At 38.9% G+C, this 57,671-nt stretch carries 47 protein-coding genes, 4 tRNA genes, 1 rRNA gene and 3 pseudogenes (1 of these 55 running past the window's edge); 30 read left to right on the top strand and 25 right to left on the bottom strand.

The window, feature by feature from the left end; translation table 11 throughout:
• The 4 genes and pseudogenes from hemH to AYS37_RS05390 form a co-directional block, all read left to right on the top strand.
• Positions 1-1,000 carry the 3' portion of a ferrochelatase gene (gene hemH, locus AYS37_RS05405; protein WP_001049086.1) on the top strand. The gene continues 8 nt to the left of window position 1, outside the view, so the window shows 1,000 of its 1,008 coding nt (coding positions 9-1,008); its start codon lies off the left edge, out of view; its stop codon occupies positions 998-1,000.
• Positions 1,001-1,073: 73 nt separating this feature from the next.
• A complete protein-coding gene (locus tag AYS37_RS05400; protein WP_000492230.1) occupies positions 1,074-1,745 on the top strand; it encodes a SoxW family protein in 672 nt (223 codons plus the stop codon).
• An 8-nt stretch (positions 1,746-1,753) separates the two neighbouring features.
• Positions 1,754-4,564 (top strand): cytochrome c biogenesis protein, encoded by a 2,811-nt coding sequence (locus tag AYS37_RS05395; protein ID WP_000838629.1) that lies wholly within the window; start codon positions 1,754-1,756, stop codon positions 4,562-4,564.
• Between the two features lie 9 nt (positions 4,565-4,573).
• Positions 4,574-5,860 (top strand): annotated as a pseudogene (locus AYS37_RS05390) (glycosyltransferase family 10 domain-containing protein).
• Positions 5,861-5,872: 12 nt separating this feature from the next.
• Here AYS37_RS05390 and gdhA read toward each other — a convergent pair.
• The 3 genes from gdhA to AYS37_RS05375 form a co-directional block, all read right to left on the bottom strand.
• A complete protein-coding gene (gene gdhA, locus AYS37_RS05385; RefSeq protein WP_000289170.1) occupies positions 5,873-7,219 on the bottom strand; it encodes an NADP-specific glutamate dehydrogenase in 1,347 nt (448 codons plus the stop codon).
• A 66-nt stretch (positions 7,220-7,285) separates the two neighbouring features.
• Positions 7,286-8,116 carry a peptide chain release factor N(5)-glutamine methyltransferase gene (locus tag AYS37_RS05380; RefSeq protein WP_000176062.1) on the bottom strand — a complete coding sequence of 277 codons (831 nt, stop codon included), beginning with the start codon at positions 8,114-8,116 and terminating at the stop codon, positions 7,286-7,288.
• The gene (locus tag AYS37_RS05375) at positions 8,113-9,336 is read right to left on the bottom strand and encodes a M48 family metallopeptidase (protein WP_000884469.1); all 1,224 of its coding nucleotides are present in this window, start codon (positions 9,334-9,336) and stop codon (positions 8,113-8,115) included. The genes AYS37_RS05380 and AYS37_RS05375 overlap by 4 nt, the downstream gene beginning before the upstream one ends.
• Before the next feature lie 180 nt (positions 9,337-9,516).
• On the opposite strand from AYS37_RS05375, the gene AYS37_RS05370 reads away from it, so the two are divergent.
• Positions 9,517-10,041 (top strand): hypothetical protein, encoded by a 525-nt coding sequence (locus AYS37_RS05370; protein WP_001120658.1) that lies wholly within the window; start codon positions 9,517-9,519, stop codon positions 10,039-10,041.
• A gap of 2 nt (positions 10,042-10,043) precedes the next feature.
• On the opposite strand, the gene AYS37_RS05365 is transcribed toward AYS37_RS05370, so the two are convergent.
• Positions 10,044-10,790, bottom strand: coding sequence for an SPOR domain-containing protein (locus AYS37_RS05365; protein WP_001172429.1), 747 nt, complete (start codon positions 10,788-10,790; stop codon positions 10,044-10,046).
• A 200-nt stretch (positions 10,791-10,990) separates the two neighbouring features.
• Between AYS37_RS05365 and zapB the strand changes: the two genes are divergently transcribed.
• The 3 genes from zapB to AYS37_RS05350 are packed head-to-tail and all read left to right on the top strand — an operon-like array spanning position 10,991 to position 13,311.
• A complete protein-coding gene (zapB, locus tag AYS37_RS05360) occupies positions 10,991-11,218 on the top strand; it encodes a cell division protein ZapB (protein WP_001191194.1) in 228 nt (75 codons plus the stop codon).
• 12 nt (positions 11,219-11,230) lie between these two features.
• Positions 11,231-11,467: a hypothetical protein gene (locus AYS37_RS05355; protein ID WP_000051168.1), complete on the top strand. Its 237-nt coding sequence runs from the start codon at positions 11,231-11,233 to the stop codon at positions 11,465-11,467.
• Positions 11,452-13,311, top strand: coding sequence for a primosomal protein N' (locus AYS37_RS05350; protein WP_000500367.1), 1,860 nt, complete (start codon positions 11,452-11,454; stop codon positions 13,309-13,311). The genes AYS37_RS05355 and AYS37_RS05350 overlap by 16 nt, the downstream gene beginning before the upstream one ends.
• Before the next feature lie 32 nt (positions 13,312-13,343).
• On the opposite strand, the gene cmoA is transcribed toward AYS37_RS05350, so the two are convergent.
• The gene (gene cmoA, locus AYS37_RS05345; protein ID WP_000655584.1) at positions 13,344-14,087 is read right to left on the bottom strand and encodes a carboxy-S-adenosyl-L-methionine synthase CmoA; all 744 of its coding nucleotides are present in this window, start codon (positions 14,085-14,087) and stop codon (positions 13,344-13,346) included.
• Between the two features lie 53 nt (positions 14,088-14,140).
• Positions 14,141-14,782, bottom strand: a complete 642-nt coding sequence (sodB, locus tag AYS37_RS05340; protein ID WP_000494623.1) for a superoxide dismutase [Fe] — start codon at positions 14,780-14,782, stop codon at positions 14,141-14,143.
• Positions 14,783-15,004: 222 nt separating this feature from the next.
• Here sodB and tpx point away from each other — a divergent pair, with 222 nt between their 5' ends.
• A complete protein-coding gene (tpx, locus tag AYS37_RS05335; protein WP_001174630.1) occupies positions 15,005-15,505 on the top strand; it encodes a thiol peroxidase in 501 nt (166 codons plus the stop codon).
• A gap of 258 nt (positions 15,506-15,763) precedes the next feature.
• Here tpx and cheW read toward each other — a convergent pair whose 3' ends face one another.
• The 13 genes and pseudogenes from cheW to pheS all read right to left on the bottom strand — a co-directional run bounded on the left by cheW (position 15,764) and on the right by pheS (position 32,366).
• Positions 15,764-16,261, bottom strand: a complete 498-nt coding sequence (gene cheW, locus AYS37_RS05330; RefSeq protein WP_000070762.1) for a chemotaxis protein CheW — start codon at positions 16,259-16,261, stop codon at positions 15,764-15,766.
• Positions 16,258-18,714, bottom strand: a complete 2,457-nt coding sequence (gene cheAY2 / locus AYS37_RS05325; protein WP_000342336.1) for a chemotaxis histidine kinase/response regulator CheAY2 — start codon at positions 18,712-18,714, stop codon at positions 16,258-16,260. The genes cheW and cheAY2 overlap by 4 nt, the downstream gene beginning before the upstream one ends.
• Positions 18,715-18,771: 57 nt before the next feature.
• Positions 18,772-19,707 (bottom strand): chemotaxis protein CheV3, encoded by a 936-nt coding sequence (gene cheV3, locus AYS37_RS05320; protein WP_000818700.1) that lies wholly within the window; start codon positions 19,705-19,707, stop codon positions 18,772-18,774.
• A gap of 3 nt (positions 19,708-19,710) precedes the next feature.
• Entirely contained in the window at positions 19,711-20,469 is a 759-nt protein-coding gene (locus tag AYS37_RS05315; protein ID WP_000894977.1) for a UDP-2,3-diacylglucosamine diphosphatase, read from the bottom strand.
• A gap of 1 nt (position 20,470) precedes the next feature.
• The gene (locus AYS37_RS05310; protein ID WP_000888230.1) at positions 20,471-21,139 is read right to left on the bottom strand and encodes a YggS family pyridoxal phosphate-dependent enzyme; all 669 of its coding nucleotides are present in this window, start codon (positions 21,137-21,139) and stop codon (positions 20,471-20,473) included.
• Positions 21,114-23,013, bottom strand: a pseudogene (locus tag AYS37_RS05305) (menaquinone biosynthesis decarboxylase). The gene AYS37_RS05310 and the pseudogene AYS37_RS05305 overlap by 26 nt, the downstream one beginning before the upstream one ends.
• 9 nt (positions 23,014-23,022) lie before the next feature.
• Entirely contained in the window at positions 23,023-24,597 is a 1,575-nt protein-coding gene (gene serA / locus AYS37_RS05300) for a phosphoglycerate dehydrogenase (protein WP_000285076.1), read from the bottom strand.
• Positions 24,598-24,612: 15 nt separating this feature from the next.
• On the bottom strand, positions 24,613-25,143 hold the full coding sequence (locus AYS37_RS05295) for a hypothetical protein (protein WP_001211143.1): 531 nt from the start codon (positions 25,141-25,143) through the stop codon (positions 24,613-24,615).
• 28 nt (positions 25,144-25,171) lie between these two features.
• The gene (locus AYS37_RS05290) at positions 25,172-26,842 is read right to left on the bottom strand and encodes a 30S ribosomal protein S1 (protein ID WP_000033996.1); all 1,671 of its coding nucleotides are present in this window, start codon (positions 26,840-26,842) and stop codon (positions 25,172-25,174) included.
• A gap of 120 nt (positions 26,843-26,962) precedes the next feature.
• A complete protein-coding gene (locus AYS37_RS05285; RefSeq protein WP_000403563.1) occupies positions 26,963-27,787 on the bottom strand; it encodes a 4-hydroxy-3-methylbut-2-enyl diphosphate reductase in 825 nt (274 codons plus the stop codon).
• Positions 27,777-29,066, bottom strand: coding sequence for a 3-phosphoshikimate 1-carboxyvinyltransferase (aroA, locus tag AYS37_RS05280; protein ID WP_000570873.1), 1,290 nt, complete (start codon positions 29,064-29,066; stop codon positions 27,777-27,779). The genes AYS37_RS05285 and aroA overlap by 11 nt, the downstream gene beginning before the upstream one ends.
• A gap of 19 nt (positions 29,067-29,085) precedes the next feature.
• Positions 29,086-31,380 (bottom strand): phenylalanine--tRNA ligase subunit beta, encoded by a 2,295-nt coding sequence (pheT, locus tag AYS37_RS05275; protein ID WP_000778279.1) that lies wholly within the window; start codon positions 31,378-31,380, stop codon positions 29,086-29,088.
• Positions 31,380-32,366, bottom strand: coding sequence for a phenylalanine--tRNA ligase subunit alpha (gene pheS / locus AYS37_RS05270; RefSeq protein WP_000557060.1), 987 nt, complete (start codon positions 32,364-32,366; stop codon positions 31,380-31,382). The genes pheT and pheS overlap by 1 nt, the downstream gene beginning before the upstream one ends.
• Positions 32,367-32,447: 81 nt before the next feature.
• On the opposite strand from pheS, the gene AYS37_RS05265 reads away from it, so the two are divergent.
• From AYS37_RS05265 to AYS37_RS05205, 13 genes are all read left to right on the top strand, one after another.
• Positions 32,448-32,762, top strand: a complete 315-nt coding sequence (locus tag AYS37_RS05265) for a histidine triad nucleotide-binding protein (RefSeq protein WP_001100349.1) — start codon at positions 32,448-32,450, stop codon at positions 32,760-32,762.
• An 18-nt stretch (positions 32,763-32,780) separates the two neighbouring features.
• Complete coding sequence (locus AYS37_RS05260; protein ID WP_001147590.1) at positions 32,781-34,103, top strand: aminotransferase class V-fold PLP-dependent enzyme; 1,323 nt, start codon at positions 32,781-32,783, stop codon at positions 34,101-34,103.
• A 25-nt stretch (positions 34,104-34,128) separates the two neighbouring features.
• The gene (locus tag AYS37_RS05255) at positions 34,129-34,719 is read left to right on the top strand and encodes a DUF3972 domain-containing protein (RefSeq protein WP_000352031.1); all 591 of its coding nucleotides are present in this window, start codon (positions 34,129-34,131) and stop codon (positions 34,717-34,719) included.
• A 103-nt stretch (positions 34,720-34,822) separates the two neighbouring features.
• On the top strand, positions 34,823-37,213 hold the full coding sequence (locus AYS37_RS05250; RefSeq protein WP_000028253.1) for a molybdopterin guanine dinucleotide-containing S/N-oxide reductase: 2,391 nt from the start codon (positions 34,823-34,825) through the stop codon (positions 37,211-37,213).
• Between the two features lie 165 nt (positions 37,214-37,378).
• The gene (locus tag AYS37_RS05245; RefSeq protein WP_001020235.1) at positions 37,379-37,867 is read left to right on the top strand and encodes a hypothetical protein; all 489 of its coding nucleotides are present in this window, start codon (positions 37,379-37,381) and stop codon (positions 37,865-37,867) included.
• A gap of 10 nt (positions 37,868-37,877) precedes the next feature.
• Positions 37,878-39,404, top strand: coding sequence for a glutamine-hydrolyzing GMP synthase (gene guaA, locus AYS37_RS05240; RefSeq protein WP_000604665.1), 1,527 nt, complete (start codon positions 37,878-37,880; stop codon positions 39,402-39,404).
• A complete protein-coding gene (locus AYS37_RS08985) occupies positions 39,361-39,468 on the top strand; it encodes a neuraminyllactose-binding hemagglutinin-like domain protein (protein ID WP_080023696.1) in 108 nt (35 codons plus the stop codon). The genes guaA and AYS37_RS08985 overlap by 44 nt, the downstream gene beginning before the upstream one ends.
• Positions 39,469-39,487: 19 nt before the next feature.
• Complete coding sequence (gene hpaA2 / locus AYS37_RS05235; protein ID WP_000715722.1) at positions 39,488-40,234, top strand: HpaA2 protein; 747 nt, start codon at positions 39,488-39,490, stop codon at positions 40,232-40,234.
• A gap of 182 nt (positions 40,235-40,416) precedes the next feature.
• Positions 40,417-40,494 (top strand) — tRNA-Pro (locus tag AYS37_RS05230).
• A 68-nt stretch (positions 40,495-40,562) separates the two neighbouring features.
• Positions 40,563-40,639: transfer RNA gene (locus tag AYS37_RS05225), tRNA-His, on the top strand.
• A gap of 59 nt (positions 40,640-40,698) precedes the next feature.
• Positions 40,699-40,775 (top strand) — tRNA-Arg (locus AYS37_RS05220).
• 22 nt (positions 40,776-40,797) lie between these two features.
• Positions 40,798-40,874 (top strand) — tRNA-Arg (locus AYS37_RS05215).
• Positions 40,875-41,474: 600 nt separating this feature from the next.
• Complete coding sequence (locus AYS37_RS05205; protein ID WP_001238030.1) at positions 41,475-43,346, top strand: mechanosensitive ion channel family protein; 1,872 nt, start codon at positions 41,475-41,477, stop codon at positions 43,344-43,346.
• A 9-nt stretch (positions 43,347-43,355) separates the two neighbouring features.
• On the opposite strand, the gene cfaS is transcribed toward AYS37_RS05205, so the two are convergent.
• Positions 43,356-44,525: a cyclopropane fatty acid synthase gene (gene cfaS, locus AYS37_RS05200; RefSeq protein ID WP_000623811.1), complete on the bottom strand. Its 1,170-nt coding sequence runs from the start codon at positions 44,523-44,525 to the stop codon at positions 43,356-43,358.
• Positions 44,526-44,694: 169 nt separating this feature from the next.
• Here cfaS and metG (AYS37_RS05195) point away from each other — a divergent pair, with 169 nt between their 5' ends.
• The 7 genes and pseudogenes from metG (AYS37_RS05195) to speA all read left to right on the top strand — a co-directional run bounded on the left by metG (AYS37_RS05195) (position 44,695) and on the right by speA (position 51,930).
• A complete protein-coding gene (gene metG / locus AYS37_RS05195; protein WP_001874687.1) occupies positions 44,695-46,347 on the top strand; it encodes a methionine--tRNA ligase in 1,653 nt (550 codons plus the stop codon).
• Positions 46,314-46,640 (top strand): annotated as a pseudogene (gene metG / locus AYS37_RS09065) (methionine--tRNA ligase subunit beta); the annotation flags it as partial. The gene metG (AYS37_RS05195) and the pseudogene metG (AYS37_RS09065), both read left to right, overlap by 34 nt.
• Positions 46,641-47,660 carry a hypothetical protein gene (locus tag AYS37_RS05190; protein ID WP_001236441.1) on the top strand — a complete coding sequence of 340 codons (1,020 nt, stop codon included), beginning with the start codon at positions 46,641-46,643 and terminating at the stop codon, positions 47,658-47,660.
• Positions 47,661-47,663: 3 nt separating this feature from the next.
• Positions 47,664-48,449 carry a tRNA 5-methoxyuridine(34)/uridine 5-oxyacetic acid(34) synthase CmoB gene (gene cmoB / locus AYS37_RS05185; protein WP_000903872.1) on the top strand — a complete coding sequence of 262 codons (786 nt, stop codon included), beginning with the start codon at positions 47,664-47,666 and terminating at the stop codon, positions 48,447-48,449.
• 16 nt (positions 48,450-48,465) lie between these two features.
• Positions 48,466-48,894: a hotdog domain-containing protein gene (locus AYS37_RS05180; RefSeq protein WP_001158293.1), complete on the top strand. Its 429-nt coding sequence runs from the start codon at positions 48,466-48,468 to the stop codon at positions 48,892-48,894.
• A gap of 4 nt (positions 48,895-48,898) precedes the next feature.
• Positions 48,899-50,068, top strand: coding sequence for a glycosyltransferase family 4 protein (locus AYS37_RS05175; protein WP_000233897.1), 1,170 nt, complete (start codon positions 48,899-48,901; stop codon positions 50,066-50,068).
• 14 nt (positions 50,069-50,082) lie between these two features.
• The gene (gene speA / locus AYS37_RS05170; RefSeq protein ID WP_001158550.1) at positions 50,083-51,930 is read left to right on the top strand and encodes an arginine decarboxylase; all 1,848 of its coding nucleotides are present in this window, start codon (positions 50,083-50,085) and stop codon (positions 51,928-51,930) included.
• A 73-nt stretch (positions 51,931-52,003) separates the two neighbouring features.
• On the opposite strand, the gene AYS37_RS05165 is transcribed toward speA, so the two are convergent.
• The 5 genes from AYS37_RS05165 to AYS37_RS05145 all read right to left on the bottom strand — a co-directional run bounded on the left by AYS37_RS05165 (position 52,004) and on the right by AYS37_RS05145 (position 55,920).
• Entirely contained in the window at positions 52,004-52,198 is a 195-nt protein-coding gene (locus tag AYS37_RS05165; RefSeq protein WP_001114660.1) for a type II toxin-antitoxin system HicA family toxin, read from the bottom strand.
• On the bottom strand, positions 52,191-52,409 hold the full coding sequence (locus AYS37_RS05160) for a type II toxin-antitoxin system HicB family antitoxin (RefSeq protein ID WP_000906664.1): 219 nt from the start codon (positions 52,407-52,409) through the stop codon (positions 52,191-52,193). The genes AYS37_RS05165 and AYS37_RS05160 overlap by 8 nt, the downstream gene beginning before the upstream one ends.
• 155 nt (positions 52,410-52,564) lie before the next feature.
• Complete coding sequence (locus tag AYS37_RS05155) at positions 52,565-53,485, bottom strand: hypothetical protein (protein ID WP_000506790.1); 921 nt, start codon at positions 53,483-53,485, stop codon at positions 52,565-52,567.
• A 149-nt stretch (positions 53,486-53,634) separates the two neighbouring features.
• Positions 53,635-55,437 carry a DUF262 domain-containing protein gene (locus tag AYS37_RS05150; protein WP_000421848.1) on the bottom strand — a complete coding sequence of 601 codons (1,803 nt, stop codon included), beginning with the start codon at positions 55,435-55,437 and terminating at the stop codon, positions 53,635-53,637.
• Between the two features lie 42 nt (positions 55,438-55,479).
• Entirely contained in the window at positions 55,480-55,920 is a 441-nt protein-coding gene (locus tag AYS37_RS05145; RefSeq protein ID WP_000057817.1) for a hypothetical protein, read from the bottom strand.
• 1,039 nt (positions 55,921-56,959) lie between these two features.
• On the opposite strand from AYS37_RS05145, the gene AYS37_RS05140 reads away from it, so the two are divergent.
• Positions 56,960-57,671: ribosomal RNA gene (locus tag AYS37_RS05140) — 23S ribosomal RNA — on the top strand; the annotation flags it as partial.

Below are 57,671 nucleotides of genomic sequence, written 5' to 3'. Positions count from 1 at the left end.
AATCAATGAAAAGCTTAATAATTTAGAAAATAACGCCACAAAATCCCCTAAAGAAGCAGTCGTTCTTTTGAATATGGGAGGGCCTAACAGCCTTTATGAAGTGGGGGTGTTTTTAAAAAACATGTTTGATGACCCCTTTATCCTTACCATTAAAAATAATTTCATGCGTAAAATGGTGGGTAAAATGATCGTCAATAGCCGCATAGAAAAATCCAAAAAAATCTATGAAAAATTAGGAGGCAAATCCCCTTTAACGCCTATCACATTCGCCCTTACAGAGCGCTTGAACGAATTGGATCCTTCTCGCTTTTACACTTATGCGATGCGTTATACCCCCCCTTATGCGTCTATGGTCTTACAAGATTTAGCCTTAAAAGAGGTAGAAAGCTTGGTGTTTTTTTCCATGTATCCGCAATATTCTAGCACCACCACCCTTTCTAGTTTCAATGACGCTTTTAACGCCCTAAAATCCTTAGAAACTTTCCGCCCCAAAGTGCGAGTGATAGAGCGCTTTTATGCTGACAAAAAGCTTAATGAAATCATTTTAAACACGATTTCAAGCACCCTAAACAACCGCAAAAGCCAGGATTTTGTCTTAATCTTTTCCGTCCATGGCTTACCTAAAAGCATTGTTGATGCCGGCGATACTTACCAGCAAGAATGCGAACACCATGTGAGCTTACTAAAAGAGTTGATGCAACAAAAAAATATTCCTTTTAAAGAGGTTTTACTCTCTTATCAATCCAAACTAGGGCCTATGAAATGGCTAGAGCCAAGCACTGAAGAGTTGATAGAAAAGCACCGCAAGTCTCATATCATTATCTACCCTTTGGCTTTCACGATTGATAATTCTGAAACGCTTTATGAACTAGACATGCAATACCGCTTAATGGCAGAGCGCTTGGCGGTTAAAGAATATTTAGTTTGCCCATGCTTAAACGATTCCATAGAGTTCGCAAAATTTATCATTGAATTAGTGAAAAACCTTAAAAGTGAGTGAAATCTGCATAAAAAAGCGATTATTATAGTAAAATACCAAGTTTCCAAATCTATTAAACAATAAAGGTTATTCCATGTTTTCACTTTCTTATGTTTCTAAGAAATTTTTAAGCGTGTTGCTATTGATTTCGCTGTTTTTAAGCGCTTGCAAATCCAACAATAAAGAAAAGTTAGATGAAAATCTTTTAAGCTCTGGCTCTCAAAGCTCCAAAGAATTGAACGATGAGCGAGACAATATAGACAAAAAGAGTTACGCCGGTTTAGAAGATGTTTTTTTAGACAATAAGTCTATTAGCCCCAATGACAAATACATGCTTTTAGTTTTTGGGCGTAATGGTTGCTCCTATTGCGAAAGGTTTAAAAAAGATCTCAAAAATGTCAAAGAATTGCACGACTATATTAAAGAGCATTTTAGCGCTTACTATGTCAATATCAGCTATTCTAAAGAGCATGATTTTAAAGTCGGCGATAAGGATAAAAATGATGAAAAAGAAATCAAAATGTCTACAGAAGAATTAGCGCAAATTTATGCCGTCCAATCCACCCCTACGATTGTTTTATCCGATAAAACCGGCAAAACCATCTATGAATTGCCCGGCTATATGCCCTCTACGCAATTTTTAGCGGTGTTAGAATTTATCGGCGATGGGAAGTATCAAGACACGAAAAACGATGAGGATCTCACTAAAAAATTAAAGGCTTACATCAAGTATAAAACCAACCTTTCTAAAAACAAATCCAGTTAGGAAAATGCATGAAAAGCCTTAAGAGCTTGATTTATTTTTTGTTGGCTTCTTTTTGGGTCGCTATCCCTTTAATCGCGCTCTATGCCTTAGCGTGCGCGATAGCCACTTTTATAGAAAACGATTACGGCACGAGTGCGAGTAAGGCGATTGTGTATAACACCCCTTGGTTTAATTTCTTGCATGCGTATTTGTTGGTGGTTTTAATAGGCACATTCATTAAATCTAAAGCTTTGGAGCGCAAAAGATACGCCAGCCTTTTTTTCCACAGCTCCTTGATTTTAATCATTTTGGGGGCAGCCATCACGCGCTTTTTTGGCGTAGAAGGGCTTATGCATGTGCGAGAAAATAGCGCGCAAAGCTCTTTTGAAAGCACGGACACTTACCTTAATATCACTCTTAATGACACCACCAAACTTTCTTTAAAAACGCCTTTAACCTTTTATTATTCCAAACGATTAAAACCCATTCATGCCACTTTAGATCACAAGCCTTTAATTTTAGAACCTTTAGAGATCTACAAGCAAAACGCCATTAAAAAAGATGACGCTACTATTTTAGTGTTAAAAGCGACCTATAACGGCGTGAGCCACAAATTCAACCTCATTAAAAACAACAGGAATGAAGGCATAGAAGAAAGCGAGACGTTTAAAGACGACAAGCTCTCTTTAAGTTTTGGATCCGCTTACATTGAATTGCCCTTTCAAATCAAGCTGAAGCGTTTTGAATTAGAGCGTTACGCCGGCTCTATGAGTCCTTCATCTTACGCTTCAGAAGTGGAAGTTTTGAAATTGGATAACACTTTAATCAAACCTTATAGGATTTTCATGAACCATGTTTTAGATTATGAAGGTTATCGCTTTTTCCAATCTTCTTATGACATGGATGAAAAAGGCACGATCCTTTCTGTCAATAAAGACCCGGGTAAAATCCCCACTTATTTAGGGTATGCGATGCTTATTTTGGGGGCTTTGTGGTTGCTTTTGGATAAAAACGGGCGTTTTTTAAAGCTTTCACGCTTTTTAAAATCCCAACAAGCTGCTACTTTCTTATTCGCTTTAATTCTAATCAGCCCTTTTGCTTCTTCGTTCGCCAATGAAGGCCAAATTGACATGCATGGGGGCAAAAGCGCTAAAATTGAGCGACAAAGCGTAGAAAATCCCGCCAATAAAGAAGATTCTAAAAGTGCGATTTTAGAGCGTTTGAAACGTTTAAGAGAGTATTCCAAAGACCACTTAAAAGCCTTTCAAAGGCTTCAAGTCCAGGATTTTGACGGGCGTATCAAACCCCTTGATACCATCAGCATTGAATACATCCATAAGATTTTAAGAAAAGATGATTTTCAAGGGCTAAACGCCATGCAGGTGCTTTTAGGGATCATGTTTTTCCCTAACGATTGGCGCAGTATTAAGATGATTTACACTTCCAATAAAGCCTTAAGGAAGCTTATTGGCACGCCTTTAGACGAAAGCCGTATCGCTTTTAGAGATGCGTTTGATAGCCGTGGGTATAAATTAAAAAATTTGGTTGAAGAAGCCAATCAAAAATCCCCTAATGCGCACAACGAGTTGGATAAAGACGCGCTAAAAGTAGATGAACGGATCAACTTAGTCTATACGCTTTTTAGCGCTCAATTTTTACGCATTTTCCCTAGCGATAAAACCACCGCTTGGCTCTCGCCCATTGAAGCGATCAACAGCCCCAATAAAGAAATTTCAAGCGTGGCAACGGAGTTTTTAAAAAATATTTTTAGCGGGTTTGATGACGCTTTGAAAACCAATCAATGGGATAAAGTAGGAAAAACCCTAAAAGATTTAAGCGTCTATCAGCAAGAACATGCCAAAAACCTCTATTTATCTTCTTCAAAAGTGGATTCTGAAATTTTTTTAAACCACACCAATTTTTTTAACAGCCTGACCTTGCCTTATATCTTTCTTGGGTTATTGCTTTTTATCGTTGTGATCACCTCTCTGGTTAAAAACACGATTCCAAATATTTGGCTCACTAAAATCCTTTATATGGCTATCTTGCTTTGCGCGATCGCTCATTCTGTGGGGCTAATCTTGCGTTGGTATGTGAGCGGGCATTCGCCTTGGAGCAACGCTTATGAGTCCATGCTTTATATCGCATGGGCTTCTGTTGTCGCAGGGTTTGTTTTACGCTCCAAACTCGCGCTATCGGCTTCTAGCTTTTTAGCCGGTATCGCGCTCTTTGTGGCTCATTTAGGCTTTATGGACCCTCAAATCGGTCCTTTAGTGCCGGTGTTAAAATCCTATTGGCTCAATATCCATGTCTCTGTCATCACCGCTAGTTATGGCTTTTTGGGCTTGTGTTTTGTGCTAGGGATTTTGAGCTTGGTTTTGTTTATTTTGCGCAAACAAGGGCGTTTCAATTTGGACAAAACCATTCTCTCCATTAGCGCTATCAATGAAATGAGCATGATTTTAGGCCTGTTCATGCTCACAGCCGGGAATTTCTTAGGCGGGGTGTGGGCGAACGAATCTTGGGGGCGCTATTGGGGGTGGGACCCTAAAGAAACTTGGGCATTGATTTCTATTTGCGTCTATGCTTTAATCTTGCATTTGCGTTTTTTAGGCTCTCACAATTGGCCCTTTATTTTAGCGAGCAGCAGCGTTCTAGGGTTTTATTCGGTTTTAATGACTTATTTTGGCGTGAATTACTACCTTTCTGGCTTGCACAGCTATGCCGCAGGCGATCCCTTACCTATCCCCACTTTCTTATACTTTTTGGTAGCGATACCTTTTATTCTTGTGATCTTGGCGTATTTCAAACGCCATTTGAGTTTGCCTAAATTGGTTTAAAGGATAATCATGTTCCAACCCTTACTAGACGCCTTTATAGAAAGCGCTCCAATTAAAAAAAATTACTTTTAAATCTCCCCCCCCCCCCTAAAAATCGCTGTGGCGAATTGGTGGGGAGGCGCTGAAGAATTTAAAAAGAGCGCTCTGTATTTCATCTTAAGCCAACGCTACACAATCACCCTCCACCAAAACCCCAACGAACCCTCCGATCTCGTCTTTGGCAGTCCTATTGGATCAGCCAGAAAAATCCTATCCTATCAAAACACTAAAAGGGTGTTTTATACCGGTGAAAACGAAGTCCCTAACTTCAACCTCTTTGATTACGCCATAGGCTTTGATGAATTAGACTTTAGAGATCGTTATTTGAGAATGCCTTTATATTATGATAGACTACACCATAAAGCAGAGAGCGTGAATGACACCACCGCGCCCTACAAGATTAAAGACAACAGCCTTTATGCTTTAAAAAAACCCTCCCATCATTTTAAAGAAAACCACCCTAATTTGTGCGCAGTAGTGAATAATGAGAGCGATCCTTTGAAAAGAGGGTTTGCAAGTTTTGTCGCAAGCAACCCTAACGCTCCTATAAGGAACGCTTTCTATGACGCTTTAAACGCTATTGAGCCAGTTGCTGGGGGAGGGAGCGTGAAAAACACTTTAGGCTATAACGTCAAAAACAAAAGCGAGTTTTTAAGCCAATACAAATTCAATCTGTGTTTTGAAAACACTCAAGGCTATGGCTATGTAACTGAAAAGATCATTGACGCTTATTTCAGCCATACCATTCCTATTTATTGGGGGAGTCCCAGCGTGGCGAAAGATTTTAACCCTAAGAGTTTTGTGAACGTTTGTGATTTTAAAGATTTTGATGAAGCGATAGATTATATCAAATACTTGCACACGCACCCAAACGCTTATTTAGACATGCTCTGTGAAAACCCTTTAAACACCCTTGATGGGAAAGCTTACTTTTACCAAGATTTGAGTTTTAAAAAAATCCTAGATTTTTTTAAAACGATTTTAGAAAACGACACGATTTATCACGATAATCCTTTCATTTTCTATCGTGATTTGCATGAGCCTTTAATATCTATTGATGATTTGAGGGTTAATTATGATGATTTGAGGGTTAATTATGATGATTTGAGGGTTAATTATGACCGGCTTTTACAAAACGCTTCACCTTTATTAGAACTCTCTCAAAACACCACTTTTAAAATCTATCGCAAAGCTTATCAAAAAACCTTACCTTTGTTGCGTGCCATAAGGAGATGGGTTAAAAAATTGGGTTTGTAAAATTGGGGGTAATCAAACCCCTTGCGCTATCATCGCAGACGCCACTTTTCTAAAACCAGCGATATTAGCCCCTAAAACGAAATTAGTAGGGTCTTTAAACTCTTTAGCGGTTTGAGAGACATTCTTATAAATCTCTTTCATGATGTGGTGCAATTTCGCATCCACCACTTCAAAACTCCAAGGGTGCATGCTCGCGTTTTGCGCCATTTCCAAGCCGCTCACGCTCACCCCCCCAGCATTAGCCGCCTTGCCTATACCATAAGAAATCTTAGCCTGTAAAAACAATTCAATCGCTTCATTGCTTGAGGGCATGTTCGCTCCTTCAGCCACGCATTTACACCCATTAGAAAGGAGGGTTTTAGCGTCTAAAACGCTCAATTCATTCTCGGTCGCGCTAGGAAAAGCCGCAAAACAAGGCACATGCCATATGGCATTCCCCCCTTTGGGGTAATTTTCTGTGGGGGTGTATTTCGCACTAGTTTTTTCTAAAGCGTATTCTTTGATCCTCCCACGACGCGCTTCTTTAATTTCTTTTAAAAGCTCTAAATCAATGCCGTCTTTATCGTAAATCATGCCATTAGAATCGCTCGCCGTTACCGGTTTAGCCCCTATTTGAAGCAATTTTTCAATGGTATAAATAGCGACATTACCGCTCCCAGAAACGCTGCAAACCTTACCCTCTAAAGAGCTGTTCCTTTCTTGCAACATTTCTTCCGCAAAATACACACACCCATAGCCGGTAGCTTCTTTTCTGCACAAGCTCCCCCCATAAGTGAGCCCCTTACCGGTCAATACGCCCTCAAAACGATTGACTAATTTTTTGTATTGCCCAAACAGATAGCCAATCTCTCTTTCGCCCACTCCAATATCCCCGGCTGGCACATCAGTCGTGGCTCCAATATGGCGGTATAATTCATTCATGAACGCCTGGCAAAAACGCATGATCTCATGCTCGCTCTTTCCCTTAGGGTCAAAATCGCTCCCTCCCTTAGCGCCCCCCATAGCCAAAGTGGTGAGCGAATTTTTCAACACTTGCTCAAAGCCTAAAAACTTGATCACGCTTTCATTCACGCTAGGGTGGAATCTCAAGCCCCCTTTATAAGGGCCAATAGCCGAATTGAATTCAACCCTACACCCCCGATTGACTTGGATTTGATGGTTATCATCTAGCCAACACACCCTAAAAAAAATCTCCCTTTCAGGCTCAATCAAACGCTCTAAAATCGCATGCTTTTCATAGCTTTTATCGCTGTCTAAAAGGGGTTTTAAAGAAGTGATGGCTTCATAGACGGCTTGATGGAACTCTTTTTGATAGGGGTATTTTTTCTGTAAAGATTGGAGAATTTTTTCAACATACATGAGCGACATCCTTTATTGTTTTAAGTGTTTTTATTGTAACACTAAAAGGGTAATTAAGTTTTTAATTTATCTTAAAAAACTTTTTAAAACGCCCACAAACCCTCTATCAAAGCCGCTCAAATCCTTGTAAAACTCTGCAAAATAACCGCAAAATTCCAAGCATTCTTTCAAGCTTTTTAACTGGTCATACCCCATTTCACAAACCAAAAAAGGGATTTTTAACTCAGCGGCTAAAAAAACGATTTCTTTTAAGATTTCATCGCCTTTAACCCCCCCAAAAAGGGCTTCGTGCGGTTCTTTGAGAACGGATTTTTCCAAAGGATAATCTCTAGCAATATAAGGCGGGTTAGAGATAAGCATTTCTATCATGGGCATATGATCCCAAAGATGCGTTTGTTTTAAAAAAACACGCTCTTTTAAATTAAAGCGTTCAATATTTTTTAACGCCACTTCTAAAGCTTTTGGTGAAATATCGCTCGCATGAATGGAAAGTTTAGGGTTTTCTAAAGCCAAGCTAACAGACACGCATCCGCTCCCTATGCCGATTTCGCCTATTTCTTTTAAATGGTATTGAGAAATAATATCAAGGGCTTTTTGGACTAAAATCTCCGTTTCAGGCCGTGGGATTAAAACATGCTCATTCACAAAAAAAGAACGCCCATAAAAATCACAGCTTCCTAATAAATACTCTATGGGGCAGTCATTCAAACGCTTTCCTACCAATTCAAAAAAACGCATCTCTTCTTCGTGGGTTAATTCTAAATAAGCATGCGTGTGCAAAAAAACCCTTTCTTTTTGCAAGACAAAGCCTAATAAAATTTCAGACTCCAAGCCCCCCCTAAAGCCTTTTGGCGATAATCCTTTTTTGGCTTTGTTTAGGGCTTGTGAAAGGGTCATTCAATTTCATAATCCAAAGCTTTCAAGCGTTCTAATAGCGGCGGGTGGGTGAAATGCAAGAAAACATAAAAAGGGTGCGAATAGGGGAACGCTTTATTCTCGCTCTCAATGGACACTAACGCTTTGGCTAAAGTCTCTTTAGAGCTTAAACTCGCCCCAAATTTGTCCGCATTGTATTCGTTCTTTCGGCTAAAAAACCCGATCAAAGGCATAGCGTAAAAAGAAAATACCGGCAAAAACAAGAGTAAAATCGCAATCAAACTCGCTGGCGTTTGCGAGACATTAAAACCTTCAAAAACGATCGGTGGCAAATGAGCGATCAGAGCAAAAACAAGAGCGAGCAAGCCTCCCATAATCCCTAAACTTTTCAACAAATCCTTATTTTTAAAATGCCCTAATTCATGCCCTAAAATGGCTAAAAGCCCTTCTGTCCCAACTTTAGAGATCAAAGTGTCAAACAACACCACCCACTTGTTTTTACCCAAGCCCCCAAAATACGCATTCAAACGCCCGTCCCTCTTGCTAGCGTCCATCACAAAAATGCCTTCGGATTTAAAACCCACCTTATCCATCATGCTCTCAATTTGACTTTCCAAATCCCTATTATTCAAGGGGGTGAATTGGTTGAAAAGCTGGGCGATTTTAGGGTAAAAAAGATTAGCTAATATCATAAAAACAAACACGACAAAAAACGAGCTAATCTCCCAATGCTCCACATGTTCAATGATCATAATAAGAGTGTAAATCAACAACAACCCCACGCCTAAAGTGAGCAATAACCCTTTGAAAAAATCCTTAAAAAACAACGACAAGCTCACCTTAGAAAAGCCAAATTCCTTATCCAAATGCATGGTGGTGTAGTAGCTAATGGGTAAAGCTAAAACGCTTTGAATCGCTAAAAACAACAAAGCAAACACCAAGTAACCTAGCGTTTCAGGAAGGTTTAAATAATGCGTGAGATCTTCTAAATGCGTCAAACCAAAAAAGACCCAACCAGCAAAGATCACCCCATCTAAAATTTGAGAAATAATGGATAACTGCATTTTCCTAATGGCGTAATTTCCTGCTTCTTCATAATCCTTTTGTGGGAGTAAAACAGGTTTTTCGCAGAGCTTTTGGCGGATAAATTTCAATTGCAAAATATCGCCCACAATGTAAGGAGTCGTAAAAAAGAGCAAATAAAAAATACAGATTATCATATCTATCCATATATCAAGCATATTCTAAACTCCTTTTTTTAAATGAATTTACCAATAAAAGTGTAGGAATTATAACAATTTTTCAAAAATTTACCATAAAATTAAATAAATATGGTAGAAAAAAGGGTTGCGTTTGAGCGTTTTTAATCCAATCATAAAAAAGCCATGTTGTTCAACCCACTACCAACAAAAAGGTCCGTCATGCCCCATTCTTTTAAAAAGCGTTTTTTAATCGTTTATACCCTTTCTACCTTGCTTTTAGTGGGGGTTTTGTTAGTGTTATTTTTCTTTTATGCGAAAAATAACCTTTTGGAAAACACCCAAATACGCATGCAATACACCGCTGATGCGATCGCTAAAAGCCTTTTAGAATTGGATAATGCCTCTTCTTTAGAGCCTTTAAAAATCTTAGAAGAACGATTCAAAAACACCCCCTTTGTCTTATTAGACGCGGACAACAAAGTCAAGTTTTCTAATATCGGGGCGTTTGTGGCCTCTTTTAAAAATGACGCCTTGATCAAAACCCCTTATTTTGCACTTAAAAAACAGGGCTTTTACCTCACAGACAGCGCCCCAACTAACCGCTTAGAGGTTTCTAAAATCATCATTGCAGAAGAAGAAATTCAAAAAAATTTTATCCCCCTTTATAAAATGATAGGCTATGCGTTTTTGGGTGCGAGTTTGTTTGTTGCGCTAATAGCCATGTGGCTTTATAAAATCCAATAAAACTATTTTTCCACCAACACGGGCTTATTTTTAAAGCTTTTAGCCGCATTTTCAAGCTGTTTTAGGGCTTCTTCTTTGGTTTTATAAGGGCCAATCAAATAATGCGTGAGGGAGTCTTTTTCCTCCATTTGGTGAGGGAAATTTTTGAGCGTTTGCAAAAAATCCTTACTGGGCGAATTTAAAAAAGCCCCAATTTGCAAGTAATACCCTTTAGGGATCTTTGCGTCTTTTAAGCTAGGTTTTGTTAAGCCCTTTTTATTCTCGCTTTTAGGCGGTTCTTTTTTTAAGGGTTGGGATTTGTTGAGGGCCATTTCATGCTCATGGGCTTTCTTGATTTTTCTCTTCACCTTTTTGCCCTCTATATAAAAATCATATAAATCATGGATTCTTTGTTTCACATAAGCTTCATAGCAATTCTTATAAATCGGGCTGTTTTCAATAGAAGCCTTAGGGCTTATTAACATGACTAACGCCACGCATTCTTCATGGGCGACTCCTAGCCACTCCTCTTCGCTTTGTTCTAGGATTTCTTTAATTTTAGGGAACTCATACTGCGTGCTTTTTCCCATATTGTCTAACATTTTGATAAGGTCTTCATAGGCTTGATCGAGCCTTAACTGGATAGGGGGTAAATTTTTAGGGGTATTTTGAACGCTTTTAGGAGCTGCTTTTTTATCGTCTAAACTAACAGCATTCCTTAAAAAGAGGAAAACCAACAACAGAGTTATTTTGAATATACTTTTTTGCATTTATCATTCCCTGTCAAGCTTTCTATCTTATTGTTTTATGGTAATCAAAAATACCAAATACCGCCATAAGAACTGCTTAAAAATAGGATTTAGTTGCTTGATTTTATGGTAAAAGTCATTACCTTAAGGGGATAGGGGTATTTTGCGATAATTTAATAGCTTTGATATAATAACTTTTAAAAACCATAGAAAGGCTTATGATGCAATCTTTAAGTTTATTGAACCAGTTGGGCGCTAAAATTGATGAATTGATTGAAAAAATCCAAAAACAAGAAGAAGAGTTGAACGCTTTACGCCAAGCAAACACCACCCTGAATGCGCAAAATGAAGAAAAAGACATTCAAATCGCTATTTTATACGATGAATTGAGCGCTAAAGATAAGGGTATTCAAGGTCTTTATGACAAAATCTCTGATTTATTGTCATAAACCATTAAAAACATGTCTTTAGAAAACGATAGCTTAGAGATCACTTATTTGGGCAAACGCTATAAAATCTCTCTCAATAACACCTTTAGCGATGAGATGAAACGCACCCTAAAGGAGCGTTTCCATAACCAAGAATTAAACGCCTTAGAGCTTTTAAAGGACTATTTGCATGAAAGGTGTCAAAACGAGTATTTGCATAATGAACTCCAAAAGCTTTTAGAAAAAATCTCATCATGTTCTATTACTTGATCGCTCCTTTAAAAAATAAAACCCCCCCCTTAACTTACTTTTCTAAAGAACAGCACCAAAACGGAGCGTTAGTCAATATCCCTTTAAGGAATAAAACGCTTTTGGGCGTCGTTCTTAAAGAAGTTTCAAAACCCTCTTTTGAATGCCTAGAATTGGAAAAAACCCCTTATTTTTTACTCCCTTTTCAAATGGAGCTCGCTATTTTTATCGCTCAATATTACTCGGCTAATCTTTCTTCAGTCTTAAGCCTTTTTGCCCCTTTTAAAGAATGCGATTTAGTGGGGTTAGAAAAAATTGAGCCTGTTCTTAATGTTTTAAGCCAAACGCAAACCAACGCTTTAAAAGAATTGCAAAAACATCCAGCAAGCTTGCTCTTTGGCGATACGGGTAGCGGGAAAACCGAAATTTATATGCATGCAATCGCTCAAATATTAGAGCAAAAAAAAAGCACTCTGTTGTTAGTGCCAGAAATCGCCCTCACCCCTCAAATGCAACAACGCCTTAAAAAAGTTTTTAAAGAAAATTTAGGCTTGTGGCATAGCAAACTCTCTCAAAATCAAAAAAAACAATTTTTAGAAAAGCTTTATTCGCAAGAAATCAAATTAGTGGTAGGCACACGAAGCGCGTTGTTTTTACCCCTTAAGGAGTTGGGTTTGATCATTGTAGATGAAGAGCATGACTTTTCTTATAAATCCCAGCAAAGCCCTATGTATAACGCTAGGGATTTATGCTTGTATTTATCCCATAAATTCCCTATTCAAGTGATTTTAGGCTCTGCTACGCCAAGTTTGAGTAGTTACCAACGCTTTAAAGATAAGGCTTTAGTACGCTTAAAGGGGCGCTACACCCCCACGCAAAAAAACATTATTTTTGAAAAAACGGAGCGTTTTATCACGCCCAAACTCCTAGAAGCGCTGCAACAAGTGATAGACAAAAACGAGCAAGCCATTATTTTTGTGCCTACAAGGGCTAATTTTAAAACCTTGCTGTGCCAAAATTGCTATAAAAGCGTTCAATGCCCCTTTTGTAGCGTGAATATGAGTTTGCATTTAAAGACCAACAAACTCATGTGCCATTATTGCCATTTTTCAAGCCCTATCCCTAAAATTTGCAACGCATGCCAAAGCGAAGTTTTAGTGGGTAAAAGGATAGGCACCATGCAAGTGTTGAACGAGTTAGAAGGCCTTTTGAAAGGCGCTAAAATAGCGATCTTAGATAAAGATCACACCAGCACGCCAAAAAAACTCCACAATATTTTAAACGATTTCAACGCTCAAAAAACCAATATCTTAATCGGCACGCAGATGATAAGCAAAGGGCATGATTACGCTAAAGTGAGTTTAGCGGTTGTTTTAGGCATAGACAATATCATTAAATCTAATAGTTACAGGGCTTTAGAAGAAGGCGTGTCGTTACTTTATCAAATCGCTGGGAGGAGCGCTAGGCAAATTTCTGGCCAAGTGTTCATTCAAAGCACCGAAACGGATCTGTTAGAAAATTTCTTAGAAGATTATGAAGATTTTTTACAATACGAATTGCAAGAAAGGTGCGAACTCTATCCGCCTTTTTCAAGGTTGTGTTTGTTGGAGTTTAAGCATAAAAACGAAGAAAAAGCCCAACAATTGAGCCTAAAAGCCTCTCAAACCCTTTCTTCGTGTTTAGAAAAGGGCGTAACGCTCTCTAATTTCAAAGCCCCCATTGAAAAAATCGCTTCTTCTTATCGCTACCTTATTTTGTTGCGTTCCAAAAACCCTTTAAGCCTAGTCAAAAGCGTGCATGCGTTTTTAAAAACCGCCCCCAATATCCCTTGCAGCGTGAACATGGATCCTGTGGATATTTTTTAAAACACTCAAGTTTTCTATATTTTTAAAAAAACTTAAGTTTTTCTAGCGGCTAGCAGCGTGAAATTCACCCATTTAAACAGCGCTTCCACATGCTTAAACCCCACGCTTTCTAAAAGCGCGATATTTTCTTTTAAACTATAAGGCACAAGCACATTTTCTAACGCTTCCCTTTTGAAAGCGATTTCATTGTGGCTATAACCCTGATTTTGTTTATAAAGGTAGTATAGTTCTATCATTTGCTTGTCTAATATCCGATCTTCGCTCATGATCTTTTCGCCCACCAATAAAACCCCATTCAACGCAAGGCTGTTATAAATCTTTTTGAGCAACACCTCTCTTTGCATGGGGCGGACAAATTGCAACACAAAAAGCAATGAAAATGCGCTCGCTTCTCTAAACTCAACCTCTAAAAAATCCATGCATTCAAAACGGACATTGTTAAAATCTTTTAATTTTTCTTGCGCTTTTTTAAGCATGGGCATGGAATTGTCAATCCCTACAAGCTCAATATCCTGTTGGATCTGTTGGTTAAGCGCGATAAAAAAGTTCCCGGTAGAACAACCTAAATCATAAATCAAAGGCTTAGGCAAGGACTTAGGCAAGGACTTAGGATAAATATTTTCTTTTAAATTTTGAGCGATAAAATACGCCCCTAGATTCAACATTTCATGATAATAGGGGATAGAGCGCTCCAGCATGTCGTCAAAAACATGGGCGACTTTCTCATCAAAACAAAAGCGTTTGTTTAGGGATTTGTTAAACAGAGTGTCTTTCATTCAAAAAAGAAGCGTGGTTTAAAAACCTTTAAACCACCCTATCAAAATAACGCTTAAGCTTTTTTATGCACCAACTCATTGATGTAGTAATCCACTGAGCCTAAGCCTTCTTTTTTCGCCCATTCATAGCATTGAGAAACAAAATGCCAATTGATATGCCCATAGAATTTTTCCAAATACACAGGGCGCGCGTTTTTATGGTCAATATAATAAGCATGCTCCCACACATCCACCACCAAAAGCGGCACTTTTTTATCCGTAACCGGGGTTTGCGCGTTGCTCGTTTGAATGATTTCAATTTTTTGAGTGTCTAAATTATACGCTGCCCAATTCCAACCAGAGCCAAACAAAGTGGTCGCGCTCTTAATGAAGTCTTCTTTAAATTTTTCCAATGAGCCAAAATCTTTTTCTAAAGCCCCTTTTAACTCATCGCTTAAGGCAGTCGCTTTGGGGCTTAGGCAATCCCAATAAAAATCGTGGTTGTAAATTTGAGCGGCGTTATTGAACACGCCTCCGCTAGACTTTGTCAAAATAGCAAACAAAGAACTTTTCTCAAAATCCGTGCCTTTGATTAAGTTATTCAAATTATTCACATAAGTTTGATGGTGTTTCCCATGGTGGAAATCAAACGCCACAGGGCTTAAAAAATCTCCCATGCTGTCTTTAGCAAAAGGCAACTCTCGTAATGTAAACATGTTTTCTCCTTGTGATCAGATAGCCGTATTGTAATCATTTTTTAATACTTTTTGGTAAATCTTTTCTTAAAAATGGATCGTTATGCAAATTTTGTAGATTTTAAGGGGTTTTTTAAAATGAAAACGACTTTTTAAACAAATTCTTTTTAAATTTTTTAAAAGTTAATTTTAATTGACTATTATTCTAACGCAATATAGCAATTCATTAGAAAGGATTTAACCATGCAAAAAGTTACTTTTAAAGAAGAAACATACCAATTAGAAGGGAAAGCCTTGAAAGTGGGCGATAAAGCCCCTGATGTGAAATTGGTGAATGGCGATTTGCAAGAAGTCAATTTGTTGAAGCCAGGCGTGCGTTTTCAGGTCGTTAGCTCGCTTCCTAGCTTAACTGGATCGGTTTGCTTGCTCCAAGCCAAACACTTCAATGAGCAAGTCAGTAAACTGCCTTCTGTGAGTTTTAGCGTTATTTCTATGGACTTGCCTTTTTCTCAAGGGCAAATTTGCGGCGCTGAAGGCATTAAGGACTTAAGAATCTTAAGCGATTTTAGGTATAAGGCTTTTGGGGAAAATTACGGCGTGCTGTTGGGCAAAGGCTCTTTGCAAGGCTTACTCGCTCGATCGGTGTTTGTTCTTGATGATAAGGGGGTGGTTATCTATAAAGAAATCGTTCAAAACATTTTAGAAGAGCCTAATTATGAAGCGCTTTTAAAAGTGTTGAAATAGGAAATCCTTAAAAGGAGGGGGCTATAATCTAGTAAATCTCAACGCAAAAAGCCCCACTTATTAAAAGGTGTCGGCGATAAAAACTAAAAAATGAGAGATTCTTTTTAATTCGTTTAAAAAAGTTTCACGCTATTTTTAAAAGAAAAGATTAAAAAAGACTCTATTTTCAATCAAACATTATCGCTTGATTTTAATCAAGCTTTTTAACGGAATAAGTCTTTCTCAAAGCCCATAGGGGCTATGGATAAACTAAAATTTTTAGAAGTCTTTCTTTAAGATTTCTTCCACTCTTAAAATGGTTACGAGTCTATCGTTTTGTTTCCCAATGCCATAAGTTAAATTATTGTTATCGCTCAAAGTCTCTGGCACCGGATCAATATCCGTTTGCTTGATGCGAATGGCTTCAGTTAAGCGATCAATGAAAAACCCAGCGATCTGATCGTTATGGCGCACCACCAAATAACGAGTGTCTTTGTTTTGCTTTTCAGCTTTCAACCCGAATTTTAAACGCAGGCTAATCAACGGGAAGACATTACCCCTTAAGTTGAACACGCCAAGCACATAGTTTGGGGTCTCAGGGACTCGCGTGTAACCAATGGGTTTGACGATCTCTAAAATATTCAAAATAGGAATGGCGTATTCTTCATCGCCAATAATAAAGCCAATGAATTGCAAAATTTCTTCATTATCTTCTTGTTTAGAGCTTGCATTAGCTTCTTTTTGTCTTTCAAATAAATCTTTTAATTGATTGCTCACGATTGGTCTCCTTCTAATTTAATGCTGCGCTTCACCACGGTGGTTAAATATTCACCGCTATAAGGTTTGGTGATGTATTCAGTCATGCCGGATTCAACGCCGCGCATCCTATCGGTTTTGGTTACCCGACTGGTTACTGCGATCAAAGGCAGGTTTTTGAATTTATTGTATTTACGCACTTCAGAAGCGAAAGTGTAGCCGTCCATTTTAGGCATTTCAATATCCACTAAAATAGCGTCCGGAATCTTATCGCCATTTTTAAGCATTTCTAAGCCTTCTAACCCGTTAGTGGCCTCTAAAAGCGTGATGCCTAATGGTTTTAAACATTTGCGGATAATCGCTCTATCCGTGCTGCTGTCATCAATCGCTAAGACAATATAATCGCTAGGAGAATTTTTGCTCTTGGTGTTTTCGGATTCGTTCATCAAGGTAGTGATATTGATTTTAATGCTCTTTGCCATATCCATCATCGCCCCCACATCTACAATGAGAGTGATTTTCCCATCGCCCCTCACCGTAGCGCCAGCAATGCCTCTAGTGTTTTTAAGATAATAACCTAAAGACTTGATAACCACCTCTTCTTGACCGATCAAATAATCCACGATCACGCCAATTTTTTGATCGGCTAAGCCAATGATGACCACATACACATCTGAGTTGGATTCCAAAATAGCATCCACTTTAAAAATATCAGAAAGGCGCACCAAAGAAAGCACCTCATCTCTCAAACGCAACACGCTCTTGCCATCAACGGTATAGATTTCATCTTGGCTGATACGCACGGTTTCTAAAACTGAAGAAAGCGGGATAGCGTAATATTCTTCTTGAACGCCCACGAGTAAAGCTTGAATGATAGCCAAAGTGAGAGGGATTTTAAGCTTTTGGGTCGTGCCTACCCCCACTTCTGAATCAATTTCAATGATCCCATTAAGCTTTTCAATATTGGTTTTCACCACATCCATGCCCACGCCTCTGCCTGAAACATTGGAAACGACTTTTGCGGTAGAAAAGCCTGGTTTGAAAATGAGGTTAAACGCTTCCCTATCGCTCATGCCTTCAGCGTCTCTTTCGCTAATCACCCCTTTTTCAATCGCTTTTTCTTTAAGCATCACAGGGTCTAACCCCTTGCCATCATCAGAGATTTTAATCACAATGTGGTTACCCTCATTATACGCGCTCAATTGCACTTTACCGGTTTCAGGCTTGTTAAGCCTTCTTCTTTCTTCTAAAGGCTCAATCCCATGATCGCATGAGTTGCGGATAATGTGGATGAGCGGATCGCCAATCTCTTCTACAATGGATTTATCAAGCTCGGTTTCTTCGCCCTCAATAATCAATTCAATGCTTTTACCTAATTCCCGGCTCAAATCCCTTACCATGCGAGGGAATTTATTGAACACCTTGCCCACTGGTTGCATCCGGGTTTTCATCACCGCAAGCTGCAAGTCTGTCGTTACCGCTGAAATAGAAGAAACCACCTGGTTTAATTCCTCTAAAAACTTTTCCCCATCATAGCGTTCTTCCACATCGCCATAAATCCTGATCAAGCGATTCTTTCCTAACACAAGCTCGCCGATTAAATTCATCAAGTGATCCAAGCGGCGCACATCTACCCTAACGGTTTGCTCCACGCCAATAGAAGGGGCTTTATTTTCTTCAGTATCTGCTTTAGCCTTAGCTTTAGTTTCTGTTTTAGGGGCTTTGGGGGTTTCTGTTTTAGGGGTTTCTGTTTTAGGGGTTTCTGTTTTAGGGGTTTCTTTTGCTGGGGCGACTTCTTGTTTAGGCTTGGCTTGATCTTCTTGCTTTTTTTGAGCCCTTCGTTCTTTATCGGCTTCTTGGCGTTTGTTAAGTAGGCGTTCAATTTCCGCTTCCACTTCTTCAGTACTCATGTTGGCATAGTCCAAATCCGGCTCATCGGCTAGCGGGTTATCGCTTGAGAAGTTTTCTGTAGTAGGGGCTTTTGCCTTGTTTTCTTTATTTTCTTCTTTCGCTTCTTCTTTATTTTCTTTTTGGGGGGTTTCTTTAGTCCCTGAAGTTTCTTTAGCGCCCTCTAGATTTTGGCTCGTAATGGCTTGAAGCTGTTTGACCGCTTCTTCAATCTCGTTTTCCTTGCCGTTATTGGTATCTGATCCGGTATCTCTAATCGTTACGAGCAAGGTTTTCATCAAATCAATGGAGCGCAACACGACATCCATAATATCCGGCGTGATTTTGATTTCGCCCTTTCTGGCACGATTCAAGACATCTTCCATGTTGTGCGTGAGGTGCGTGAGAATGTTAAGATTCAAAAACGAGCTAGAGCCTTTAATGGTGTGGGCCACTCTAAAAATGCGATTGAGCAAGTCCAAATCTTCAGGGTTATGCTCTAATTCCACCAGATCCTGATCCAACTGCTCGTTCATTTCAAAGGCTTCAATCAAGAAGTCTTCCATTATTTCTTGCAAATCATCCATTTTAAAACCCCTTTTTAGCGTTTGAGATAAGAGTATTTTACAATTTTATAAAAAGAATTACGCATTCTTGTCTAAAATCTTAGAAATTTCTTCGGTGAATTTTTCTGCGTCAAACTTGACTAAATACGCTACAGCCCCCATTTCTTTAGCCTTTTCAGCGCTATAATTATCGCAAATAGAAGAATTAAAAATCACAGGAATATAGGCAAACCTAGGGTCTTTTTGGAGCTTGAATAAGAAATGATAGCCATCCATTTTAGGCATTTCAACATCTGAAATAATGAATTTCAAATGTTTCCTCAAATTATCCCCGTATTTTTTGAATAACATTTCTAATTTATCCAACCCATCTTCCCCATCCACAGCTTCAGTGATGCTAAAACCCAATTTACTCAAATGGTTTTTTAAGGTTTTTCTTGCGGTCTTGCTATCGTCTAAAAACAACACTTCGCCTTCAAAACGCTCTTTAGGGGTATCTTTAACGTTTTTAGCGTCTTCATTAAGCTTTAAATCGTCTAAAATGCTTTCTAAATCCAAAATGAGTAGGGTTTTGTCGTTTTCAATGCGGGTCGTGCCGGTGATATTTTCTTTATTGATGCTATTAGATGCGCTAAAGGATGCAGGCTCCACATCTTTCCAGCTAATGCGCCTGATACGCCTAGCGGAATGGACTAAAAACCCCATTTTAACATTGTTAAATTCAGTGATAATGACGATTTTTTCGTTTTCCTTGCTTTTATCCGGGACAATCCCTATCCATTTGGCCAAGTCTATAAGCGGGATGATCGTGGAGCGCAAATCAAACACGCCGATAATGTAATCCAAATTCGTGGGGTATTCAAAAAGGGTGGGCATGGGGATAATCTCTTGGACTTTAGCCACATTAATGCCATAAATCCCCTCATAAGGGACGCCCTCTTGCATGCCATAAATACGAAAATCCACGAGTTCTATCTCGCTTAGTTTTAAATCGTTAGCTGTTTTTTCTGCCATGATTTAGGCGTCCTTATTTTGAGATGGTTCTAAAACGCTTGATGATACCTTAAAAAGGCTTTGTTCGTAATAAAAGGAGGGCAGTGGGCAGTAAATCGGCGCATTCAAGGGGATTTTTGCACCGCTTTTGAGATGAAAATGCCCCTCTATAATGCCGTCAATGCTATCAATGTTGAGATCTTTAATGTAGTTTTGATAGGCTTTTAGGCGCTTTTCAATAAAAGATTGCAATTCTTTTGGCTCTAATTCCCAAAGGCGGATGGGTTTTTGATAAATGAGTTTTTTAAAAAAAGGGTATAAGGTTTTAAAACTTAATAAATTTAAAAAAGTTAGAAAAAATCTAGCCCAAGTGGAAGTGAGCTGCGTGATGTAAAATTCATACGCCTTAGTAGTGAATAAATCCCCATGGGCTAGTAAAAAGCGTTTGTTGTCATATTGGAATAATACGGGCTGGTTTTGGCGCTCAAAAACCACCACTTTAAAATTGAATACAAAACGCATGGAAAAATCATGGTTGCCTTCAAAATAAAAAACTTGTGAAATTTCGCTTAAAGCGTTGATGAGATCAACGATTGTTTGCTGCTCTTCATCTAGGGGCAAATAGCCCACAAGCACATGGAAAATATCGCCCATGAAAAAGACTTGTGGGGGTTTGGCGCTTAAAAGTTCTTGAAGCGTATGGATTAAATGAGGGCTTTTGGGCAAAAAATGCGCATCAGAGATAAAAACAGCCCCACTTTTAAGCGCATAAGTTTCTAGCATCTTACTCTTTGAACAAAAAAGAGCCAATCCTTAAAAGATTCGCCCCGCAAGCAATCGCTAATTCAAAATCATCACTCATGCCCATTGAAAGAACGCTCGCATTTTTTATTTGGTCAAAAAGCTTTTTGGTGGTGATAAAGGATTTTTCAATTTTCTTTTCATCATCGGTGTGCGCCCCTATACACATCAGCCCCTTAAGCTTGAGGCGCTTGCAAGTTTCACTGATTTGAGAATAAGTTTCTAGCGCTTCTTCAGGCACCACCCCGCTTTTACTTTCCTCATACGCGCTATTAACCTGTAAAAGAGCGTTTAAATTGACGCCCAATACTTCGCAACGCTTTTCTATTTTTAGGGCGAGTTTTAAAGAGTCTAAAGAATGCAAAAGAGCGGGTTTTAAACTCAAAAGCGCATTGATTTTATTTTCTTGTAAAGAGCCTATCATGTGCCATTCAAGGGGCAAATGCTCTAAAGAATGCATTTTAGTTTTTAAATCTTGAACTTTATTTTCTCCAAAAGCCCTTTGAGAGCAGTTGTAGTAATGTTGGATAGCTTCTAAGGAAGCGTTTTTTGAAACAGCCACGATTTTGACAATATGATGCCTTGAATAGGCGATGCGAGCCTTTTCTATTTTGGTGATGAGGGTATCAATCCTTTGGCGATAATCTAACATAATTATTCTTTATGGCTTCTTCTTTATAGATCTTCTTTGTGCGTGCTGAAAGAATGCGTGAGATGGAATTTTTGATTTAAAGTTTCAAAATCTTTTAAAAGCCCTTTCTTTTTCAAATTTTCTATGACTTCCATGGAGCAATTGGTTTCGGTGGGCCATTCTCTAAAATGTTTATCCATAACGCCCTTATTGGTAGCGTCTATAAAAAAACAATGTTTAGAGGTGAGAATATCACGCTTGGCGTCAATGTTATTAACGATGCGCCATAACAGCATGTAAGGGTTGTTTAAATCGTTGCTGACATGCTCTACAAAGATGACGATGCGCAAATGCTCTTCAAAACCGAGCAAGTTTTTAGCCAATTCAATGACGCTTTTATCTTTCTTTTCCACGCTAATCACGCAAATGGGGTTACGAGTGTGCGGGTAATATTGCTTCAAAAGAACGATATTTTGCATTTTATCTTGTAAAAGCGCTAATAAGGCGCTATCGTTTAAAAGCGTGGGGTAGGGGGTATTGCTTTTAGAAGTCGCATCAATACCGAGTTTCCCCCCCATAGCGTATTCAGGGCTTGCATGATCTAAGGCGTCGCACACGCCTTGAGAAATAAGAATTTTTTCTTTAGAAAAATTTTCTAATACATACTCAATGATAGCGTTGGTGTCTCTTAGATTGGGAGCGTCTTCATTGACAAAGATCGCATGCTTGACAAAGCTCATCTGCCCCACGCCCCAAAAAGCATGCATGACTTGCTTGGCATGAGCGTTATAGCGCGTGTGTATTTTGGCTAAAATCAAATTATGAAACACCCCATTTTCTGGCATGTAATAATCTATAAGATTGGGGGCGTTCATTTGAAGCAAGGGCAAAAACAAGCGTTCGGTCAAATACCCCATGTATTTGTCTTCTAAAGGGGGCTTACCCACCACAGTGGCTAAGTAAATGGAATCTTTTTTATAGCTAATGGTTTTGACTTCTAAAACAGGGTAAGGCTCAATGGGGGTATAATAGCCAGTGTGATCCCCAAAAGGCCCTTCAAGCTCTAATTTCTCGCAATCCACAAACCCTTCTATCACAATATCGCAATCGCTTGGCACGCTCAAAGGATTGCTCAAGCATGGCATCACGCGCGCTTTTTTCTCCCTAATAAACCCATAGAGCATGAGCTCATAAATGCCATAAGGTAAGGGGGCTGTCGCGCACCATGTGTAGAGCAAATCCCCACCAATAGCGATGCTGACAGGCATTTTGACTTTAGCCTTAGCGTATTCGTGGAAAAAGAGTTGGGAGTCTTTATGGATTTGCCAGTGCAAGCCTAAATGGTTTTTATCATAAACTTGCAAACGATACATGCCCAAATTCTTTTTTTTATGATCCAGGCTTTGGGTATAGACTTGCCCCATAGTGATGAAAGCCCCGCCATCTTTTTCCCAAGTTTTTAAAACGGGTAGATCCCACAAATTGACTTCTTTATCTTGCTTGGTGATGAGATCTTTGGGGCGAGCGGTTTTTTTAGGGAAAACGTGTCTTAAATCCCATAAATCTTTTAAGACTTTCAAACTCTCAGTGAAGTTTTTAGGGGCGTCAAAGCACAAGAAGGCTTGCATGCGTTGTTGTAAATCCTCTATAGGGGTTTTTAATAAAAGATCTAATCGTTTGAAAGAGCCAAAAGCGTTCATCAAAACAGGCATGCCAAAGGTTTTGATCTGATCATGCTCTTTTCTTATGGGTTGCGTGAATAAAAGGGCTTTGCCTCCATTAGGTTTTTTCGCTTCTATATAGGCCAGATGAGCGATTTCTAAATCCACTTCAAGAGGGGTGTCAATGATCTTTAATTCATCATGCTTTTTTAAAAGCTTTAAAAAATCTCGCATCCAACTACCTTAAATAACCACATAATGAACGCTTAAGCATGCAGGAATGTTTTTAAGCTCTTCTAAAACTTCCAAAGAAACTTCTTCATCTACAATGATGAGCGCTAAGGCTTCTTTTTGCGTGTTGCGCCCCAAACGAAAATCAGCGATATTAATGCCATGCCTAGCGAACGCATTCCCCACGCTCCCAATAACGCCTGGAATATCCGTATTCCTGAATAAAAGCATTTTGCCCTTTGGCTCTATATCAATATGAAACCCATCGATCTCAGTGAGTTTTAAAATATCTTCTTCAAACACCGTGCCGCTCACGCTGATCGCGCCATTAGCCGTATTTAGGGTTAAAGAAAGCATGTTTTTATAAGGTGAGGCGCTTTCTTTAAGGCTAACCTTGATTTCAATGCCTCTTTCTTTGGCCACAAAGGGGGCGTTAATGTAATTGATCTTATCTCCTACAACGGGTTTTAACACCCCCACTAGCGTAAAAGCGACAAGGGCGTCTTTGAATTGGTTGATCTCCCCACAAAGACTGAGTTCAATTTTTTGGCACACGCCCTTATGGATTTGACTGGAAAAATAACCCAGTTTTTGCGCTAAATTCAAGTAGGCTTTTGCGTTTGCATCAAAAGCTTGCATGGGTAGATTCAAAGCATGCGGATGGCTTGAACCTCTTAAAGATTCCATAACCCCTTGAGCGGCTTGTTTGGAAATTTCTTCTTGGGACTCTAAAGTGTTCGCGCCAATATGAGGGGTCGCATAAACATTAGGCAAGTCTAAAAGTTTGTTGTGAATGCCAGGCTCTTTAGAAAAGACATCAATGCCAAGCCAACGCACTTTTTTGGTTTCTAAAGCTTCATAAAGAGCGTCTTCATTATAAAGCCCCCCTCTAGCGCAATTGATCAAAATAACCCCTTTTTTCATGCGTTCAATCTCTTTAGCGCCTATCATGTTAATGGTTTCTTTATTTTTAGGGGTGTGGATAGTGATCATATCGCATTGCAAAATGTCTTCAAAATTCTTTGTGTAAATGACCCCTAAATCAGTGGCTTTTGAAGAAGGGATATAAGGATCATAGGCTAAAACCTCCATTTCAAAGGCTTTTGCTCTAATGCCCACCCTAGAGCCAATATTCCCAAAACCAATGATTCCTAGTTTTTTATTTTTCAATTCCGTGCCATACCAATCTTCTCTTTTCCATAACCTTTGGTGTTTGATTTGATCGTTCGCACAAGGGAACGAACGCACTGCATTGATCAAATGCGCCATGGTCAATTCCACAGCGGCAATCGTGTTAGCGGTAGGGATATTCATCACTACAATCCCTTTTTGAGAGCAGCTTTCTAAATCAATATTATCCACTCCCACGCCCGCTCTCACGATGGATTTTAAGTGGGTTAAGGGCTTTAAAAAATCGCTTGTGATAGGGGTCATGCTGCGCGTGATGAGCGCATCCATGGGAGTGAGTTTTTCTAAAAGCTCCTTTTTGGGGCATTTGGAATAATCATGCAAGACAATATCTTTTTGGGCTTCTAAAATTTGAATGCCTTTAGCATGGATGGGGTCGCAAATGGCTACTTGATACATTTTTATCCTTTGAATTTAAAAAACAGCATGATAGCGTATTTTATAATAGTCTAAATCAGCCAGCAAGCGTTCTTTTTTGTTTTTATCTAAATAGATGATGAGGTTAGGTTGGTTTTTGGTGCTATCGTAAGCGTAATCAATTTGTTCTTTTTTGAGGATTTCTTTTAAACACCACCATTGATAGTCCTTTAAATCCTTAATGATAAGCTTTGAATATTCCCTTTTTTTTTCTTCAAAAGGGATTTCAAAATAATGTTCCACAACGGGGTAATTGATAGATTCTTGAGCATCAAGGTTTTGAGAAATGGCGTTATTGCGATTTTCTTCGTTATGGGGGGCTTTTTCATTGTGAGAGGTTTCATCAGGGCTATTTTCTTCTAGGTTGATGTCATGGCTTTTTGCATCTGTTTGAGAGAGACCTTCATTGGTTTGAGAGATCGCATGAGAAGTAGCGGGCATTTCTTTTTTAACGCTTAAAAACAAATAGGCTAAAACGCCAAGAGCGACAGCTAGGGAAATAAAAGCAACAACACCCTTAAATCTCATGCCATTCTCATGCTTTTAAAATCGCTCTTTAGAGTTTTTCTTTAAGAATATCCCCTAAAGTCATTTTATCATCGCTCGTGTTAAAAGCTTGCAATTCTTCTTTTTCTTTTTTGCGTTCTAACCTATGCACAGAAGCACGCACCTTGTTGTTAGATTTTTCAATCGCAACCACCACGCATGTGATTTCTTGGCCTATTTTGATTTCATCTTTTTTCAAGGGGTTCAAATCTTCATTTTTGATCAGCACATCAATGCCATCAGCATTAATGAAAACGCCAAAATCCTTAATACTCACCACTTTGCCTTGAATCACGCTGTCTGTTTTATGCTTTTGAGCGAATTCTTCTGTAGGGGAAGTAACCAAGTGCTTCGCGCTCAAAGAAATCTTTTTATCTTTTTTGTTGATTTTAAGGATTTTCACCTTGATCGCATCGCCAATTTTATAGTGGTCTTTGCATTTTTTATCTTTATCCCAAAAAGCGTCGTGATTGTGTAGCAAGCCATCCACCCCACCCAGATTCAAAAACGCCCCAAAGTCCGTTAAAGTCGCCACTTTGCCCTCTACAATATCCCCCACTTGGTGTTTGGATTCAAAAACATCAAAAGGCCTGTTAGTGAGTTGTTTTAAAGAAACCCTTAAGCGGCGGTTTTTAGGATCAATGTCAATGATATTCACATCAATTTCTTGCCCCACGCTCAAATAATGGCTAGGGTGGCTGACATTTTTATCCCAAGAGATTTCAGAAACATGCAAAAAGCCTTCAATATCATTACCAATATCCACAAACACCCCATAATGTTCAATATTACTCACCACCACCTTAATGGCGTATCCGGGTTTTAGCTTGTCTTGGATCTCTTCCCATGGGTCTTCTATAGTCGCTTTTATGGAGAGTGAAAGGCGTCTTTTTTCTGCATCATAAGCGATGGCTTTGACATAGACTTCATCGCCCTCTTTGTAGTATTTTTCAGGATTGACTGGTCCTTTATGGCTGATTTCAGAATAATGGACCAAGCCCTCAATCCCCTTAGCTTCTACAAAAATGCCAAAAGGGGTGATCTGGCGCACAACCCCCAATACCGGCTCTGTAGCTTCTAACAATTCTTTAGAAATTTCAAGCTGCCGTTTGTCATTGACTTCAAAGAATCGTTTGCGAGAAATATTGATAGAGTGGTTTTCCTTATCCACACGAATGATACACGCTTTAATGCGTTTGCCGATATGGTTTGCATCATTCTTTAAAGAAGAGTGCGAGCGGGAGAGAAAATACTCCACGCCTTGAGACTCCACGATATAACCCCCTTTATTTTTGCCTACAATCTTGCCTTCAATAATGGCGTTTTCATAGTTTTCGCCCAATTCTTCAATTTTAGCCTGAATTTTTTGTTGGGAAATGGCCTTTTTGTAGGAAACGCTAGGGTGTTCGCCTTTTTCGGACACATGCACGATAATGGGGTCATTTTTTTGATACAGCAACCGCCCCTTTTCATCGGTGATCTCACTCAAAGCCAAACGGCCTTCTGTCTTACCGCCCACGCTCACCATGGCATAACCATCATTCTCATTGATGGAAACGATTAGCCCTTCTTTGATAGTGCCTTTTTCTAAGGTTTCTTCTTTTTCTAATTCTTTTTTAAAGAGTTTTGCGAAGTTTTCCTCCTCGTCATTAAAGTTCTGATCATCTGCTATCTTGCTCATTGACTGCCTTACTATAAAATAAATATAAAATCCTTAAGGGCATTGTATCCTTTTTTGGCTTACAAAATCGTTTAAAAACTAACAATTAGCGGTTTTTTTAAAGAAAATTTTCAAAATGTGTTAAATCGTGCTGATTTTTTGCTTGACATTTTCTATAATCCAATCCGGTGTGGAAGCCCCAGCGGTAATCCCGCATAATCTTTTATCCTTAAACCACGCTAACTCTAATTCGTTTTCATCTTCTACCAAGTAGCTGTCTTTGCAATGCTGTTTGGCGATGCTTAGGAGCTGTTTGGTGTTTGAAGAAGTTTTACCGCCCACGACTATCATAATATCCACTTCCTTACTCAAATCCAAAGCGGCTTTTTGGTTGTAGGAAGTAGCGTTACAAATCGTGTTGAAAATACGCACTTCAGTGCATCGCTCCACCAAATAAGAAGCGATTTGCAAGAGTTTTGGGGTTTGTTTGGTGGTTTGGGAGACTAAAGCCACTTTTCGTTGGAGCTTTTTTTCTTGCAATTCTTCTAACGAATTGATGACTAGAGCTTGGTTAGTGGCATAGCTTATCACGCCCTTGACTTCAGGGTGGTTAATATCCCCAAAAAGCACGATTTGATACCCTTCTTTACTCATGGATTCCACAATTTGTTGAGGTTTGATCACATACGGGCAAGTCGCATCAGTGATTTTAACCCCCTTATTTTTCAAGTATTCTAAATCCTGCTTAGGAATGCCATGGGTTCTTATGATCACGCTCTTATTTTTAGGGATTTTTTTAGGATCTTCTTCAATTTTCACATTGAAGTTTTTTTCCAAACGATTGATTTCTTTAGCGTTATGAATGAGCGAGCCAAAAATCAAGCTGTTTTGATTTTTTTCAGCGATTTGTATCGCTCTTTTGACGCCAAAACAAAAACCATAATCCTTAGCCATTTTAATTTCCATTGAGACTCCTTTTTTTGAATAGATTGAGCCAAAGCTGAAAGGTTGGGAAAGAAATGTTCGCGCATTCTAAATTATCAATTTCTAAAGGCAACGCTAAAGTTAAAACAGCGAAACTCATCGCAATCCTGTGATCATTGAAACTCTTGATAATAGGGGGTTTAATCCTAGAAAAGCGCTGCTTTAATGGGCTTATATCTCCTAATCCCTCTATATAAAACCCGTCTTCAAATTCTTCGCATTCAATCCCTAAAGCTTTGAAATTAGAAACAACCGCTTTAATCCTATCGCTTTCTTTGGCTCGTAAATCTTTAGCGTTTTTAACCATGCTTTTGCCTTTTGCAAAAAGCATAGCGATGCTTAAAGCGGGGATTTCATCAATAAGACTAGCGATATTTTGATCAATATTGATCGCTTTTAAAGGGGCATGTTCTATGTAAATATCGCCAATAACTTCTAAATCTTTGGATTGGATAACATATTCTATATGAGCGCCCATTTTTTTCAAAACTTCAAAAGCTTCTATGCGAGTGGGGTTGAGCAAGACATTTTTTAAAAGAAGGCGGCTTTTTGGCGTAATCGCGCAAGCGAGAGCGAAAAAAAACGCGCTAGACGGATCATTGGCTATGGTAAAGTCAAAGGCTTCTAGGGGTTTTTCTAGGGGTGAAATTTTTAAAACGCCGTCTTGATTGTGAATGTTAGCCCCCAAACTTTTAAGCATGATTTCTGTGTGGTTACGGCTAAGCTCGCTTTCTTTATAGGCGCTTATGCCTTGAGCTTGCAAGGCGCTTAAAATAAAAGTGCTTTTGACTTGAGCTGAAGCGATAGGGCTTTCATAATCGCAAGCTTTTAAGGGACTCCCTACAATCGCTAAGGGGGCGAAATGGTTATCCTTTCTCCCTAAAATCTTTGCCCCAAAAGCCTTCAAAGGGTCAATGATTCTTTTCATGGGGCGTGCGTTTAGGGAATTGTCCCCACTTAAAACAAAAAGGCCTTTTTGAGCGCTTAAAAGCCCGCTGTATAAACGCATACTGGTGCCAGAATTGTTGCAATTTAAAATCTTGTTAGGCTCTTTTATAGCCGTTGGTGGCGTGATTTTAAAAGAATTTTTGGCGGTATTTTCCACTTTAGCCCCTAAATTTTGAGCGATTTCTAAAGAGCTTAAACAATCTTCTCCCATTAAAAAATTCCGCACGAAACAAGGCTTTTGAGCGAGCAGGCTAAAAATAACGGCTCTGTGCGAGAGCGATTTATCGCTGGCGTTAATGTCAAGCTCTATCACATATTATCCTTTATTATCTTTATCCCTTAAGGCGGGCGTTAAATTCTTTTTCTAAAATTTCAAGCGCTTTTTGCACGGCTGAATTGACCTCTTCATCGTTCAGGGTTTTTTCTAAAGAATGGATCACGCAACGCACGCTTAAGGCTATGGAATTATGACTTTCTTTAAAAATATCAAGGGGTAGAATCTCGCTTAAATTAGGGATTTGAGCGTCTTTTAGAGCTTTTTTAATCTTGCTAAAAGCGGTATTTTCATCAATGATGAGAGTCAAATCCCTCACACTGCTAGGGTAAATGCTAAAGGGTTTTAATAGCATGGCAGGGCGTTTGAGTTTAGAAGCGTCTATCTCAGCGTAATAGCTTTCAAACAAATCCAATTCCTGGATCACTTTGGGGTGGATTTTAGCGATCACGCCTATGATTTCATGATTTTGAATGATTTTAGCGCTCTGGTAGGGGTGGTTAATGGGGGTTTGAGTGGTTAGTTTTTCCAAGCTAAAATCCCCTATAGCTTTTGAAACGCATTCAGCGAAAGAGTAAAAATCCCACGCCTTGCCTTTAGCGTCAGGGTAGCTTTCTTTTTTTTGTAAGCCGCTTACTAAAAAGCCTAGTTTTTGGACTTCTTCTCTTTTAGCGTTATACACGCTCCCCTTTTCATAAAGGGCGATGCTTTTAAACCCTAAATTTTTATTCCTTAAACTGGCGTCTAAAAGCCCGCAAACAAGACTCGTTCTTAGGGTGTTTAACTCCGTTGTGATAGGGTTTTGCAATTCTAGAGAATCTTCTAAAACTTCAAAGCCTAGTTTTTGCTGTTTTTCTTTAGAGTAAAACACGTAATGAATGACTTCTTTAAAACCGCAAGCGAGAGCCTTGTGTTTAAGGTTTTCAAAAAAGCGGTGCGTGTCATAATGGGGGTTTGAATTTTTGCTACTGACACAATTAAGGGGCTTTGAGATCAAATTATCAATCCCTACAAAGCGCAAGATTTCTTCAGCAATATCTTGGATCGTTTTAATGTCATGCCTGAAATTGGGAACGATAACCTCTAAAATTTGGGGTTTTGAGTTTGGCTCTTTTACGCTGACTTTAAAGCCTAAATTTTTTAAAATGCTTTGAATTTTTTCTTTTTCTACAGCAAGCCCCAAAATTTCGGTAATGTCTTCAAGTTGGAATGTAAGGGCGCGATCTTTTAAAGAATGCTCAGTTTGTTTGCTTTCTAAAATCGTGGCTTTCAAATGAGTGCTTAAAAAATTCAAGCCGTCTGATAAATTAGGGTTGCTCCCCCTAGCGCTCCTATAAATAAGGGCGTTGTCTTTTTGAAGCGTTTTATCTTTTAGGGCGTGTAATTTTAAAGACAGGCTTATCGGATCAGTATAGCTCGCCTCTAAAAGCAAACACTCGCTCAAATCTTTTTGATCTTGATGCTTGATAGCGATAGTGGAGCGTTTTTGATGGTTGATATAAACGCTTTCAAGGTTGTTTTCATCGTTTTTCACGCTCAAATCCATAGGGGTTTTATTCAGGCTATAAGCGTTCATTATTACCCCACTAAAATGCGTGCTAAATTCTAAGAAATTGTTTAGATCGTTCCTGCTTAAGGCATTATTATGAGCGAGCGAAAGTTTGATATTTAAAGGGGTTTTTAAAGAATAATTGCAAACCAAATAATAAGCCAGATGCGATTCAATATTTTCACCCGCACTAAGCGTGATCAAATCGCTTTTTGGCGTAAAATTTAAAGCCTTGATAGGTTTTAAGGGCGTGTGATAAAAGGCGCTAATCTCTCTGGCAATACCTAAAACGCTCAAGCAATCCCCACGATTGGGGGTCAATGAAATTTCTAAAACATGCGTGTTGAAAGGGGCGTATTCGTTTAATTCTTTCCCTAAAACCAACTCCCCAACGCTCTCATCTAATTCCAAGATGCCATCATTGATTTTAGGAAAACCTAATTCAATGCTAGAGCAAATCATACCATGGCTTTCAACCCCCCTAAGCTCGGTTTTAGCGATGGTGGTTGAGCCGATTAGTGCCCCATTTAAAGCGACTGGCGCAAATTGGTTTGGCGCGACATTTTTAGCCCCACACACGATTTGTAACACTTCCTTGCCAATATCCACTTGACACACGCTGAGTTTTTCAGCGTTTTTATGGGGGGCTTTTTCTAAAATTTTACCCACAACCACATTTTTAGGAGCGATACAAGGGATACAGCTTTCCACTTCTAAACCTAAGCGGCTCAAATCCTCACAGAGTTTGGCTATATCTTTAGGCGTATTGACAAAAACATTCAAATCATTGACGCTCAGTTTCATTAAAAACTCTCCAACACTCTCAAATCAGTTTCAAAAAAACTGCGTAAATCATTGATTTGACAAGTCAGCATGGCTAATCTTTCAATCCCCATGCCAAAAGCAAACCCGCTCACATTCTCATACCCTATGGCTTCAAACACCGCATTATTGACCATGCCGCAACCCAACACTTCTAGCCAACCTGTGTGCGAGCAAACCCTACAGCCTTCTTGCTTGCAAAACACGCAGCTAATATCCACTTCAGCGCTTGGCTCTGTGAAAGGGAAAAAGCTAGAGCGCCACTTTAATTTCACGCCGCCAAAGAAATAATGCAAAAAGTCTTCGATCACGCCCTTTAAGTGCGTGAAACGGATATTCCCTTTTTGATCCACGACAAGCCCTTCAATTTGGTGGAACATGGGCGTGTGGGTCAAATCATAATCGCGCCTAAAGGTTTCGCCTAGACAGATCATTTTAATGGGTGGGGTTTGTTCTTGCATGGTGTGGATTTGAACGGGCGAAGTGTGGGTCCTTAAAAGCTTGTGATCTTTAAAATAGAAAGTGTCTTGCATGTCTCTTGCAGGATGGTAAGGGGGCAAGTTTAAAGCACTGAAATTATGGAAATCATCTTCCACTAAAGAGCCGATTTCAAGCTTGTATCCTAATGGGGTGAAAAATTCAATGATTTTATTTTTAGTATAATTCAAAGGGTGAGAAGAGCTTGTTTTAATAGCGTTAAACAAGCTCACATCAATTTTTTCTTTTTTCAAGCGTTCTTCTAATTCAAGCTCCAAAATAGCCTTTTTTTTCCATTCAAAGGCTTTTTCAAACGCTTGTTTATAGTGGTGGATTTCTTTAGCAAAGGCGTTTTTTTCTTCGCCGTTTAGATTTTTGAGCTGGTTGAATTTATCCGCAAAAACCCCTTTTTTACCCAAAGCATTCAAACGCGCTTCTTCTAACTCTTTGCTATTAGTAACCTTTTCTAAGCGTTCTATTAAGGTGTGCAATAACGATCCTTATATTTTATTTTTAAAAAGCTATAATACAACTTTAATAAAAGAAAAACCTTAAAAGGGAGCAAAAAGAGCATGAATGTGTTTGAGAAAATAATCCAAGGCGAAATCCCTTGTTCTAAGATTTTAGAAAACGAGCGTTTTTTATCCTTTTATGACATTAACCCTAAAGCTAAAGTGCATGCGTTAGTGATACCCAAACAAAGCATTCAGGATTTTAACGGCATCACCCCAGAGCTTATGGCACAAATGACAAGTTTTATTTTTGAAGTGGTGGAAAAATTAGGCATCAAAGAGAAGGGCTACAAGCTTTTAACCAATGTGGGTAAAAACGCCGGGCAAGAGGTGATGCATTTGCATTTTCATATTTTAAGCGGAGACAAACATTAAAAGCGTTGGTGGTAGTTCGTGCAAGCGTTTTTAAACAGGAGTTTTGCCCCCTTACTCAACCCTAACGAGAGCCCTTTAGAACAGGTTAAATCCAGTATTATTTTAAAAAAAGGGGTGTCTTATTTTGACTGGGGGGCTTCAGGTTTGGCGAGCGCTTTAGTGGAAAAGCGCGTGAAATCCTTACTGCCTTATTACGCGAACGCTCATTCCATCGCTTCTAAACATGCGATTTTAATGGGCATGCTTTTAAAAGAATGCCAAGAAAAGTTGAAGCGTTCTTTAAATTTGAGCGCTAATCATTGCGTGTTGAGCGCGGGGTATGGGGCGAGTTCAGCGATTAAGAAATTTCAAGAAATTTTAGGGGTGTGTATCCCTTCAAAAACGAAGAAAAATTTAGAGCCGTATTTGAAAGATATGGCTTTAAAGCGTGTGATTGTAGGGCCTTATGAACATCATTCTAATGAAATTAGCTGGCGTGAAGGCTTGTGTGAAGTGGTGCGTATCCCTTTAAACGAACATGGCTTATTGGATTTAGAAATTTTAGAGCAAACTTTAAAAAAATCCCCTAACAGCTTGGTTTCTATGAGCGCGGCTTCTAATGTAACGGGACTGCTTACGCCCTTAAAAGAAGTTTCATTATTGTGTAAGGAATATAAGGCCGCTTTGGCTTTGGATTTAGCGAATTTTAGCGCGCATGCTAACCCTAAGGATTGCGAATACCAAACCGGTTTTTATGCGCCTCATAAGCTTTTAGGGGGCATTGGAGGGTGCGGTCTTTTAGGCATTTCTAAAGATTTGATTGACACGCAGATCGCCCCGAGTTTTAGCGCAGGGGGCGTGATTAAATACGCTAATTGCACACGGCATGAATTTATTGATGAATTGCCCTTGAGGGAAGAGTTTGGCACGCCAGGATTGTTGCAATTTTACAGGAGCGCTCTAGCGTATCAATTGAGAGATGAATGCGGTTTGGATTTTATCCATAAGAAAGAAAACAACCTTTTAAGAGTGCTTGTGCATGGCTTAAAAGACTTGCCCGCTATTAATATTTATGGGAATTTAACGGCGAGTCGTGTGGGGGTAGTGGCTTTTAATATTGGAGGGATTTCGCCCTATGATTTAGCGAGAGTTTTAAGCTATGAATACGCTATTGAGACCCGGGCAGGTTGCTCTTGCGCGGGGCCTTATGGGCATGATTTATTGAATCTTAACGCTCAAAAGTCAAGCGATTTTAACGCTAAACCCGGATGGCTTAGAGTGAGCTTACACTTCACGCATTCCATAAACGATATTGATTATTTGCTAGACAGCTTGAAAAAAGCGGTTAAAAAATTGCGTTAAGCTAAAACTATTTTTAAGGAAAAATTTGGATATTTTAGATTTGAACAAAGCGCAAGCGACACAACAAAATGAGCAAGAAGTAGAGGATAAAGAAAAAGAGTCTAAAGAGCCGGTGGTTTTAGAAGATTTGAGCGCTTTAGCATGGCTTGAATTAGAAGAGTTTAGCCGCCTTTCAGGGATTCCTAAAGAAAGGATTTTGGAATTAGTGAATCTTGGTAAAATCAAGAGCAAAATAAGCCACAACAAGCTCTTAATTGATGCGAGCAGCGGGACAAACGCTTTAATCAAAAAGGTAGAAAATAATTTGATTTCTATGGATATGAACGGGCGTTCTTTAGAGCCTGTGTTTGTGGAAAAGACCATTAACACGATTTTAAATTTGCATGATAAAGTCATTAGCGCTAAAGATGAAACGATTTCAGCCTTTAAAAATGAAAACATGTTTTTAAAAGACGCTTTAATCTCTATGCAAGAAGTCTATGAAGAAGATAAAAAAACCATCGATCTTTTGCGAGATGAACTCAATCAAGCGAGAGAAGAAATTGAATTTATGAAGAGGAAATACCGCTTGATGTGGGGGAAAGTCGCTGACATGAGCAGCGTGAATAAAAAGTAGTTTTAAATTAACGCCCATGCTGAGAGCTTATTAGCGATAATTTTAGGTGAATACATGTTAGAATTTGGGGTGTTTTAACAGAATGCAAGCTTGAAGGAGAACCATGTCCATTTCACGCAGGAGTATCCTAAAAAAAATCCCAATCGCGCTCGCTAGCGTTAATGTTTTAAAAGCTGTTGGTGTTTTTGAAAAAATAGAATCCATTCCGCATGCAACGCATTTTGGCCCCTTTATCGCAAAGGTTCAAAATGGAGTGATTAAAGATATTGTCCCTCAAAAGAGCGATTATAACCCTACTATGATGTTAAAAGCGATGGCAGATAGGGTGTATTCAGATAGTAGGGTGAAGTATCCTTGCGTGCGCAAGAGTTTCTTAGAAAACAAAAAAAACCACAAAGAATTGCGCGGGAGAGAAGAGTTTGTGCGCGTGAGTTGGGATGTGGCGTTGGATTTAGCGGCTAAAAAGCTTAAAGAAATCCCTAAAGAAAACATTTATAATGCCAGTTATGGTGGTTGGGGGCATGCGGGCAGCTTGCATCGTTGCCATCATTTAACATGGCGTTTTTTTAATACGACTTTAGGGGGGGCTATTGGCACTGATGGGGAATATGGCAATGGTGCGGCTGCAAGAATAAACCCTATGATTGTAGGGGATATGGAAGTTTATTCGCAACAAACCACGCATGAAGAGATGATTAAAAATTGTAAGGTGTATGTCATGTGGGGGGCGGATTTATTCAAGTGCAACCGCATTGATTATTTTGTGCCAAACCATGTCAATGACAGCTACTACCCTAAGTATAAAAGAGCTGGTATTAAATTCATTAGTATCGATCCCATTTATACCGAAACCGCTCAAGCCTTCAGTGCTGAATGGATACCCATTCGCCCTAACACTGATGTAGCGTTAATGCTAGGCATGATGCATTATCTTTATACAAGCAATCAATATGATAAAGCGTTTATCGCTAAATACACTGATGGTTTTGATAAATTTTTACCCTATTTGCTAGGAGAGAGCGATAATGCGCCTAAGACTTTAGAATGGGCGTCTCAAATCACTGGAGTGAGCGCAGAAAAAATCAAAGAATTAGCGGATTTGTTTGTCTCTAAGCGCACTTTTTTAGCGGGTAATTGGGCCATGCAAAGAGCTCAGCATGGCGAGCAACCGGATTGGGCGTTAATTGTTTTAGCCAGTATGATTGGTCAAGTGGGCTTATCGGGTGGGGGCTTTGGCTTTTCTATGCATTATGGAGGCAACGCTCAAGCAAGCTCTGGGGCAAGAGTTGTCCCCATGATTTCACAAGGGCATAATTCTGTAAAAAGCGTTATTCCAGCATCTAGAATTTCTGAAGCGATTTTAAATCCGGATAAAGAAATTGATTTTATGGGTAAAAAACTCAAATTGCCTAAAATCAAAATGATCTATAATTGTGGGGCGAATTTATTAGGGCATGAAGCTGATACAAACGAGCTGATTCGCGCTTTAAGGACCTTAGATTGCGTGATCGTGCATGAGCCTTGGTGGACGCCTACAGCGAAATTTGCTGATATTATTTTTGCTTCCACTAGCACTATGGAAAGAGATGATATTACTTTTGGGGGGAGTTATTCTAAGAACGTGGTTTATGCCATGCGTAAGGTGGTAGAGCCTGTTTATGAATCTAAAGACGATTATGAGATTTTCAGGCAGCTCGCTTTACGCGTTGGGGGTAATGAAACAGAGCAGCGATTCACTGAATCTAAGAGTTACATGGAATGGATTAAGGGTCTTTATGAAAAAAGCGATGGCCCTACTTTGAAATCGTTTGATCAGTTTTGGAGGGATGGCTTTGTGGAGTTTGAAATCCCTGAAAACGCGAGAAAGTTTGTGCGTCATGCGAAATTCAGGCAAGATCCTATTAACAATAAACTGGATACAGAGAGCGGGAAAATTCAAATTTTTTCTCAAAAATGCGCGGATTTTAAACTGGCCGATTTTAAAGGGCATCCTACTTGGTTTGAGCCAGCTGAGTGGCTAGGCTCTAAAATGGCTGAGATTTATCCGTTCCATTTAATCTCTCCGCACCCAAAATACCGTGTCAATTCACAGCTTGATAACACTTGGGTTAGGAATGTGTATAAAATTCAAGGCAGAGAACCTGTAATGATCAACGAACTAGACGCTAATAAATTAGGCATTAGGCATGGTGAAATTGTAGAAGTGTTTAACGCTAGGGGGAGGTTGTTAGCAGGGGCGTTTGTAACTAAGAATATCCGTCAAGGGGTTTTGAGTATCCAAAAAGGGGCGTGGTATGACCCAGAAGATGAGAGGGTTAGAAACCCACGATGCAATGGAGGGCATGTGAATACGCTCACTTCTTCGCGCCCTACAAGCAGCATGACACAAGCCATTTCAGCCAATACCGCCTTAGTCAATATCAGAAGACTTAGAAGGTATGAATTAGTCAAACCCTATCATTCTATTTCAACACCAAGCATCATTGGGGCTTAAACGGAGTGAAAATACTAGCATGAGAGTGTTTTTACCCAATAAAGACTTAATAACTAAAGACTTGACTATTAGCCAAGCTAAAGCGTAATTCTCAATTTTTATATTATAATACCCAATCAATGCGTTTAATTTCTGTTTTCAATATTGACACTTAAAGGATAAAAGATGAATATTTTTCAAACGAGTTTGAAATGTTGCGTGGGGTTGGTTTTATTTATGGGGGTCTTATTAGGGGATTCTAAAGCTTTTAAGGTTAGGGTGGATAAAAGTTTGACTCCGCCCTTTTTGAATGTGCTTTCATTAGCTTTTAAACAAGACATGAAAAAAGAGATCATTTTTGTGGTTACCAAAAGCAACAAATTGAGTAAAAAAGTGCTTTGTGATTTTGACGCTTTTTTATTGCCTGAGACTCTGATGAGTGGCATGCCTAAAAAAGCGCTATTCCATAAGGAGTTTTTATTCCAATCTAAAGAAAATAAGACGCTCTATGTGTTTTCGCTGATTGATTCTCAATATTGCTCAAAAGGTGGAAATTACAGATACGAACTAGAAAAATTAGAACGCTGGTTTGTGCAAAAAGCGCCTGAGTTGGCTGAAAGCTATAGGGTGAATTACAAAAATCAATACAATAAAACACAGATCCCACAAAAATAAAGAATGAGCGATGATTTTAGTATTAGATTTTGGGAGCCAATACACACAGCTGATTGCTAGAAGATTGAGAGAGAGTGGGATTTATGCAGAAATAGTCCCTTTTTTTGAAAGCGTAGAAAACATTCAAAAAAAAGCCCCTAAAGGTTTGATTTTGAGTGGGGGGCCAGCGAGCGTGTATGCTAAAGACGCTTACAAGCCTAACGGGAAAATCTTTGATTTGAATGTGCCGATTTTAGGGATTTGCTACGGCATGCAATATTTGGTGGATTTTTTTGGGGGGGTAGTGGTTGGTGCGAATGAGCAAGAATTTGGTAAGGCTGTTTTAGAAATCACTCAAAATTCTGTGATTTTTGAAGGCGTGAAGATTAAAAGCCTTGTGTGGATGAGCCATATGGATAAAGTCATAGAATTGCCTAAAGGCTTCACTACCCTTGCAAAAAGCCCTAATTCGCCCTATTGCGCGATTGAAAACGGCAAGATTTTTGGCTTGCAATTCCACCCAGAAGTCATTCAAAGCGAAGAAGGGGGTAAGATTTTAGAAAATTTTGCCCTTTTAGTTTGCGGCTGTGAAAAAACTTGGGGGATGCAGCATTTCGCTCAAAGAGAAATCGCGCGATTGAAAGAAAAAATTGCTAACGCTAAGGTGCTGTGCGCGGTGAGTGGGGGCGTGGATTCTACGGTGGTCGCTACGCTATTACACAGAGCCATTAAGGATAATTTGATCGCTGTTTTTGTGGATCATGGCTTGTTGCGTAAAAATGAAAAAGAAAAAGTCCAAGCGATGTTTAAAGACTTGCAAATCCCTTTAAACACGATAGACGCTAAAGAAATCTTTTTGTCTAAATTAAGGGGCGTGAGCGAGCCTGAATTGAAGCGAAAAATCATCGGCGAAACCTTTATTGAAGTGTTTGAAAAAGAAGCCAAGAAGCACCATTTAAAAGGCAAAATTGAATTTTTAGCCCAAGGCACTTTATACCCTGATGTGATTGAATCCGTGAGCGTTAAAGGGCCTTCAAAAGTGATCAAAACCCATCATAATGTGGGCGGACTGCCTGAATGGATGGATTTTAAACTCATAGAGCCTTTAAGGGAATTGTTTAAAGATGAGGTGCGATCGTTAGGTAAAGAATTAGGCGTTAGCCAGGATTTTTTAATGCGCCACCCCTTTCCAGGGCCTGGACTTGCTGTAAGGATTTTAGGCGAAATCAGTGAGAGTAAGATCAAACGCTTGCAAGAAGCGGATTTTATCTTTATAGAGGAGCTTAAAAAAGCCAATTTGTATGACAAGGTTTGGCAAGCTTTTTGCGTGCTGTTGAATGTCAATTCTGTGGGGGTTATGGGGGATAATCGCACTTATGAAAACGCTATTTGTTTGAGAGCGGTAAACGCGAGCGATGGCATGACGGCGAGCTTTTCGTTTTTAGAGCATTCTTTTTTAGAAAAGGTTTCTAACCGCATCACTAATGAAGTGAATGGTATTAATAGGGTGGTGTATGATATTACCTCTAAGCCGCCAGGAACGATTGAATGGGAATGATTATCTTAAAAATAGCGCTAAAAGTAGGATTTTTTGGGTAAGATTAGGAATTGATTTTAAATAAAAAGAAAGAAAGGAAGTTAATGAAAAAAGGTAGTTTAGCAATCGTTTTAGGATCGTTGTTAGCAAGTGGGGCGTTTTATACGGCTCTAGCTGATGGAATGCCTATGAAGCAACAGCACAATAATGGTGAGTCAGTGGAGTTGCATTTCCATTACCCCATTAAAGGCAAGCAAGAGCCTAAAAACAGCCATTTAGTTGTCTTAATCGAGCCTAAAATAGAGATCAATAAGGTTATCCCTGAAAGCTATCAAAAAGAGTTTGAAAAATCTTTAGTCCTCCAATTGAGTAATGTTTTAGAAAGGAAGGGTTATAGCGTTTCGCAATTTAAAGATGTTAGCGAAATCCCTCAAGACATCAAAGAAAAAGCGTTGCTCGTTTTACGCATGGATGGGAATATGGCGATTTTAGAAGATATTGTGGAAGAAAACGATGCAACGAATGAAGAAAAGGTTATTGACATGTCTTCAGGGTATTTGAATTTGAATTTCGTTGAGCCAAAAAGTGAAGATATTATCCATAGTTTTGGTGTTGATGTTTCAAAGATTAAGGCTGTGATTGAAAGAGTGGAATTGCGGCGCACGAATTCTGGAGGTTTTGTCCCCAAAACTTTTGTGCATAGGATTAAGGAAACCGATTATGACAGAGCTATTAAAAAGATCATGAATCAAGCCTATCACAAAGTGATGGTGCATATCACCAAAGAGTTAAGCAAAAAACACATGGAACGTTATGAAAAAGTTTCTAGTGAAATGAAAAAGCGAAAGTAGTTTTTAAGAAACGAAAAGCTTAGAATCATTTAGAGCTGTTTTTAAAAAAGCAGCTTTTAAAAGGGTGGGGGGAGTTGGATTAGGTGTTTTTTGAGCGTTAATTTTGATTTTAGCGGTATTTTTGAAAAATTACGCTCAAAAATTAGAAAATTCAGTTATAATAACGCTTCATGTGAAAATTTCGGGGCGTAGCGCAGTCTGGTTAGCGCACTTGGTTTGGGACCAAGGGGTCGAAGGTTCGAATCCTTTCGCCCCGACCACTTTTTTTGCGTAATTTGTTGTTCTGTTTAAAATTCTTTGGTAGAATATCGCTTCCTTTCATTGAATGGTGGGAGTAGCTCAGTCGGTTAGAGCATCAGATTGTGGTCCTGAGGGTCGTGGGTTCGATTCCCATCTTCCACCCCATCTCATAAAATAAGCGTTTTACCGAGTTTATGTTAGTTATTCCTTTATTTGAATTGTAGGCGTTCGTAGCTCAATTGGATAGAGCACCAGACTTCGGATCTGGGGGTTAGGGGTTCGACTCCCTTCGGGCGTACCACCTAACATTAATACCATTCAATGCGCTTGTAGCTCAGCTGGATAGAGCAACAGCCTTCTAAGCCGTAGGTCGCAGGTTCGAGTCCTGCCAAGCGCACCACTTTTGACATTCTTTAAAGAGGAGTTATGGATTTCTTAGAGTGGGGATTACTCATTTTCTTGATTCTTGTTTTTCTTATAGGCATAGGATACTACATCTTTATGGTTTTTTCTTCTAAAGATTGATCATTAAAATAGCCCAATGACAAGTGGTAGGGTTGGAAATCTCTAAAACACAGATCTTACATGGAAACATTCAATAAAAGCGGTTATAAAAACCTAAAAAGTGAAACATGTAATAAGAATAAAAGACATGCACATTATCCGTGACTTTATCGCACCGAACAGGGAAAGCTTTTTGACTACGACCTATGCAAAATCCTACTATAAAAATATTAAATAAAGCAAGACTTGTTAAAAATTAAGGCTCCGTTTTTAATTGAATTTCAATCATAAAATGTAAAAATACTCAAAGCATCGCATCAAGCAATATAGCGATCTGAAAAGAGGCTCACAATTGGGATAAAGCCCGCTTTTTAGGGATAAATAAAAAGCGCTTTCAAACTGCATGGCCAACTTTATGGGGCGAAGCGTTTCTAATTTTTGGTATAATCGCTAGAAATTATGAGAAAGATTTTATCTTGTTTGAGTGGGGTTTCGCATGCGTTTATTATTGCGGTGGGTATTGGTATTATCGCTCTTTTTAAATCCTTTGAGAGCGGTTGAAGAGCATGAAACAGATGCGGTGGATTTGTTTTTGATTTTCAATCAAATCAACCAACTCAATCAAGTCATTGAAACTTACAAAAAAAACCCTGAAAGAAGTGCTGAAGTCTCTCTGTATAACACCCAAAAGAACGACTTGATTAAAAGTTTGACTTCTAAAGTGTTGAATGAAAGGGATAAGATCGGGATTGATATCAATCAAAATTTAAAAGAGCAGGAAAAAATCAAAAAGCGTTTGTCTAAAAGCATTAAGGGCGATGATTTCTACACTTTCATGAAAGATAGATTGTCTTTAGATATTTTGTTGATAGATGAAATTTTGTATCGTTTTATAGATAAAATCAGGAGCAGTATTGATATTTTTAGCGAACAAAAAGATGTGGAAAGTATCAGCGATGCTTTTCTTTTGCGTTTAGGGCAATTCAAACTCTACACTTTCCCTAAAAATTTAGACAATGTCAAAATGCATGAATTAGAGCAGATGTTTAGCGATTATGAATTGCGTTTGAACACTTATACCGAAGTCTTGCGTTACATTAAAAACCACCCTAAAGAAGTGCTTCCCAAGAACTTGATCATGGAAGTGAATATGGATTTTGTGTTAAACAAAATCAGCAAGGTTTTGCCTTTCACAACCCATAGCTTGCAAGTGAGTAAGATTGTGCTTGCTTTGACGATTTTAGCCTTATTGTTAGGTTTAAGGAAATTGATCACTTGGCTTTTAGCCTTATTATTAGATCGTATTTTTGAAATCATGCAGCGCAATAAAAAAATGCATGTCAATGTGCAAAGCAGCATTGTTTCGCCGGTTTCTGTCTTTTTGGCCTTATTCAGTTGCGATGTGGCTTTAGACATTTTCTACTACCCTAACGCATCGCCCCCTAAAGTTTCTATGTGGGTGGGCGCGGTGTATATCATGCTTTTAGCATGGTTAGTGATAGCACTCTTTAAAGGCTATGGGGAAGCGTTGGTTACCAATATGGCTACCAAAAGCACGCACAATTTTAGAAAAGAAGTGATCAACTTGATTTTAAAAGTCGTGTATTTTTTGATTTTTATTGTCGCGCTTTTAGGGGTTTTGAAACAACTAGGGTTTAACGTTTCAGCCATCATCGCTTCTTTAGGGATTGGGGGGTTAGCGGTGGCTTTGGCGGTTAAAGATGTGTTGGCGAATTTTTTTGCTTCTGTCATTTTATTGTTAGACAATTCGTTTTCTCAAGGGGATTGGATCGTGTGCGGTGAAGTGGAGGGCACGGTGGTGGAAATGGGGTTAAGGCGCACCACGATCAGAGCCTTTGACAACGCTCTTTTGTCCGTGCCTAATTCAGAATTGGCCGGAAAACCCATCAGGAATTGGAGCCGGCGTAAAGTGGGGAGGCGTATTAAAATGGAAATAGGTTTAACTTATAGCTCCAGTCAAAGCGCTTTACAGCTTTGCGTGAAAGACATTAAAGAAATGTTAGAAAACCACCCTAAAATCGCTAATGGAGCCGATAGCGCTTTGCAAAACGCGAGCGATTACCGCTACATGTTTAAAAAAGATATTGTTTCTATTGATGATTTTTTAGGGTATAAAAACAATCTGTTTGTCTTTTTAGATCAGTTTGCGGACAGCTCTATTAATATTTTGGTGTATTGCTTTTCTAAGACGGTGGTTTGGGAAGAGTGGCTAGAAGTCAAAGAAGACGTGATGCTAAAAATCATGGGGATTGTAGAAAAGCACCATTTGAGTTTTGCTTTCCCATCACAGAGTTTGTATGTGGAGAGTTTGCCAGAAGTTAGCCTGAAAGAAGGGGCTAAAATCTAAAACTTGCAATTATTGGTAGATGTATTCTTTGGTTAAGGGGAAAGTGTTATCCACGCTGTTGGTTAAGAGCAATTGGAATAAATCCGCGCTCCCCACCCTGAAAGCGGAAGCGCAAGTCCTTAAATACAGATCCCACATGCGGATAAAGCGTTCGTCATAGCCGAGTCTTTTCACTTGGTCTAGATTGTGGTTGAAGTTGTCTCGCCAAATGTCTAAAGTCTTAGCGTAATGGATGCGTAAGCTTTCAGCCATGAGCAAGTGGAAGTCGCATTCGCTCATCACGCTCATCACTTCTCTTAAAGAGGGCAAATAACCGCCCGGGAAGATGTATTTATCCACCCATGCGTTAGTCTTGCCTTCAAAACAGCATAAAATGGAGTGGAGCAAAAACATCCCGCCTCTCTTCAACACTTCTTTAACTTTTTTGAAATAAAAGGGCAAATTATCCTTACCCACATGCTCAAACATGCCCACGCTCACCACCTTATCAAAGCGGTATAAGCGCCCATCTAAATCCTGGTAATTCAATAACTTGATCGTTACTTTATCCTCTAGCCCTAACTCTTGGACTCGTTTGTTAGCCTGTTTGTATTGCTCGCTAGAAATGGTGATCCCCATCACTTCCGCCCCGTATTCTTGCGCGGCTTTTACAGAGAGATAGCCCCAACCACAGCCTATATCCAGCAGTTTTTCGCCAGGCTTTAGGTGGAGCTTTTTTAAAGTGTGATCTAATTTTTGGAGTTGGGCGGCATGGAGGGTGTCATCGTCTTTTTTGAAATACGCGCATGAATAGCTTAAGGTTTCATCCAGCCAGATAGAATAAAAGTCATTCCCTAAATCGTAATGTTTAGAAATGTTGGAGCTTTCTTTGACAGGTTTTTGGATAGCTTTAGCGTTATCATGTTTGTGCAAATGCTCATAATTGGTTTGCAAATACAAAGAGTGCATCACCTCATCCATAGAGCCTTCAATATCAATCACGCCGTCCATATAAGCCTCAGCGATCGTCAAAGACATGTCTTTTTTAATATCGCTAAATTTCAGGGGGCGATGGATTTTAAGGGTGAATTTAGGCGAATGTTCGCCATTCCTATAAACGCTATTATCCCAAAAAACGACCTGATAATCGCCGTTTTTCCACTGCTTGAACATGCTTTTGAGCAAAAATTTTGAAATCATCTGTCTATTCCTTGAACTCATTTTTCAATTTTTTGAGCGTTAATTATAATGAATTTTAAGCTAAAAACACCCCACAAATAAGCATAAATTCAACCTCTATTCTCTAAATTTTTAAAAGCATGTTAAAATTAAGAGATTTAAACAAATTTAAGGTAACACGATTATAAAGATGCAAAAATCACTGATCACAACCCCCATTTATTATGTGAATGATGTCCCTCATATTGGCCATGCTTATACGACTTTGATTGCGGACACTTTAAAGAAGTATTACACGCTTCAAGGCGAAGAAGTCTTTTTTTTAACCGGCACCGATGAGCATGGGCAAAAGATCGAACAAAGTGCGAGATTGAGAAATCAAAGCCCTAAAGCTTACGCCGATAGCATTAGCGCGATTTTTAAAAACCAGTGGGATTTTTTCAATTTAGATTATGATGGTTTTATCCGCACCACAGACAGCGAGCATCAAAAATGCGTGCAAAACGCCTTTGAAATCATGTTTGAAAAAGGGGATATTTATAAAGGCACTTATAGCGGGTATTATTGCGTGAGCTGTGAGAGTTATTGCGCGATTTCTAAAGCGGACAACACGAACGATAAAGTCCTATGCCCTGATTGCTTGAGGGAGACCACGCTTTTAGAAGAAGAGAGTTATTTTTTTAAATTGAGCGCGTATGAAAAGCCTTTATTGGAGTTTTACGCTAAAAACCCTGAAGCGATTTTGCCTATTTATCGTAAAAATGAGGTAACTTCTTTTATTGAGCAGGGTTTATTGGATCTGTCTATCACGCGCACGAGCTTTGAATGGGGCATTCCTTTGCCTAAAAAAATGAACGATCCTAAACATGTGGTGTATGTTTGGTTAGACGCTTTATTGAATTATGCGAGCGCGTTAGGGTATTTGAATGGTTTAGACGATAAAATGGCGCATTTTGAATGCGCTAGGCATATTGTGGGTAAGGATATTTTGCGTTTCCATGCCATTTATTGGCCGGCTTTTTTGATGAGTTTGAATTTGCCCTTATTCAAACAGCTTTGCGTGCATGGGTGGTGGACGATAGAGGGCGTGAAAATGAGTAAGAGCTTGGGTAATGTTTTAGACGCTCAAAAGCTCGCCATGGAGTATGGGATTGAAGAATTGCGTTATTTTTTATTGCGTGAGGTGCCTTTTGGGCAAGATGGGGATTTTTCTAAAAAAGCGTTAGTAGAAAGGATTAATGCGAATTTGAATAACGATTTGGGGAATTTGTTGAATCGCTTGCTAGGCATGGCTAAAAAATATTTCAATTATTCTCTAAAAAGCGCAAAAATCACCGCTTATTATTCTAAAGAGCTAGAAAAAGCGCATCAAATTTTAGATAACGCTAATTCTTTTGTGCCTAAAATGCAATTGCATAAAGCTTTAGAGGAATTGTTTAATATTTATGATTTTTTGAATAAACTCATCGCTAAAGAAGAGCCGTGGGTTTTGCACAAAAACAACGAATCAGAAAAACTAGAAGCCTTATTGAGCTTGATCGCAAACGCACTGTTGCAATCAAGCTTTTTGCTCTATGCGTTCATGCCAAAGAGCGCTATGAAATTAGCGAGCGCTTTTCATGTAGAAATCACACCCAATAATTACGAACGCTTTTTTAAAGCTAAAAATTTACAAGACATGATTTTACAAGACACCGAGCCTTTATTTTGTAAAATGGAAAAAGTGGAAAAAGAAGCCCTACCAGAAAAAACAGAAAAAAACGAAAAGAAAAAAAAGCAGAAAAAGAAAAAGCCCCACCAACACAAGAAAACTATATCGGCATTGAGGATTTCAAAAAAGTAGAGATTAAAGTGGGGCTTATTAAAGAAGCTCAAAGGATTGAAAAATCCAATAAATTACTGCGCTTAAAAGTGGATTTAGGCGAAAATCGTTTGAGGCAGATCATCTCAGGGATCGCTTTGGATTATGAGCCTGAAAGTTTGGTAGGTCAAATGGTGTGCGTGGTGGCTAATTTAAAACCTGCAAAGCTTATGGGCGAAATGAGTGAGGGCATGATTTTAGCGGTGCGAGATAATGATAATTTGGCTTTAATCAGCCCTACCAAAGAAAAAATCGCAGGAAGTTTGATCAGTTAAATGCGATTAGGGGTGAATGAAGCCGTAGAATTGAGTTTGGGCGAATTGCAAAACACGCCCTCAATCAGCTATTTTAATTCTATTGTTTTGTCTTTAAATAAGGTACAAAAAGGCTCTTTATTTGCCGCTAAAGATCATGCGCTCATTCCTAAAGCTTTAGAGTTAGGGGCTTATGGGATTTTATACGCAGGAGAATATCCTTTAAGCGATAGGGATGTGGCATGGATCAAGCTTAAAGATATAGAGCATTCTTTGAATCATTTGTTTAAATTTTGCTTGTTGAATGAGCGCGTGGTCGGGGCGTTACTAAGCCCCATAGAATTAGAGATCGCTTCTAAAATCATCGTGAGCGATTTTGTGTGGTGCTTGAAAGAGAGTCTTGAAGATTTATTCATTATAGAGGGGTGTAAAATAGCGTTTTTTGATAAATTGGAGTGGCTTCATTTGTTTTACAAGCAAGAGCGCTTGAAAGAAGATTTGAAAGACGATCTAAAAGAAAGCCGGTTGATTGTTCTCAACCAATCGTTTTTTTGCAGCGCTTTAGTCTATGAAAAACAAGAGTATGAATTAAAAATGCCATGCGTCTTTTTAGAGCCTTTAAAAAGAGTCATTCAATTGTGCGAAAAATTACAAATTGAATTTGATTTGAATCTTTTAAGCAAGAAAGAACCTGCTTTAGATCATTGCAAACCCTTTTTTGTGAATAAAAATTTAGAAATAGCCCCTTATGGCGCAACGGCAAGGGTGGTTGTTGCTGAGACTTCAAAAGAATTGTTTGAAATGATGCTTCAAAAAGCCCTTGAGACTTTATCGTGGGGGAAAATTGTCGTGTTTTGTCGTAAAAACAGCGCGGCTTTCTTTGAAAAAAATAACCCTTATTTTTACACCACTCAAAACAACTTAAAAGAGCAATTAAAAAATTTAGCGTTTAATTTCGCTTTTATTTATGGGATTAGCTCTCATCATTTAGAATCCCTTTTAAACCCCCCTCTTTTTAAAAAAACCCCCACGCTATGGTAAGTCATGCTCATTTGTAACGATAAATTCAATCCAAAAACCCTTTTAGAAGAAATCATGGCGTTAAGGCCATGGCGTAAAGGCCCTTTTGAAATTTCTCAAATCAAGATTGATAGCGAATGGGATAGCTCTATTAAATGGGATCTAGTCAAAAACGCCACTCCTTTAAAAGATAAGGTTGTGGCTGATGTGGGTTGCAATAACGGCTATTACTTGTTTAAAATGCTAGAACATGGGCCTAAAAGTTTGGTGGGGTTTGATCCGGGCGTTTTAGTCAAAAAACAATTTGAATTTTTAGCCCCCTTTTTTGATAAAGAACAAAAGATCATTTATGAGTCTTTAGGGGTAGAGAGTTTGCATGAAAAATACCCTAACGCTTTTGATGTCATTTTTTGCTTAGGGGTGCTATACCACAGAAAAAGCCCGCTAGAGGCTTTAAAAGCCTTGTATCATGCTTTAAAGATAAAAGGGGAGCTGGTGCTAGATACGCTTATTATTGATTCGCCCCTAGACATCGCTCTTTGCCCTAAAAAAACTTATGCTAAAATGAAAAACGTTTATTTTATCCCTAGCGTTAGCACGCTAAAGGGGTGGTGCGAAAGGGTGGGGTTTGAAAATTTTGAGATTCTTAGCGTTTTAAAGACCACGCCTAAAGAACAGCGTAAAACGGATTTTATTTTGGGGCAAAGTTTAGAAGATTTTTTGGATAAAACAGATCACTCTAAAACTTTAGAGGGGTATGACGCTCCTTTGAGGGGGTATTTTAAGATGCTTAAACCAAGCAAGCGTTAAAATAAAGGATAAGATAGTGCAAGAATCAGTCGTTCATGTGGATTATGACTCTTTAGAGACTTGTAAGAATTTCAAACCAAGCGTTGGCACTGAACTAGTCGTTTTAGAAAAAGATATAGCCCATGCGCGTTTCAAGGGCAATGAAAGCATGGTGTATGAAGAAAATTTTGTGCATGCCGGGTTTGTGCTTATTGCGTGCAATTATGCGGCCTTGTGCGCGTTGAATAAAAGACACAGCGTGGTGGTTTCTAATAACATCAATTTTTACGCCCCCCTAGAATTGAATCAAGAAGCGCTCATTAAGGCACAAGTCATTCAAGATGGCGTGAAAAAAGCTGAAATAAAAATAGAGGCGTTTGTGTTAGACATTCAGGTTTTAGAGGGAATGATAGAAATCGTGGTGTTTGATAAAAAGCCTTTTAAATTCAATTTTAAAGAAGAGTAGTTAAATGGTTATTGCTTTAGTCGTGGATAGCTTTAAAGACACCAGTAATGGCACTTCTATGACAGCGTTTCGTTTTTTTGAAGCGCTGAAAAAAAGAGGGCATGTGATGAGAGTGGTTGCCCCTCATGTGGATAATTTAGGGAGTGAAGAAGAAGGGTATTACAACCTTAAAGAGCGCTATATCCCCCTAGTTACAGAAATTTCACACAAACAACACATTCTTTTTGCTAAACCGGATGAAAAAATCTTAAGGAAGGCTTTTAAGGGAGCGGATATGATCCATACTTATTTGCCTTTTTTGCTAGAAAAAACAGCCGTAAAAATCGCGCGAGAAATGCGAGTGCCTTATATTGGCTCTTTCCATTTACAGCCAGAGCATATTTCTTATAACATGAAATTGGGGTGGTTTTCTTGGCTAAACACCATGCTTTTTTCGTGGTTTAAATCTTCGCATTACCGCTATATCCACCATATCCATTGCCCGTCAAAATTCATTGTAGAAGAATTAGAAAAATACAACTATGGAGGGAAAAAATACGCTATTTCTAACGGCTTTGATCCCATGTTTAAATTTGAACACCCGCAAAAAAGCCTTTTTGACACCACGCCCTTTAAAATCGCTATGGTAGGGCGCTATTCTAATGAAAAAAATCAAAGCGTTCTCATTAAGGCGATTGCTTTAAGCCGATACAAGCAAGACATTGTATTATTGCTCAAAGGCAAAGGGCCTGATGAGAAAAAAATCAAACTTTTAGCCCAAAAACTAGGCGTAAAAACGGAGTTTGGGTTTGTCAATTCCCATGAATTGTTAGAGATTTTAAAAACTTGTACCCTTTATGCGCACACAGCCAATGTGGAAAGCGAAGCGATTGCGTGTTTAGAGGCTATTAGCGTGGGGATTGTGCCTGTTATCGCTAATAGCCCTTTAAGCGCAACCAGGCAATTCGCTCTAGATGAACGATCGTTATTTGAGCCTAATAACGCTAAAGATTTGAGCGCTAAAATAGATTGGTGGTTAGAAAACAAGCTTGAAAGAGAAAGAATGCAAAACGAATACGCTAAAAGCGCTTTAAACTACACTTTAGAAAATTCAGTCATTCAAATTGAAAAGGTTTATGAAGAGGCGATCAGAGATTTTAAAAATAACCCCCATCTCTTTAAAACCTTATCGTGATAAAAGGATAAAAAATGCAAGAAGTCCATGATTATGGGATTAAATTTTGGAGCAATAACGAATTTAAGATAGAAAAAGGCTTGGTTAAAGTTTGTCATGGCAAAAACCCCTCGCTTTTAGAAATCGTTCAAAGCGTGCGCGATAAGGGCTATAGAGGGCCTTTGTTGGTGCGATTCCCCCATTTGGTACAAAAACAAATCAAAAGCCTGTTTGATGCGTTTTCTTCAGCGATTAAAGAGTATCAATACAGCGGGGCTTTTAAGGCGGTTTTCCCTTTAAAGGTCAATCAAATGCCCTCGTTTGTTTTCCCTTTAGTGCAAGGGGCTAAGGGCTTGGATTACGGGTTAGAAGCCGGGAGCAAGTCTGAACTCATCATTGCGATGAGCTACACTAACCCTAAAGCCCCTATCACCGTGAATGGTTTTAAAGACAAAGAAATGATTGAGCTTGGCTTTATCGCTAAAAGCATGCAGCATGAGATCACTTTAACGATTGAGGGTTTGAATGAATTGAAAACCATTATCGCCGTGGCTAAACAAAACGATTTTGTAGCATGCCCTAAAATTGGCATTCGCATCCGTTTGCACAGCGCTGGCACTGGCGTTTGGGCAAAGAGTGGGGGGATCAATTCTAAATTTGGTCTTAGCAGCACTGAAGTTTTAGAAGCGATGCGCCTTTTAGAAGAAAACGACTTACTAGAGCATTTCCACATGATACATTTCCACATAGGCTCTCAAATCAGCGATATTTCGCCCTTAAAAAAGGCTTTAAGAGAAGCGGGTAACTTGTATGCAGAATTGCGTAAAATGGGCGCTAAAAATCTTAATAGCGTGAATATTGGAGGGGGGTTAGCCGTAGAATACACCCAGCACAAGCACCACCAAGACAAAAACTACACTTTAGAGGAATTCAGCGCTGATGTGGTGTTTTTATTGAGGGAAATTGTGAAAAATAAGCAGGAAATCGAGCCGGATATTTTCATTGAATCAGGCCGTTACATTTCCGCTAACCATGCCGTTTTAGTGGCCCCGGTGTTAGAATTGTTCTCGCATGAATACAATGAAAAATCCCTAAAAATCAAAGAAAGTAATAACCCCCCCTTGATTGATGAAATGCTAGACTTGCTCGCTAATATCAATGAAAAAAACGCCATTGAATACTTGCATGATAGTTTTGATCACACCGAGTCGTTATTCACGCTTTTTGATTTGGGTTATATTGATTTGATTGACAGGAGCAATACCGAAGTTTTAGCCCATTTGATCGTCAAAAAAGCGGTGCAATTGCTTTATGTTAAGGATCATAACGATATTTTACGCATTCAAGAGCAGGTCCAAGAGCGCTATTTGTTGAATTGCTCGTTTTTCCAAAGCTTGCCGGATTATTGGGGCTTGAGACAGAATTTCCCGGTCATGCCCTTGAATAAATTAGATGAAAAGCCCACCAGGAGCGCGAGCTTGTGGGATATTACTTGCGATAGCGATGGGGAAATCGCTTTTGATTCCACAAAGCCCTTGTTTTTGCACGATATAGATATAGATGAAGAAGAATACTTTTTAGCGTTCTTTTTAGTGGGAGCGTATCAAGAAGTTTTAGGCATGAAGCACAATTTATTCACACACCCTACGGAATTTAGCGTGGTTTTTGATGAAAAAGGCGATTATGAAGTGGAAGATATTTGCGAAGCCCAAACGATTTTAGACGTGTTAGACGATTTGGACTATGACACTAAAGAGATCGAGCGCCTTTTAAAGCAAAAAATTGAAGACAACAACCAACTGGACATGGAAGAAAAGAAAGAAATCATGGGGCGCTTGTATGTCATGCTGAGCGAAAACGGGTATTTGCGCACGATTTCTTAAACGCAAAAACCCACTAAAAACGCTTTTTGTTGGGTTTTTATATTGTTTAAGATCTTTAAGACTTCTTTAGATTTCATTTAAGGATATTTTCCATGATTTCTTTCACTATTTTAGGGTGCAAGATTTCGCCAGAATGAAAAGGCAAAACCTGCCTGATCTTATCTTTCACATAAATTCTATGGCTGCCTTTTTGCCTAGAGAAAACAAATCCATTCTGCAATAATAGCTTCTCTGCTTCTTTAGCTGTGAGTCGTGGCAATTCAGGCAAAAGCTATCTCAATGGGTGCTATTACAGAATTTTTCTTAGAAAGAAAAGCTAACTCATCGGCTTCTAAATCTCCCAAATAAAGCTCTATGGCTTCTTTAATGTTTCTTAGGGCTTCTTCATAACTTTTCCCTTGTGATACACAGCCTTTTAGAAAGGGGACAAAAGCAAAATACCCATTCTCATCTTTTTCTATGACAGCGTTTATAAGCATGGCACTACCTTTGAGTGAATTTCTTATGATTATACACATAATACATTTTAAACAAAATTAAATGGACAGGTTAGGGGGAGAATGAAAAAAGAAAAAATAAAAGAATAAAAGAGAGATTAAAAAAGGGGACCCCTCACAAGAGAGTAAGGGGGGGTTTATTCTACATTACCCTCCGCATTATTTAACTCCTCGCCAGTGATAATATCCCTCTCCTTAATCACATTACCCTCCTCGTCATAATCCTCATCTCTAAAACCATAAGACCAAAGATTATCGGCTAAAACGCCAGGAGTTAAGCCCGCACATGTTAAATCATACTTATTGATACCACCATCGCATAAGAGTTGCGCTACAAATTTCGCCTCTTTTTTGTTTCTAGGTAAAAACCTCGCCCACTCTTCCAAAGTTACACCCTCACTCTTACCATCAGGTCGTTTCATTTTTTTCGCATAAGTTTCAATCACTTTACAGAATAGAGTAACATCACCCATGAGCATATCATCGAAAGTATCAAAGAAACACTCATCAGTATTTCTGTTTTCAATCATAGCATTCCATTCCGCATCGCTATGATGCTTTAAGTCCGCCATAAAAGAAAGCGAATGAATGATAATCAAACTCGCTTGAAACCCCATTCCACCATAACTCATCGGCGAGAATAACAAACCAAGTCTTTTGCTTCTTTTTTCGTTAGCGTAAGCGTTAGCAAAGACCATAAAAGGGCTAGTGGTATCATCGGGGAAATCAAAGTCCAATTTGAACTTGCTTTCTTTTTCTTTAGCAGTTGAAGTCCTTTCCTTAACACTCGGACCGCTCGTAACGATTTTAATCCCTTTTAACAAATCCTCTCCGCTTTTTTCAGCGTGAAGTCTCATATGCTCGGTCAATGGAACTTTATTGAACCACTTTAAGAACTTATCGCTATTGAAAGCGTATGTGGCTTCGTTGCCTTTTTGACTCCTCAAGGTTACACGATTAAACCCAATGCTAATGACTTTAGCCTCCACCACTTTGTTATTGATTGTGGCTTTGACTAACGCGCCTAGTTTTAATTTATTTTCATTTTGAAAACCCATAAAATACTCCTTGGTAAAAATTTGTTTTAAAATCCGCTATAATTGTCCGTTCAATGTTTTTTAATGTTCTTTATCTTTTTGGCATGGCTTGTTCTTCCTTGTTGTGGGGTGGGCGTTTTTCAAACGCCCCCTTATTTTGAGTGATCGCATCATTTAATGTCTTTCAAAAGAGCGTTTTTAAAAGCTTTAATGGTGCTTTCACCTACCAATTCAGCGATACGATAACGAGCGATTAAAAAGTCTAATAATTTTTCACTCCTTTCTTTGATTTGCACGACTCCAAAAGAAGCGTTTTTAGCCACTTCTTTTTCACTATAAGAGCCTTTCAGGTATGCCTTTCTTTTTTCATCAAAAGGCTTGTTGCTTAAAGAGCTGTTAGCGTTTTTAGGAATTAAGAGCAAGTTCCCTAAAGCATGCACGATATGGGGGTTTTTAGCCCAACTTTTTTCTTTAGCGCTATAGCCTTGATCGGGTTTTTGGGGCAAGATATGCTCAATGCTTTCTATACTGCTATCAAAATTCAGAGTCGTTTCAGGGTTATGGTATAGCTCGTATTCATAAAGCAAGTAATTCAGCGCATTTTTCCACTCATACCATTTTTTAGCATTATTAAAATTAATATTATTCTCAAGCAGTTTTAAGCCACTATGCTCTCCCTTGAAAAAATCTTTTTCTAGCGTTGGGAGATCTTCAATGATTATTTTATCTCCCCAAAATCTACACGCTTGAATCGCTTTGAAGGCTAATCTAATCCATTCTTTTTTAGCCGTATCCTTGCCAGCAACCCCATAGATCAAAAACCCGAAACGCTCCAAATATTCTAATAAGCCCTCTAATTCTTTGGTGGTGTAATGCCGTTCACTGCCACTTCTTACAGCAAGCTGGATGGTTAAAAGAGAGAGCAATAAGGGCAGAAAAGCGTTGGCACTCAAAGCGTTTAAGCGCCGCATCTTGTCTAACAAGCCGCGCATTTTAGGCGTGATTTCAATCTCAAGTTCTTTATCAAGTTCTTTATCATTAGGCATGTGTAAAAAAACCCAAACCTTAGAAGAATAAGAAAGATAAAGTAACAAATCATTTATTTTTTCATATTCGTCATATAGGTCGTCGTATTTTTTATGGGCGTCAAATTCCATTTCCAATAACCTTTCTTTAAACTTGTTGCTGTTCTCGCCATAATAATACGCTACAAAATGCTTTAAAAACCTCTCTAAATCATCGTCTTCAAACTGCCTCAAATCGTGATAAATCTTAGTGTAAGTGTCATTGATTTCTTGTTGAAGATTTTCTAAATCTTCTTCATCGCAAATCTTGTGCGACACAAAATGCAAGCGGTTTTTTAGCAATTCCAGAGTGGATAGATCTTTACCACGATTGTTAATCGTTTCAAAAGAGCTGAAGGGATCGATCCTGTTATCGTTCAATCCCACCACGCTAAAAAGCATTTTCTTTATAAGGGCGTCAAACATTTTTTCAAGCGCTTCAATGGGCGTATTGCTGATTTTTTCTTGAAAAAATGCATAAGCCTCAATAAGATTTTTAGCGTAAAAAGAAGTTTTGAACGCTTCCAGATCCTTTTCTTCTTCAGTGATCGCCCTAAAAGCTTCACTCAAACCATAATACTTATAGGACAGAATGGGTTCAAGGTTGATTAAAGAATACTTTGGGTCTTTGTTTTGGGTAATCTTGGCTAAAAGACCCAGTAAAATCAGGCTTGTAGCCAATCGTTGCTGGCCGTCTATGATTTCAAACGCGCTGCTTTCAAGCTCATTTTCAGTCTCTCTTAAGGTTAAACTATGCATGTAATGGAATTTATCTCCCAGCTTAGAGACATGCTCTAAATCGTTCCAAAAATCCTTCAATTGCCTATCCTGCCATGCATACCCCCTTTGATAGCTGGGGATTTCAAGCACGCCTTTTTCAATCACTCCGTCTAAATTTAACAATTCCATTAAAATCCTTTCATAAATTTATGGGTAAAAACCCATAATTCTTTAATTTTTTCGCTCAATCAATTTTGGTTGTCCAAGTCGGGTGCTGTGCGTGAAATGCCAAGTGTTTTTATTGACTAATTCTTCGTATTCTTGGCTCCCTTTTTGAGTGCAAACGCCCTCAACCTTTAGTGCTCCCTCTTCATCAATCCCAATAGTGTAATGGTCAATCTTTAGGGCAAAAACGCTCCGTTGGACTTCAGTCCCTCTAGTCGTTGAATCCTCATTCACAATGCCAATGATATAATCCGCTTTACGCATGAGTTCAAAATGCTTGTGCTGAGCCGCTTTGCCCATTCTTGGACGAAAACCTGTCAAAGTGCATTCATCGCACCACTCTTTAAAATCCTCATTTCCTGGAATGGTTCCTTTATACGCGCCTGAAACCATGCACAACAACAAATTGTATTTTTCATGCGCTTTCAAATCTTCTAACTGAGCCATCGTCTCTCCTTTGAATTTAACTCTGTAAGCCCCACTGGTTTAAAAATGGGGCTTATGGAATCAAATTCTTTAAAAAGATTGCGGTGTGGGTTAATGAAAAGGTTAATAATAGAGGGAATAATAAAAGGTAAAAGATTTTTAAATCGGTTTTGGTAAAAGTTATGGTAGCGTTACTTGATTACTTGATTGCTTGGGTGATTGAATGATTGAATGATTGAATGGTTGAATGATTGAATGGTTGAATGATTGAATGCCATTTCTACCCCTTTTTTGTAAAAAAAGATGACTTAGAGTGTTGTATCTAGTGGTATTTAATCAATGGTTAATGGTGCGTTTTATCTTATTTTAAATGATGATGCGTTTTTATCTTATTTTAAATGGTGATGCATTTGTTTTTATTTTATGATGCATTTGTTTTATTTAATGATATGTTTGATTTAATTTAACGATGTGTTTGATTTAATGATGTGTTTTATTTTAAAGCTTTATTCTCTACCCCCTTAATTCCAATCACTCCCCAATCATTTCCAATAACTTTTATCCATTCCTTCCAAACTCTAAAATTCCTTCCAAACTCTAAAATTCCTTTCCGACTCTCAATTTTCTTTCAAACTCTAAAATTTCTTTCACATTCCAAAAACTTTAAGCAAACTTTAAGCATTACATGTCTATAATTACATTTCGTTTTTAAAGACAAGCTTTAAAAGTTCTTTAATTTGAAACCACTCAAGCAAGTTCTAAAAGCTAAAAGCTTTAATATAAAGCCCACTAGCTGATTAAACTTGGCGATCAAAAAAGATTAGGGATCAAGCATTTTTAGTCTTCTTAAAGGGTTTAACATTCAAGAGCGATTATAGCAAGTTTTTAAAGAAAACGAAGTTATTTGATTTAACATTGTTAATAGCCTATGTAAAAGTAAAGTAAAACTACAATAACTCTGTCTTATATTCATTAAGGCAGTGGTAGCGCTGAAGAATATTCGTGCAATTGTCGTTATTCATTATAAAAGGGCGGGTTTTAAAGGATATTTTAAAATTTAAAACAAGCTTTTAAGAGCAGATGGCGGATGCCTTGCCAAAGAGAGGCGATGAAGGACGTACTAGACTGCGATAAGCTATGCGGAGCTGTCAAGGAGCTTTGATGCGTAGATGTCCGAATGGGGCAACCCAACTAATAGAGATATTAGTTACTCTTTAATAGAGAGCGAACCTAGTGAAGTGAAACATCTCAGTAACTAGAGGAAAAGAAATCAACGAGATTCCCTAAGTAGTGGCGAGCGAACGGGGAAAAGGGCAAACCGAGTGCTTGCATTCGGGGTTGAGGACTGCAACATCCAAGAGAACGCTTTAGCAGAGTTACCTGGAAAGGTAAGCCATAGAAAGTGATAGCCTTGTATGCGACAAGGCGTTCTTAGGTAGCAGTATCCAGAGTAGGCCAGGACACGAGGAATCCAGGTTGAAGCCGGGGAGACCACTCTCCAACCCTAAATACTACTCTTTGAGCGATAGCGAACAAGTACCGTGAGGGAAAGGTGAAAAGAACCGCAGTGAGCGGAGTGAAATAGAACCTGAAACCATCTGCTTACAATCATTCAGAGCCCTATGATTTATCAGGGTGATGGACTGCCTTTTGCATAATGATCCTGCGAGTTGTGGTATCTGGCAAGGTTAAGCGAATGCGAAGCCGTAGCGAAAGCGAGTCTTAATAGGGCGAACAAGTCAGATGCTGCAGACCCGAAGCTAAGTGATCTA

This window comes from Helicobacter pylori NQ4053, from assembly GCF_000274605.1.
GTDB lineage: Bacteria > Campylobacterota > Campylobacteria > Campylobacterales > Helicobacteraceae > Helicobacter > Helicobacter pylori_CV.
Note: the sequence above shows the minus strand (reverse complement) of the source record. Positions and strands in the feature narration are given on the sequence as shown.

Coding starts and splice junctions, on each gene's coding strand:
- AYS37_RS05400 (WP_000492230.1), top strand. CDS start 1,074: ATGTTTTCACTTTCTTATGTTTCTAAGAAATTTTTAAGCGTGTTGCTA.
- AYS37_RS05395 (WP_000838629.1), top strand. CDS start 1,754: ATGAAAAGCCTTAAGAGCTTGATTTATTTTTTGTTGGCTTCTTTTTGG.
- gdhA (WP_000289170.1), bottom strand. CDS start 7,219: ATGTATGTTGAAAAAATTCTCCAATCTTTACAGAAAAAATACCCCTAT.
- AYS37_RS05380 (WP_000176062.1), bottom strand. CDS start 8,116: ATGACCCTTTCACAAGCCCTAAACAAAGCCAAAAAAGGATTATCGCCA.
- AYS37_RS05375 (WP_000884469.1), bottom strand. CDS start 9,336: ATGCTTGATATATGGATAGATATGATAATCTGTATTTTTTATTTGCTC.
- AYS37_RS05370 (WP_001120658.1), top strand. CDS start 9,517: ATGCCCCATTCTTTTAAAAAGCGTTTTTTAATCGTTTATACCCTTTCT.
- AYS37_RS05365 (WP_001172429.1), bottom strand. CDS start 10,790: ATGCAAAAAAGTATATTCAAAATAACTCTGTTGTTGGTTTTCCTCTTT.
- zapB (WP_001191194.1), top strand. CDS start 10,991: ATGCAATCTTTAAGTTTATTGAACCAGTTGGGCGCTAAAATTGATGAA.
- AYS37_RS05355 (WP_000051168.1), top strand. CDS start 11,231: ATGTCTTTAGAAAACGATAGCTTAGAGATCACTTATTTGGGCAAACGC.
- AYS37_RS05350 (WP_000500367.1), top strand. CDS start 11,452: ATGTTCTATTACTTGATCGCTCCTTTAAAAAATAAAACCCCCCCCTTA.
- cmoA (WP_000655584.1), bottom strand. CDS start 14,087: ATGAAAGACACTCTGTTTAACAAATCCCTAAACAAACGCTTTTGTTTT.
- sodB (WP_000494623.1), bottom strand. CDS start 14,782: ATGTTTACATTACGAGAGTTGCCTTTTGCTAAAGACAGCATGGGAGAT.
- tpx (WP_001174630.1), top strand. CDS start 15,005: ATGCAAAAAGTTACTTTTAAAGAAGAAACATACCAATTAGAAGGGAAA.
- cheAY2 (WP_000342336.1), bottom strand. CDS start 18,714: ATGGATGATTTGCAAGAAATAATGGAAGACTTCTTGATTGAAGCCTTT.
- cheV3 (WP_000818700.1), bottom strand. CDS start 19,707: ATGGCAGAAAAAACAGCTAACGATTTAAAACTAAGCGAGATAGAACTC.
- AYS37_RS05315 (WP_000894977.1), bottom strand. CDS start 20,469: ATGCTAGAAACTTATGCGCTTAAAAGTGGGGCTGTTTTTATCTCTGAT.
- AYS37_RS05310 (WP_000888230.1), bottom strand. CDS start 21,139: ATGTTAGATTATCGCCAAAGGATTGATACCCTCATCACCAAAATAGAA.
- serA (WP_000285076.1), bottom strand. CDS start 24,597: ATGTATCAAGTAGCCATTTGCGACCCCATCCATGCTAAAGGCATTCAA.
- AYS37_RS05295 (WP_001211143.1), bottom strand. CDS start 25,143: ATGAGATTTAAGGGTGTTGTTGCTTTTATTTCCCTAGCTGTCGCTCTT.
- AYS37_RS05290 (WP_000033996.1), bottom strand. CDS start 26,842: ATGAGCAAGATAGCAGATGATCAGAACTTTAATGACGAGGAGGAAAAC.
- AYS37_RS05285 (WP_000403563.1), bottom strand. CDS start 27,787: ATGGAAATTAAAATGGCTAAGGATTATGGTTTTTGTTTTGGCGTCAAA.
- pheT (WP_000778279.1), bottom strand. CDS start 31,380: ATGAAACTGAGCGTCAATGATTTGAATGTTTTTGTCAATACGCCTAAA.
- AYS37_RS05265 (WP_001100349.1), top strand. CDS start 32,448: ATGAATGTGTTTGAGAAAATAATCCAAGGCGAAATCCCTTGTTCTAAG.
- AYS37_RS05250 (WP_000028253.1), top strand. CDS start 34,823: ATGTCCATTTCACGCAGGAGTATCCTAAAAAAAATCCCAATCGCGCTC.
- AYS37_RS05245 (WP_001020235.1), top strand. CDS start 37,379: ATGAATATTTTTCAAACGAGTTTGAAATGTTGCGTGGGGTTGGTTTTA.
- guaA (WP_000604665.1), top strand. CDS start 37,878: ATGATTTTAGTATTAGATTTTGGGAGCCAATACACACAGCTGATTGCT.
- AYS37_RS08985 (WP_080023696.1), top strand. CDS start 39,361: ATGATATTACCTCTAAGCCGCCAGGAACGATTGAATGGGAATGATTAT.
- hpaA2 (WP_000715722.1), top strand. CDS start 39,488: ATGAAAAAAGGTAGTTTAGCAATCGTTTTAGGATCGTTGTTAGCAAGT.
- AYS37_RS05205 (WP_001238030.1), top strand. CDS start 41,475: ATGCGTTTATTATTGCGGTGGGTATTGGTATTATCGCTCTTTTTAAAT.
- cfaS (WP_000623811.1), bottom strand. CDS start 44,525: ATGATTTCAAAATTTTTGCTCAAAAGCATGTTCAAGCAGTGGAAAAAC.
- metG (WP_001874687.1), top strand. CDS start 44,695: ATGCAAAAATCACTGATCACAACCCCCATTTATTATGTGAATGATGTC.
- AYS37_RS05190 (WP_001236441.1), top strand. CDS start 46,641: ATGCGATTAGGGGTGAATGAAGCCGTAGAATTGAGTTTGGGCGAATTG.
- cmoB (WP_000903872.1), top strand. CDS start 47,664: ATGCTCATTTGTAACGATAAATTCAATCCAAAAACCCTTTTAGAAGAA.
- AYS37_RS05175 (WP_000233897.1), top strand. CDS start 48,899: ATGGTTATTGCTTTAGTCGTGGATAGCTTTAAAGACACCAGTAATGGC.
- speA (WP_001158550.1), top strand. CDS start 50,083: ATGCAAGAAGTCCATGATTATGGGATTAAATTTTGGAGCAATAACGAA.
- AYS37_RS05160 (WP_000906664.1), bottom strand. CDS start 52,409: ATGCTTATAAACGCTGTCATAGAAAAAGATGAGAATGGGTATTTTGCT.
- AYS37_RS05155 (WP_000506790.1), bottom strand. CDS start 53,485: ATGGGTTTTCAAAATGAAAATAAATTAAAACTAGGCGCGTTAGTCAAA.
- AYS37_RS05150 (WP_000421848.1), bottom strand. CDS start 55,437: ATGGAATTGTTAAATTTAGACGGAGTGATTGAAAAAGGCGTGCTTGAA.
- AYS37_RS05145 (WP_000057817.1), bottom strand. CDS start 55,920: ATGGCTCAGTTAGAAGATTTGAAAGCGCATGAAAAATACAATTTGTTG.